The organism is Bradyrhizobium sp. Crot121 (assembly GCF_059512385.1).
The window spans coordinates 1-55041 of record NZ_JCAMOR010000020.1; the positions used below are offsets into that span (position 1 = coordinate 1).

Consider the following 55041-nt stretch of genomic DNA (forward strand, 5'->3'; position numbering starts at 1 on the left):
CCATCAACCCGCCCTGCCGCCTCAAGCGGCGGGCACCTGTCCCTGATTATCGTGTCTCACGATAAGGGTGCACTTCAGCATCCGCCGATCAAGTGGCCCCGGATTGCGCTGCGCTCCATCCGGGCTACGCACGTCACCCCACGGCCACGCTTGCAGATAGTTTCAGCCATCACGATAAATTACCCCGCGAAACCACATCCAAAACCCTCCCGTAGCTGCGGCGAACGACGGCGCAATCGAATAGCCGCACCGTCGTTGCCTTCATCCCCGGCGGCAGCTCCGCCGGTCATTGTTAGCCAAACGGGAGATTGTCCGTGTTGAAACGTACAGCACTTCTCGCCGCCGCAGCGTTCAGTGCGCTGGCGTTCACCGCAAGCGTGATGGCGCCGGTTCGCGCCGAGGAAAAGACCGTGATGGTCGGCGGCGCCGCGATGTTCCCGTCCAGGAACATCATCCAGAACGCGGTTAATTCCAAGGACCACACCACCCTCGTCGCCGCGGTGAAGGCCGCCGGCCTCGTTGGCACGTTGGAAGGCAAGGGCCCGTTCACCGTGTTCGCGCCGACCAACATGGCGTTCGGCAAACTGCCGGCCGGCACCGTCGAAACCCTGGTCAAGCCGGAGAACAAGGCGACGCTGACCAAGATCCTGACCTATCACGTCGTGCCCGGGAAGTATGAAGCCTCCAGCCTTGCCGACGGCAAGAAGCTCACGACAGTGGAGGGCGAGGAACTGACGGTGAAGAAGCAGGACGGCAAGGTCTGGATCGGCGACGCCAAGGGCAACTGGTCGACGGTGACGATCTCCAACGTCAACCAGTCGAACGGCGTGATCCATGTGGTCGACACCGTGTTGATGCCTGCCTCCTAAGCGAGAGACCAGCGAGCCGGGGAAACCCGGCTCGCTTTTTTGTGACCGCGAAGCGCCGTTCGTATCGCATTGATACCGGGTGTCGCGGTAACAAGGCCCCGATCCGGGCGTATAGATCGGTAACGAACCCCGAGCAGGGAAACAGCCATGTCGAGCCTTGCAGTCAGCAACGAGCATGCCGCCGCCAGCACGGGCAAGGTGATCCAGCCGGCCTGGGTGCGGATCGTGCACTGGATCAATGCGGTGGCGATGATCCTGATGATCATGTCGGGCTGGCAGATCTACAACGCCTCGCCGCTGTTCAACTTCACCTTCTCCCGCAGCATCACGCTCGGTGGCTGGCTCGGCGGCGCGCTGCTCTGGCACTTTGCCGCGATGTGGCTGTTGATGGTCAACGGCCTGGTCTATCTCGTCCTTGGCTTCGTCACCGGCCGCTTCCGCAGGAAGCTGCTGCCGATTACCCCAAGCGGCGTGATCTCGGACACCAAGGCGGCGCTGACCTTCAAGCTCTCGCATGACGATCTCGCCAAGTACAATTACGTGCAGAAGCTGCTCTATGCCGGCATCATCATCGTCGGTGTGATCATCGTGCTGTCGGGGCTGTCGATCTGGAAGCCGGTGCAGTTGCAGTGGCTGACCGCGCTGTTCGGCGGCTATGACATCGCGCGCTATGTCCATTTCATCTGCATGGCGCTGATCGTGGCCTTCCTCGTCATTCACGTCGCGCTGGCCATCCTGGTGCCGAGGAGTCTGCGCGCCATGATCATCGGCCGCTGAGTTAAGGGAGAAAGACGATGGGTCGTATCCGCAAGCTCTTGATCCCCGGCGTCGACAAGAAGCTCCTGGTCAAGGACGCCGTGAAGCTGATGCCTGATCTGACACGCCGGCGTTTCATCACCGGCGGCGCCAGCTTGGGGGCGCTGACGCTGCTCACCGGCTGCGATGTCATCGACAGCTCCTCGGCCGAGACGATGCTGGCGCAGGTTTCGAAGTTCAACGATGCGGTGCAGGCCTGGATGTTCAATCCGAATGCGCTGGCGCCGACCTTTCCTGAAAGCGCCATCACCAAGCCGTTTCCGTTCAACGGCTATTACGATGTCGACGAAGCGCCCGACATCGACGGCAAGGACTGGAAGCTGGAGGTACGCGGCCTGGTCGCAAACAACAAGCCGTGGACGCTGGAGGAGCTCTACAAGCTGCCGCAGGTCAAGCAGGTCACGCGCCATATCTGCGTCGAGGGCTGGAGCGCGATCGGCAGTTGGACCGGCACGCCGCTGCGCGATTTCTTGAAGCTCGTCGGCGCCGACACCCGCGCGAAATATGTCTGGTTCCAGTGCGCCGACAAGGACGGCTACAACTCGCCGCTGGACATGCCGACCGCGCTGCATCCGCAGACCCAGATGACCTTCAAATTCGCCGACGAGATCCTGCCGCGCGCCTACGGCTATCCGATGAAGATCCGGGTCCCGACCAAGCTCGGCTTCAAGAACCCGAAATATGTGATCTCGATGGAAGTCACCAACGACTACAAAGGCGGCTACTGGGAAGACCAGGGCTACAATTCGTTTAGCGGAAGCTGAGTTTCTCGCTGTCATTCCGGGCTCATCGCTTCGCGCTGCCCGGAATGACAGCACCCGTCATTGCGAGCGAAGCGAAGCAATCCATGTCTCCACTTGCCGCACTATGGATTGCTTCGCTCCGCTCGCAATGACGACGCCGGGAAAGCGCGCCTACCTACGCCGTCACGTCCAGCTTCCTTTGGAACGCCGAGAGGATCGCGCCCAGCGCCAGCATCGCCGCCGATATGTTCAGCGCGACCGACAGGCTGCCGACAGCATCGGTGATCGCGCCGACGACGATCGGCCCGATGGTCTGGCCGATCCCGAACGAGATCGTCAGCGCCGCGATTGCAGTCGGCCAGGACGATGGCGGATAGTTGAAGCGCACGAAGGCCGTGGTCGATCCCACCACTGCGAAGAAGGCGACGCCGAACACCAGGGCGGAGACTGCGAGCAGCAGCGGCGAGTGTCCGAAAATCGGTAGGCCAGCGCCGATCGCGTTGACGCCGAGGATGATCGTGGTGGCAAGCCCGCCGCGGTTGAGCCCCAGCACGCCGCGCCACACCCACGGTGTTACGAAAGCGCTCAGCCCGATCAGGCTCCAGAAGGCGCTTTGCGCCAGTGCGCCGCCGCCGGCGTCGCGCACATAGGCGATCATGAACGTCATGTAGGCGATATAGCCGGCACCGAACAGGAAATAGCCGCCGAGATAGATCGCAACCGGCGCTATCGCGAACTTCGCCGCGGACTCCTGCCTGGTCATGGCATCGGACGGGAAGGATGCGAGCCACAGCGGAATGGTCATGATGGCCGCGAGCAGTGTCATCGCCCACCACACGATCCACCACGAGCCCGGGCCGAACCATTGCAGCACGAACGGCGCCACCAGCCCCGACAGCAGGATGCCGCTGCCGGGTCCGGCATAGAACAGGCTGAGCAGGAAATTGGCGCGTTCGGGCCGCGTCTGCGCGATCATCGCCGCAAGCGCGCCGCCGCCGACGAAGCCGGCAGCAGCGCCAAGGCCGGCGAGCAGCCGCGCAAAGCTCAGCACCACGTAGTTCGCGGTGATGGCGCAAAGCGCGAGCGACACCACGCAGGCCAGCGTTCCCCAGCGTACCGACGCCACCAGCCCGAAGCGCCGGATCAGCCGTGCGGCGAGCAGCGCGCCGATCAGATAGCCGGCGGCGTTGATGGTGTTCATGAAGCCCGCCGCCGAATAGGACCACGCAAGCTGCTCGCGCATATCAGGCAGCACCAGCGAATAGGCGAAACGGCCGATGCCGAGCCCCGCGGTCGGCGCCAGCGACAGGATCAGAATCAGCCGCGCGGGGTGCGCGGAAGATGGGGGAAGGTCGGGGGCTTTCACTGAGAACTCCGGCAGGCCCGCATTGTGGCAGGCCTGGCCATGCTTGCACAGGCCAGCTCCGGGAATGGTGTCTTGCCAACCGCGCAACAGCGCTTTAGCACTCCGCGCGGATTTCCTTAGATCTCAAGGCGAACACCCCATGGCGACCCACAAGCTCCTGCTCCTGCCCGGCGACGGCATCGGCCCCGAAGTGATGGCGGAGGTGAAGCGCCTGATCGGCTGGCTCAAGGCGGAAGGAATCGCCACCTTCGAGACCGAAGAGGGGCTGGTCGGCGGCGCCGCCTATGATGCGCACAAGGTCTCGATCTCGGAAGGCGACATGGCCAAGGCGAAAGCCGCCGATGCCGTGATCTTCGGCGCGGTCGGCGGGCCGAAATGGGACAGCGTTCCCTATGAGGTGCGGCCCGAGGCCGGCCTGCTGCGGCTGCGCAAGGATCTCGGCCTGTTCGCCAATCTGCGGCCCGCCGTATGCTATCCGGCGCTCGCGGATGCCTCCAGCCTGAAGCGCGAGGCGGTCGAAGGGCTCGATATCGTGATCGTGCGCGAGCTCACCGGCGGCGTCTATTTCGGCGAACCGAAGACCATCACCGATCTCGGCAACGGCCAGAAGCGCGCCATCGACACCCAGGTCTACGACACCTACGAGATCGAGCGTATCGCCCGCGTCGCCTTCGACCTTGCCAAGAAGCGCCGCAACAAGGTGACCTCGATGGAAAAGCGCAACGTCATGAAATCGGGCGTGCTCTGGAACGAGGTCGTCACCCAGGTGCACAAGCGCGAATACCCCGATGTGACGCTGGAGCATCAGCTCGCCGATTCCGGCGGCATGATGCTGGTGAAATGGCCGAAGCAGTTCGATGTCATCGTCACCGATAATCTGTTCGGCGACATGCTGTCCGACATCGCGGCGATGCTCACCGGCTCGCTCGGCATGCTGCCGTCGGCTTCGCTCGGCGAGACCGATGCCAAGAGCGGCAAGCGCAAGGCGCTGTACGAGCCGGTGCACGGCTCGGCGCCGGATATCGCAGGCCAAGGCCTTGCCAACCCGATCGCGATGCTCGCTTCGTTCGGGATGGCGCTGCGCTACTCCTTCGACATGGGTGCGCTCGCCGACAAGCTCGATGCCGCAATCGCCGCCGTGCTCGCAAGCGGCCTGCGCACCGCAGACATCAAGTCCGAAGGCGCGACATCAGCCTCGACCACGCAGATGGGCGAAGCAATTCTGAAGGAATTGCAGAAGCTGCACGCTTAGGCCGTAACACCGGTGTCGTCCCGGCCTTGTGCCGGGACCCATAACCACCGGTGGACGTGATCAAGCAAGACTGGGGCCGCAGTTAGGGCCGCAACGCGCAGTTGTGGCTATGGATCCCCGCCGTCGCGGGGACGACCAAGGTGGGGTCAGCTCAATACAGCGGGAACCGGGTCGGCTCGCCACCCAAATCCGACGGCGGGTTGAGCGGCTGGCGGTCGATCGGCCGATTGAGGTTTTCCCGCGCGAAGTCCGGGTACCCGAACGGCGACGGGAAGGCGTAGTCCTGGAACTTGCGGTCACCCGGCAGCACCTCGGTGCCGGCATCGAGCCAGGAGCGGGTGGTCACGAAGACGCGGGTGCGCGGTCCCTGCTGGTAGGAACGGTTGGGCCCCTGGCCTCCGTAAGTGACCCGGCCGTCGCGGTCATACCGGAGCTGGTCCTGACGCCTGCTCTGGGCATCGGCAGGGCTGGCGAGGAGACCGGCCACGGCCGCGGCGGTGGCAAAAAATGCCGCGAGCTTGGTCGCAGCAGGGAATTTGGCAGTCATTTCATCCTCGTCACTGTGCCCGCACGCGGGGCTGGCAGATCGCCCATCTGATTTGGCCATATTGTAGCCTTGGCGCAACGGTCGCAACTAGGTCAAATGCGCCACACCCGCGCGCAATAATGCCGCGGGAAGCGCAAAAGTTTCATGAAAACCAGTGCCTTGCCGCGATAACGCCATCATCGACGGCGCCGCAACCGATGGCGGCCGGCCTCTAAGTGATTACATAGCGTCACGGCGCGAGGCGGCCGGACCAGCAAAGCGCTACGACTAACGTTGTCTTAACGGCGTTTCTCGCATAGAAGCGCTGCGCTTCCTGATCCGCCAGACTGCGCGGGCGAGCATTTTTCCTCGGAGAATGAACGATGGGTTACAAAGTCGCGGTGGTGGGTGCGACCGGTAATGTCGGGCGGGAAATGCTCGGCATTCTGGACGAGCGCAAATTCCCGGCTGACGAGGTGGTCGCGCTGGCCTCGCGCCGCAGCGTCGGCGTCGACGTCTCCTATGGCGATCGGACCCTGAAGGTCAAAGCGCTCGAGCATTACGACTTCTCCGATGTCGACATCTGCCTGATGTCGGCGGGTGGCGCGGTGTCGAAGGAATGGTCGCCGAAGATCGGCGTTGCCGGCGCGGTCGTGATCGACAATTCCTCGGCCTGGCGCATGGATCCGGATGTGCCGCTGATCGTGCCGGAAGTGAATGCGGACGCGGCGGCGGGCTTCACCAAGAAGAACATCATCGCCAATCCGAACTGCTCGACCGCGCAGCTCGTGGTGGCGCTGAAGCCCCTGCACGACAAGGCGACGATCAAGCGCGTCGTGGTCTCGACCTATCAATCGGTCTCGGGCGCCGGCAAGGACGCGATGGACGAATTGTTCTCACAGACCAAGGCCGTCTACACCAATGACGAGCTGATCAACAAGAAATTCCCCAAGCGCATCGCCTTCAACGTCATCCCGCACATCGACGTGTTCATGGAGGACGGCTACACCAAGGAAGAGTGGAAGATGATGGCGGAGACCAAGAAGATTCTTGATCCCAAGATCAAGCTCTCCGCGACCTGCGTGCGCGTGCCGGTCTTCGTCGGCCATTCGGAAGCCGTCAACATCGAGTTCGAGAACCCGATCTCGGCGGATGAGGCGCGCAACATCCTGCGCAATGCGCCGGGCTGTCTCGTCATCGACAAGCAGGAGCCCGGCGGCTACGTCACGCCCTATGAGGCTGCGGGCGAGGACGCCACCTATATCAGCCGCATCCGCGAGGACGCGACGGTGGAGAACGGGCTCGTGCTGTGGTGCGTGTCGGACAATCTGCGCAAGGGCGCCGCGCTGAATGCGATCCAGATCGCCGAATGCCTGATCAACCGAAAGCTGCTCACCGCCAAGAAGAAGGCGGCCTGAGAGTCGCGATTGGTGAATGACCGGGGAGCCGGAATCGATGACCGACGAGCCGGTTCCCTATCGGCCTGATCCCAGGCTGAAACGCGTTGAGATCGGCTTCGAAAGCCTGATCTTCAACAGCCGCTGGCTGATGGCGCCGTTCTATTTCGGTCTCGTCGTCAGCCTCGCCGTGCTGCTCTACAAATTCGTCGCGCTGCTGTGGGAATTCATCCTGCACGTGCCGTACGCCAAGGAATCCGACATCATCCTCGGCGTGCTCTCACTGATCGACGTGTCGCTGACCGGCAATCTGATCCTGATCGTGGTGTTCTCGGGCTATGAGAACTTCGTGTCCCGGATCGATCCCGCCGGCCATCCGGACTGGCCGGAATGGATGACCAAGGTCGATTTCGGCGGCCTGAAGCAGAAGCTGCTGTCCTCGATCGTGGCGATCTCGGCGATCCAGGTGCTGAAGGCCTTCCTGAACATCGATGCGATCTTCGACGCGCAGAAGCTCGGATGGCTGGTTGGCATCCACCTGGTGTTCGTGATCTCGACCCTGATCCTGGCGTTGTCGGACCGCTGGGGCGCCGGCCACGGGGCGGATTAGGTTGATTGGCGAATAGGGAGTAGCGAATAGCGAGTGGAATTACGCTACTCGCTACCCGCCATACGCGCACTCACGAATTCCTTCGTCGTCCGGTCGAGCACGAACAGCGAGCCTTCGGCGACGCCGAAATAGGCGCCGTGCAGGCTCGTCTCGCCCTTCTGCACCCGCTCGCGCACGAACGGGAACGTCATCAGGTTCTCCAGCGAGCGGAACACCGCGGCTTTCTCGATCCGGATGGTGAAATCCTGCATCGTCTCATGCTCGCGCTGCTCGACTATCTCGCCGGGCTTGATGAACATCTGCATCCATTTGCCGATGAAGTCGCCGGGCGACAGCGGCTGGATTTTATCGATAAAGGCGCGGATGCCACCGCATTGGGCATGGCCAAGCACGACGATGTGCTTCACCTTGAGCACGCTGACGGCATATTCCAGCGCCGCCGAGACGCCGTGGGCGCCGCTGTCGGGCTGGTAGACCGGAACCAGGTTGGCGACGTTGCGCACCACGAACAATTCACCCGGCCCGGCGTCGAAGATCACTTCCGGCGAGACGCGGGAATCGCAGCAGCCGATCACCATCACTTCGGGTGACTGGCCGCGCACGGACAATTCGCGGTAGCGGGATTGTTCCGTGGGCAGCCGCTGCGTGGCGAAAGCCCGGTAGCCGTCGAGCAGATTTTTCGGGAAGAGCTCCATGCCCTTGCCTAACCACAAGCCGATGACCGGAACAAGGCTTTCGGAGCGATGGCCGAAATGATAGGCGGGATGGAAACGACCGAAAGGAAACGACCATGACCCGTCCGCGCCGCAGCCTGTTGTTTATGCCCGGATCCAACGCGCGGGCGCTGGAGAAAGCGCGCAACCTGCCGGCCGACGGTCTCATCCTCGACCTCGAGGATTCGGTGGCGCCGGACGCCAAGGGCCTGGCGCGGGACCAGATTGCTGCGGCTGTGGCGGCCAAGGGCTTCGGCAAGCGCGAGGTGCTGGTCCGGATCAACGGCCTCGACACGCCGTGGTGGGTCGACGACATCGGCATGGCCGGCAAGGCGCAGCCCGACGGCATCCTGGTTCCCAAGGTCTCCAGCGTCGACGACCTCAATGCGATTGCCGACCGCCTGAGCGACATCAACGCGCCTGCCTCGATCCGGGTCTGGGCCATGATCGAGACCGCGCGTGCGGTGCTGCATGCCGAGGAACTCGCCGCGGCCTCAAAGGATTCCGAAACCCGGCTTGCGGGTTTCGTGTTCGGCCCGAACGACATTTCGCGGGAGACGCGGATCAAGATGCAGCCGGGCCGTGCGATCATGATTCCGATGATCACCCATTGCATCCTGGCGGCGCGCGCGCACGGATTGGAGATCCTCGACGGTCCCTATAGCGATTTCGCCAATGTCGATGGCTTTGCCGCCGAATGCGCACAAGCGCGCGATCTCGGTTTCGACGGCAAGACACTGATCCATCCGGGCCAGATCGAAGCCTGCAACGCGATCTTCACCCCGCCGGCGGAAGAAGTGGCGGAAGCCCGCAAGATCCTCGCCGCGTTCGACAAGCCGGAGAATGCCTCGCGCGGCGCGATCCAGATCGACGGCCGCATGGTGGAGCGACTCCACGCCGAGATGGCGCGCCGCACGATCGCAATCGCGGATGCGATCGCAGCAATGAAGGGTTGAGACGACGGTTAGCGAAATTTTTCCGCCGCCCACGCGTAGAGACTGCCCGGGATCGGCGCTTCGTGGCCGCGGCCTTTCGGCGAGATGTGCAGGCCGATGACGTCGGGGTTGCCGAGCAGTTTCGAGAAGTCGCGCGGTTCGAAGAACAATTTCGGTTCGGCGTGCACGGCGTAAAATGACTGCTTCGGCAGGGCGTATTGCAACTCCCCTGCGCGGCGGGCGAGCGCGGTGATCGCCGGCGGGCCGTAGAGCGAGATCCGGATATCGGAGAGACGGTCGGAAACGCCGCGCAGGCGTCGCAGCGCGAAGACGACGCGATGACGAAGCGCGAGCCACTCCGGCGTCAGCTCCTCCTGCTTCATCAATCCTTCGAAGGCGCGCACGATCGGATCGTCCGGTGGCAGATAAAGCACGGAGTTGCCGAGCTGGCGCGGCCGCTCCCACGCAAAATAAGGCTTGGCCGGATCGATCTCGATCGGCTTCAGCAGCAGCACATCGGCATCGAGCCAAACGCCAGCGCGCTCAGTCATCAGCCGCATGCGGAAGAAATCGCTGAACTGCAGGATGGTCCAGCCGTGCCAGCTCCCGTCCGGCCCCGGCGGGCGCAGTTTCTCGGAGAACGCATGCGGCAGGATTGCCTCGGCCTCCGCATTGCCGACGCCGTCGGGCAGGCCGGGCAGCGGATCGAAACTGTAGACGGTGACCTTGTGACCGGCCGCGACCTGCGAACGCAGGCAGGTCAGCCGCAGCCGGTCGAGCGGACCGTGCCAGAAGCTAACGACGTCCGGACGCATGCGCCGTCCCTCTAGAGCATGATCCGGAGCGGAAAGATCAGGCCCAGGCGCGCTCGCGGCTGGCCTTGGCCTCGTAGTCGTCGATCGACGACTTCTTCTCCATCGTCAGCCCGATATCGTCGAGACCGTTGATGAGGCAGTGCTTGCGGAACGGGTCGATCTCGAACTTCACGGCGCCGCCGTCGGGACCGCGGATTTCCTGGTTCGCCAAGTCGATCGTCAGCGTCGCATTGGCGCCGCGCTCAGCGTCGTCGAACAGCTTGTCGAGGTCTTCCTGGGCAACGCGGATCGGCAGGATGCCGTTCTTGAAGCAGTTATTGTAGAAGATGTCGCCGAACGAGGTCGAGATCACGCAGCGGATGCCGAAATCGAGCAGCGCCCAAGGTGCGTGCTCGCGGCTCGAGCCGCAGCCGAAATTGTCGCCGGCGACCAGGACCTTGGCATTGCGATAGGCCGGCTTGTTCAGCACGAAGTCGGGATTCTCGCTGCCATCGTCCTTGTAGCGTTGCTCCGAGAAGAGCCCCTTGCCAAGGCCGGTGCGCTTGATGGTCTTCAGGTACTGCTTGGGGATGATCATGTCAGTGTCGACATTGATGATCTTCAATGGCGCCGCGACGCCCTCCAGCTTGGTAAATTTTTCCATCGATCGCACTTCCCGGTTCAAGGTGGGATAGGGGTTATCTATCCCGAAAAACCCCCTGAAAAAAGGCCAATTTACGCAATCCTAGCCTGCGGCAGCCTCGATCGCCTCCATATCGGCGTCCGAAAGGCCGAAATGGTGGCCGATCTCATGGACCAGGACGTGGCGGACGATGTGGCCCAGCGTCTCCTCGTGCTCGGCCCAATAGTCGAGGATCGGCCGGCGGTAGAGCCAGATCATGTTGGGCAAATGCGGGATGTCGCCATGGCTCTGGTGCGGCAGACCTATGCCCTGGAACAGGCCGAGCAGGTCGAATTCGCTTTCGCAGCCCATCTCGTCCATGACTTCGTCGGTCGGGAAATCGTCGACGCGGATAATCACGCCTTCGCAAAGACTGCGAAAACGCTGGGGCAGGCGCTCGAAAACGTCATGCGCCATGACCTCCATTTCGGCGAGCGACGGCGCTTTGGCTGTGGTCCACATGGCGTCTGTTTAGCGCGAGTTTCGCACAGGGCGCCAGCGCTGTTGACCTTGTCGCGGCAATCGGAGACCGTACGGCCCGCGAACAGGACTTTGGGTGGGCGTGATGCGGCGGATCGTGATGGGAATGCTACTGGCGGCTTTGGCGGGAGCCTCGCTGCCGGTAGCGAGCGCGCAGGCGCAAACGGCGCCATCGGCCAGGGCTGCTGTGCAGGCGACTACGCCCACCATTTCCGAGACCTCCGCGCAACGTCGGCGGCCGCTGCGACGGATTCCGATCTACCGCCAGGATCACTGGGAACCGGATGTCATTCCGCGCTACAATCCGGGCCCGAACGCCGTGCGCGATTGCACTGCCCACTATGTGCAGGAATACCGGCCGAGCGGGACCGTGATCACACCGCGCATGCACTGCTACTGGCGTCCCGGTTAGCTTCCCGCTGGAGCGTGATGACTTTCTTCGAATCGTCATCCCGCTCTAGCTCTTTGTTTGAGCATGATCTTTTTCGGAAAACCGGTCTCCACTTTTCCGGATCAGCTCTAGCCGCATCGCCAATCGCCAATACCGCGGGCGGCCAGAATTCCTGACTTTGTCAGGGAACTGAAACGCGCAGTCCTGCGTTCACGTCCGCGGCGCAGATTCATTCCCTCCACATTCACGTCGTCCGCTTCTGCTTGCGACCTGCGTCGCGGCAGCCTCACTCGATTCGAATCGATGGTTGCAGACGTGACATCCGAGGACGTTCGGGAGAACAAAAAAATGAAAGTGACAAAACTTCTGGGGCTGGTTGCCGCCGGTTCACTGCTTGCTCTTGCCGTGCCGGGCGAGCATGCTCACGCGCTCTCGCTGAACAGCCCCGGCGCTGCTGCGGCGGTTCAGGATGCTCCGAAGCAGATGTCGGGGACGACCGAAGTGCGCTGGCAGCCCCGCCGCCATCACCGTTGGCACCGCCCGCATCCTCGCCGCCACTGGCGCCGCTAACAGGCACGCGGCATTCAACGCAGAGCGCACAGGCCCGTTAGCAACGGGCCTGTTTTGATTTTGGCCGCGAAATCGGCATGATGGCTTCCTTATCGCCCGCCCGATTGCTTCAAGGAGTCCTGTCATGAAAAGTTGGATCGGTATCGCGCTCGTCGTCGGTGTATTGGCATTGGCATCAACGCCGTCGCTGACGACGAGGGCAGCAGCGCAGCAGCGGATCGTCACGGAAACGGCCGACACAGGCAAAGCCACGGATCTCAGCGCCCGCCGCTACAGGCCATACTACCGAAACGTTGATCGGTCCTATGCGGGCTTCTATTACAGGCCCTATCAGCCTTACGTTCGCACTTACACGGAGCCTTACTACTTCCGACCATATCCATATGACAGGCTGGTCCCGTACGCATTCGGCTTCCGGCATGACCCGTGGTGGTGGTGAAGACGGAAAGCCTCCCAGCAGAGGGCGACCGCGTCGCACGCTTCGTATTATAGGGCGTTCACTTCGTTATCTCTGACGTCGTGACAGGAGCGACCGAACATGCGCGACGACGCGCCGCTGACGCGGCGCAATCATCGTTGGGCACGTAGCAGCGAACCGCAGGAGATGTGGACGCCCGGGGTCAAGCCCGGGCGTGACAAGTCAGTCGCGAAATCGACCTCTCAAATCGGTGCGGTGCATCAGTCCCAGTCCCTGAACTTCCAGGACTTCAGCTTCCACGGCGTCAGATTCTCCACCCGCCATTGCGCCCAGCGGTCCGGCGGCCAGTGGCTGAGGCGCGAGGTCTCTTTCGCCTGCGGCATTGGATCGATCACGCGCGGCATGGTTCGGCGCCGGCTCTGGCGCGTCGCCTCGCTGATCATATCGACATATTCGCGCTTGTCGGCCATGGCTGGCTCCTTGCGAAACGATGCATTCGCAAGGAGCAAGTTTGCGCCTCGTCGCTTAACGAGGCGTTTCCGGGATCGATCGAGCTTGAACGAAGGCGGTTAGCGCCAGTCCCTCACGTCGACGAAGTGGCCGGCGATTGCCGCGGCGGCCGCCATTGCCGGCGACACCAAATGGGTGCGGCCCTTGAAGCCCTGGCGTCCCTCGAAGTTGCGGTTCGAGGTGGAGGCGCAGCGCTCCTCCGGCTTCAGCTTGTCCGGGTTCATGGCAAGGCACATCGAGCAGCCCGGCTCGCGCCACTCAAAGCCGGCCTTGATGAAGATCTTGTCGAGACCTTCCGCCTCCGCCTGCTCCTTCACGATGCCGGAGCCCGGCACGATCATGGCGTTGACGTTGGCATTCACCGTCTTGCCTTCAGCGATCTTGGCCGCGGCGCGCAGATCCTCGATGCGGCCGTTGGTGCAGGAGCCGATGAAGACGCGGTCGAGCTTGATGTCGGTGATCTTCGTGCCCGCTGTCAGGCCCATATATTTCAGCGCGCGATGCTTGGAGAGACGCTTGGCCTCGTCCGCGATCTTGTCGGGATCTGGCACGAAACCGGTAACCGAGATGACATCCTCCGGCGAGGTGCCCCAGGTCACGATCGGCGGCAGCTTCGCTGCGTCCAGCCGGAGTTCGTGATCGAAATGCGCGCCCTCGTCGGAACGCAGCGTCTCCCAATAGCGCAGCGCCGCATCCCAGGCCTCGGCCTTCGGTGCCTTCGGACGACCGCGCAGGAAGTCGAACGCCTTCTCGTCGGGCGCGACCAGGCCGGCGCGCGCGCCGCCTTCGATCGACATGTTGCAGACGGTCATGCGGCCTTCCATCGACAGTGCGCGGATCGCCTCGCCGGCATATTCCAGCACGTAGCCGGTGCCGCCGGCGGTGCCGATCTCGCCGATGATGGCGAGGATGATGTCCTTGCCGGTCACGCCTTCGGGCAATTTGCCGTCGACGGTGACGCGCATGTTCTTGGCTTTCTTCTGGATCAGCGTCTGCGTCGCGAGCACATGCTCGACTTCGGACGTGCCGATGCCGTGCGCGAGTGCGCCGAACGCGCCATGCGTCGAGGTGTGGCTGTCACCGCAGACGATGGTGGTGCCGGGCAGGGTGAAGCCCTGCTCGGGGCCGATGACGTGGACGATGCCCTGGCGCTTGTCGAACTCGTTGTAATATTCGATGCCGAATTCCTTGGCGTTCTCGGCCAGCGCCTTGATCTGCTCGATGCTTTCAGGGTCGGGGTTTGGCTTGGTGCGGTCGGTGGTCGGCACGTTATGGTCGACGACGGCCAGCGTCTTTTGCGGCGCGTGGACCTTGCGGCCAGCGGTGCGCAGGCCTTCGAACGCCTGCGGCGAGGTGACTTCGTGCACCAGATGGCGGTCGATATAGATCAGGCAGGTGCCGTCTTCGGCTTCGTGCACCAGATGGTCGTTCCAGATCTTGTCATACAGGGTGATCGGTTTGGACATGAGCATCAGCTCCAGCGATGTTGTGATAGCGGATCGGCGCGGTTAGGCGCCGGGGCAAACGAAGGGACGGCGCAGCATCAAGCTGCGCGCGTAAGCTCCGACGTCGCCGAGGTCGCAAAGCGCCCGAAGAACCGGCCAGGCAGCCGCGAGCGATCGTCGATCACGACGCGCTTGATGGGCTCGATGCTGGTCTGATCTGGAACCATTCTACAAATATATAGCAGGCCAATCCGGAATCGCGAGTGCTTTCAACGCGCGTCAGGATGCGCCATATGCGCGATTAAGTGACCTTCACCCTGAGGAGCCCGCCACCGGCGGGGCCTCATCCTTCGGGACGCGCGTTCCGCGCTCCTCAGGATGAGGGGTGACGCCAGCATCCGCTGTGACGGCGGTAACAAAAAAGGCGCGGGGACCGGCCCCGCGCTCTTGGTCGCATCCGAGTTGGTCGGATGGGATTACTCGTTGACCGCGGCGGCGCGATCCTGCTTGTCCTGCTTCTCGACGATGCGGGCAGATTTGCCGCGCAGGCCGCGCAGATAATAAAGCTTGGCGCGACGCACCTTGCCGCGGCGCACCACCTTGATCGAGTCGATCATCGGCGACATCACTGGGAAGACGCGCTCCACGCCCTCGCCATAGGAGATCTTGCGCACCGTGAAGCTCTCGTTGAGGCCGGAGCCCGAACGGCCGATGCAGACGCCTTCATAGGCCTGCACGCGGGTGCGATCGCCTTCGACCACCTTGACGTTGACGATTACGGTGTCGCCGGGCGCGAATTCCGGGATCTGTTTGGTCGCAGCGAGCTTGTCGTACTGCTCTTTTTCGAGCTGCTGGATGAGGTTCATTGAAATCTCCATCGGAGGCGCGCCCAGCACCGACGCGGGCTGCGCAAGAATTCGGTCTATCCTGATTGCGGATTTGGGCGCTCCTATAAGGCAAAGCGGAGGCTTTGTCACCCGTCTGTCGTGTTTTTTGTGCCGTGCCGCGCGGCCCATAAGTCCGGCCGCCTGGCCCGGGTCAGAGCCTCGGATTGGGCCTGACGCCAAGCTGCAACCTTGGCATGATCGCCTGACGTGAGGATTTCCGGGATCGGCCGGCCCTCGAACTCCTGCGGGCGGGTAAATTGAGGGTATTCCAGTAGTCCTTCTGAGAAGCTTTCGTCCTCCCCGGAGGCCTGCTTGCCCATCACCCCCGGCAACAGCCGCACGCAGGCGTCAATCAGGGCCATGGCGGCGATTTCTCCGCCCGAGAGCACATAATCCCCGATCGAGACCTCCTGAAGGCCGCGCGCCTCGATTACCCGCTCATCGACCCCCTCGAAACGGCCGCAGACGATGAGGGGACCTGGGCCGGACGCGAGTTCCGCAACCAGGGACTGGGTCAGTGGCCGACCGCGCGGGCTCATTAAGAGCCGTGGCCGGTTCGGCGCGATCTCGGTGGCATCGATGGCGGCGGCCAGGATGTCGGCACGGAGCACCATGCCCGGCCCGCCGCCGGCGGGGGTGTCGTCCACGCTGCGGTGCCTGTCGGTCGCAGAATCCCTGATGTCCCGCGTTTCCAGAGCCCATAGCCCGGAGGCGAGTGCTCTGCCGGCAAGGCTGACGCCGAGCGGCCCGGGAAACATCTCCGGGAACAGGGTCAGGACGGTGGCGCGCCATATGGTCAGATCGGTCATCGGGTTCCGTTACGGTACCACAACCATGAGGTCGAGACGTTGCGTAGATCGTCGTCCCGGCGAAGGCCGGGACCGATAGCCCCAGGCGCCTATGGTGCGAGTAGCTGTCGCACCAGCCAATGCAACGACGGATAGCTGTGGTTATAGGTCCCCGCCTTCGCGGGGACGACTCGAGGAGGGTTCCTCGCCGTCAATCTCTTCAGGCAATTCGACGACGACCCGTCCGGCGGCGAGATCGACGGTCGGCACCACTGCGTTGGTGAACGGCAGCATCATGGTCGCGCCCTGCGGCGGTGCGATTTCGATGATGTCGCCGGCGCCGAAATTATGGATCGCAACGACCTTGCCAAGCGGCTGGTCGGCGGTCGTGACAGCGGCAAGGCCGATCAGATCGGCGTGGTAGTATTCGTCGTCGTCCGTTTCGGGCAATCGCTCGCGCGGAACGTAGAGCTCGAGCCCGTTCAGCCGCTCGGCCTCTTCGCGCGTAGATACGTCCTTGAACGTCGCGACCAGATGATCCTTCGCCTCGCGGACATGCGCGACCTCGAACTGGCGCGTGCCGTCCTTGGTCGTCAGCGGGCCGTAATGCTTCACGGCCAGCGGGTCTTCGGTGAAGGTCCAAAGCTTAACGGCGCCGCGCACGCCATGCGCAGCGCCGATCCGAGCGACGCAAACCGGTGTGGACACCGTCGTGCGCCGAAAAGCTTACGCCTTCGCGGCGGCTTCGGCCTGGGCCTTCCGCTCCTTGCGCGGCACGGCCTTTTCCGGGTTGTTGCGCGGCGCGCGCTTCACGACGCCGGCCGCATCGAGGAAGCGGGTGACGCGGTCCGACGGCTGCGCGCCCTTGGCGAGCCAGGCCTTCACCTTGTCCATGTCGAGCTTCAGCCGCGCCTCGCTGTCCTTCGGCAGCAGCGGATTGAAGTGGCCGAGCCGCTCGATGAAGCGGCCGTCGCGCGGAAAGCGCGAGTCGGCGACGACGACGTGATAGACCGGACGCTTCTTGGTGCCGGCGCGCGCAAGACGGATAACGACAGACATTTAGTTCTCCTGATGAATGGTTTGATTTGGATATTGGTCAGTTACGCCGTCATTGCGAGCGCAAGCGAAGCAATCCATAGCGCCGCATGTGGAGGCGTGGATTGCTTCGTCGCTTCGCTCCTCGCAATGACGAGAGACGTCATTTCTTCTTCCCCGGAAAGCCGCCGAGGCCCGGCAGTGTCGGCTTGCCGCTGAGGCCGGTGAGCCCTGGCACGTTCGGCAGGCCCTGGCGCAGCCCGACGGGGAGTTCCTTCGGCAGGTTTGGCAGGCCGCCACCGGGCGCGCCCTGCATCTTCTCGGCCAACGCCTTCATCTCTTCCGGCGAAGGTGGCTTCATGCCGCCGCCAAAACCCATCGCCTGCGCGATGCCGGCGAGCGGGCCGCGTTTGCCCGAACCCATGGCCTTCATCATGTCGGACATGTTCCGGTGCATCTTGAGCAGCTTGTTGACCTGCTCGACGTTCTGCCCTGCGCCTGCGGCGATGCGCTTCTTGCGGCTGGCCTTGAGGATGTCCGGGTTCTTGCGCTCCTGCCGCGTCATCGAATCGATGATCGCGACCTGGCGCTTCAGGATCTTGTCGTCGATCCCGGCGGCGGCGATCTGGTTCTTCATCCTCGCAATGCCGGGCATCATGCCCATCAGGCCGCTGATGCCGCCCATATTCGCCATCTGCATGAGCTGCTCGCGCATGTCGTTGAGGTCGAACTGGCCCTTGCGCATCCGCTCGGCGGTGCGCGCGGCCTTCTCCGCATCGATGTTGGCGGCGGCACGCTCGACCAGCGACACCACGTCGCCCATGCCGAGGATGCGGCCGGCGATGCGGCTCGGATGGAAGTCCTCCAGCGCGTCGGTCTTTTCGCCGGTACCGATCAGCTTGATCGGCTTGCCGGTCACCGCGCGCATCGACAGCGCGGCGCCGCCGCGGCCATCGCCGTCGACGCGCGTCAGCACGATGCCGGTCAGCCCGACGCGCTGGTCGAACGAGCGCGCGAGATTGACCGCGTCCTGGCCGGTCAGGGAGTCCGCGACCAGGAGCACTTCATGCGGATTGGTGGCGGCTTTGATCTCGGCCGCCTCTTGCATCATCTCTTCGTCGAGTGTGGTGCGGCCCGCGGTGTCGAGCAGCACGACGTCATAGCCGCCGAGCTTGCCGGCCTCGATCGCGCGCCGTGCGATCTGTGGCGGCTTCTGGCCGGCGACGATCGGCAGCGTCGGGATGTCGAGGTCGCGGCCGAGCACGGCCAATTGCTCCATCGCCGCCGGACGATAGACGTCGAGCGACGCCATCAGCACCTTGCGCTTGTCGCGCTGGACCATGCGGCGGGCGAGCTTTGCGGTGGTGGTCGTTTTACCGGAACCCTGCAGGCCGACCATCATGATCGGAACCGGCGGCACCGTGTTGAGGTCGATGGTCTGGCCGTCGGAACCGAGCGTGGCGACCAGCTCGTCATGGACGATCTTGACCACCATCTGGCCTGGCGTGACCGACTTGACGACGGTGGCGCCGACCGCTTGCTCGCGCACGCGCTCGATGAAACTCCTGACAACCTCGAGCGCGACGTCGGCCTCGAGCAGCGCGCGGCGCACTTCGCGCATCGCGGCGTCGACATCCTTTTCGGTGAGTGCACCGCGCCCTGTCAGCCGATCAAGGATGCCACCAAGCTTTTCCGACAGATTGTCGAACAATGCCGTTGTCCTTTGCCTGTTATAGGCGCTGCCTTAACTCTTTGTCCGTCATACCCCGCGAAGGCGGGGTATCCAGTACGCCGGGACCTCGCATCAAAACGAACGCGGCCGGTTACTGGATCACCCGCCTTCGCGGGTGATGACCACCTAGGTGTCCCGACGCAGAACGCCAAGACGATCTGCCAAAAGACGGTCTTCCAAACACTTTCGCGCCCGAGGGCGCACAGCGCTGTCGGGCGTTGACCTCCGGTCTCGATGGGCCGGTCGGCGGGTCGAAAAGAACGATCTTTCCGAGAAAGTGGCGGCGTTAAACCCCCACTGGGGCCGAAAGTCAAGGAAAAGTCGGGTGAGGTGATCCGAATTGAACCCGTAAAGACATGAAAGTACTTATGTTTCGGTCATCGGTTCCGATTTATGTACTCACCGCCATATAAATTCCCACGTCACTACCCGTGATACAGGCCCGTGCCCATCACCCGTCGCCGCATTTTTGGACTGCTCGCCGGTACTGCCGCCGTAGTGGGCGTGCCGTCTGCTTGGATCGACCGCATGAAGACCTATGACGGCCCCGTCTCCGATCATTTCGATGGCTTGCGCTTCTTCGATCCGCACGGCGCGCCGCCCAAGAAACTGGCTGAGGTGCTGCGCTGGCAGTTCGACGGCGAGCGGAAGCGCGTGGCCTGGCCGGACTGGGTGCCAAGTCCTCACGCCGATACGCCGCCGCCGCGGGTCGAGGGCGACAAGGTGCGGCTGTCCTTTGTCGGCCATGTGAGCTGGCTGATCCAGGCCGCCGGTCTCAATATACTGGTCGACCCGGTGTGGTCGATGCGCGCCTCGCCGTTCTCCTGGGCGGGACCGAAGCGACGCAATGATCCCGGCATCGCCTTCGAGGCGCTGCCCGAGATCGATGTCGTGCTGGTATCGCACGGCCATTACGATCATCTCGATATCGCGACGCTGTCGAAGCTGGCGGCGAAGTTCTCGCCGCGCGTGGTCACGCCGCTCGGCAACGACGTCACCATGCGCGAGGCGGATCGCGCGATCAAAGCCGAAGCGTTCGACTGGCAGGATCGTGTCGAGCTTGGCAACGGCCTCGCGGTGACGCTGGTGCCGACCCGGCACTGGTCGGCGCGTGGGCTGCTCGACCGCAACAAGGCGCTGTGGGCGAGCTTCGTGCTGGAGACGCCGGTTGGCAAGCTCTACATCGTCTGCGATTCCGGCTATGGCGATGGCGGGCATTTTCGCCGTGTCGCCGAGGCGCACGGCCCGCTGCGCCTCGCGATCCTGCCGATCGGCGCCTATGAGCCGCGCTGGTTCATGCGTGACCAGCACATGAATCCGGAAGATGCGGTGAAGGCGCTGGCCGATTGCGGCGCCGCGCAGGCGCTGGCGCATCACCACGGCACGTTCCAGCTGACCGATGAGGCCATCGATGCGCCGGTGATCGCGCTCGGCGAGGCCCTGGACCAGGCGGAAGTGCCGCGGGACAAATTCGCGGTCCTGAAGCCGGGACAGGTGTTCGAGATCTAACGTCGTCCCGGCCGAGCGCGGGACGACAGCCCAATTGGTTCGGCTTGCTTACTGCTTCGGCTTGATCGCCCAGGACACGTTCACCGAGACCGACAGCGTCTCCTCGCCCGGCGCAACCGGCGCTGCGGCTGCCATTGGCGCGGCCATCTTGCCGCGGAAGAGGGGCGTCGGCGGTCCGCCTTCCGTGACGCTGAGTGCATCGCCAAGCGTGACGCCGGCCGCCCTGGCGTAGATTTCCGCCTTGCGACGCGCGTCGGCGACGGCCTTTTCGCGTGCGTCATCGAGCAGTTTTGACGCCTGCGAGACCAAGAAGCCGATACCGCCGATCTCATTGGCGCCGGCGCCAACCAGGACATCGATCAGGCCCGCGATCTTGGTGATGTCGCGCACCTTGATGATCACGCGATTGGTGGCGCGATAGCCGGAAATCGTTGCCGGTCCGGGCCGGCTTTGCGCCGACGGATATTGCGGCTGCAGCGACAATCGCGAGGTCTGGTAGTCCTTCTCATCGATGCCGGCGCCTTTCAGCGCCAGCAGCACCTTGCCCATTGCGGCGTTGTTGATGTCGGACGCCTCGCGCGCGGTCTTGGCTTCCGAGGTTACGCCGGCGTCGATCTCGGCCTGGTCGGGCGCTGCCGAGATGGTGGCTTCGCCGTTGACGGAAATCGCAGGAGGCGGGACCGTCTGCGCCAGGGCAGGCGATGCCGCCAGCGCCAGCGCCGCGAGGGCAACGAGCTGTTTCATTCGCTTCACTTCACTTCACTTCAGGGGGACGTAGACGTTGATCACCAGCTTGTCTTCCGCCGTCTTCAGCGGATCGGTGGTGTATTCCTCGATAAAGGTGTCTTTTGCTTCGAGTTTCTTGTCGTCGAGGTGATTGGTGATCGCCTCGTAGGTGTTGTCCATATTGTCGTAGGATCCGCGGTGGACGAACTTCAAGGCTTTGCCGTCAGGCGAGTTGCCCATGCTCATGTTCTTGCCGAGGTTCTTCACCTCCTGGTCGACAGGGATTTCCGCGATGAAGGTGAAGCCGGTGTCGTCGGTCGAGGTGTAGACGATCATCGCATTGCCTGTCGGCTTGATGTTCTGCTTCTCAAGCAGCGCCGTCAGCGCCTTCAGCGAATCGGTCAGGGAGTCGAACGCCGAGTCCCAGTTGGCGGAGCCCTTCACCATGACAACCTTCTTCGGCTCCAGCGTGAACTCCTCGCCGAAGGGGTCGGCCGTCTGCACCGGCGCGGAGGCCGGGGGCGTCGGACTCTGGGCGGTTGAAGGGGCGTCGGCCGGCGATTTGGTCTCGGCCGGCGGCGGCGCGGGAGTGGGGGCGGGCGCAGGCGGCACCGGCGAGGCCGAAGGTGCCGGCGAAGGCGAGGCGGCTGGAGCCGGCGCTTGCGCCAGCGCCACGCTGCCCCAGGCAATAGCGATTATCGGGACCAATGCGACCAATGCGCCGCGGAAACCATTGAATCGAATCATCTTGATATTCTCCATCCCCATCCCGAGCGGCCGCCTTTTTGTCCCGGCTGACGTCCGCAAGGCGCGATAGTCCTAACACGCAAGTTCCGCTTTCGTCCCATGACACTTGTGCCATGGGCGGCCGCGGGTGCGGAATGAATAGCGTCGTTTCGCGACATCATTCCGCTGCATCTTTCTGTCTGAGCGGGATCTTTTTCGGAAATGGACGCCGCTTTGCAGGGGGCGCCACCCTCCGGGTCCGGACCATGCTCTGGCCAATTCGGCGTCATTCGCCATATAAGGCAGGCATAAATTGGGAAATTCCATGAGCGCGCTCGCCAACCACGCATTCGCCAAGATGAACGGTATCGGCAACGAGATCGTCGTGGTCGACATGCGTGATTCGAAGGCTCAGGTAGCGCCGGAGGACGCCCGCGCGGTGGCCGCCCCGGCCGGCGTGCCCTACGACCAGCTCATGGTGCTGCAGCCGCCGCGGCTGCAGGGGACGGAAGCCTTTATCAAGATCTACAACAATGACGGCTCGGAAGCCGGCGCCTGCGGCAATGGCATGCGCTGCGTGGTGCGCCGGGTGTTCGAGAAGACCGGGCAGACCGCCGCCACCTTCGAGACCCGGGCGGGGCTGCTCAATTGCTGGCAGGGCCCGGCGCCCGATCTCTACACCGTCGACATGGGCACGCCGAAATTCGGCTGGCAGGACATTCCGCTGGCCGAGGAGTTTCGCGACACCCGTTATATCGAATTGCAGATCGGACCGATCGATGCGCCGATCCTGCATTCGCCCTCGGTCGTCAGCATGGGCAATCCGCACGCGATCTTCTGGGTGGAAGACGTCAACGCCTATGACCTTTCCGGCTTCGGGCCGCTTCTGGAAAATCATCCGATCTTTCCGGAGCGCGCCAACATCACGCTCGCCCATATCGTCGATGCCGACCACATCACGATCCGGACCTGGGAACGCGGGGCGGGCCTGACCAAGGCGTGCGGCTCGGCCGCCTGCGCGACCGCGGTGGCGGCGGCGCGGCTGAAGCGCGCCAGTCGTACCGTCGAGATCACGCTGCCCGGAGGCAAGCTCAATATCGAATGGCGCGAGCGCGACGACCACGTGCTGATGACGGGGACGGCGACCTTCGAATATGAAGGCCGCTTCGATCCTGCGCTGTTCGCCAGCGCCAGCGTCACCTGAGATGACCGTCGACGTCATCACCTTCGGCTGTCGCCTGAATGCGTTCGAATCGGAGCTGATCCGGCACGAGGCTGACAACGCCGGTCTTGCCGACACCATCGTCATCAATAGCTGCGCGGTTACCAATGAGGCGGTGGCGCAGGCGCGCCAATCGATCCGCCGGTTGAAGCGCGAGCGCCCCGAAGCGCGCATCGTCGTCACCGGCTGCGCGGCGCAGACCCAAGCGCAGATGTTCGCTGACATGGCGGAAGTCGATCGCGTCATCGGCAATGATGAGAAGACGCGAAGCGCAGCCTGGCAGGATGCACGCGCGGTGTTCGATGCGGGCCTTGGTGTCGCACCGAGCGAGAAGATCGCGGTCGCCGATATCATGGCGGTCAGGGAAATGGCGCCGCATCTGCTGGAAGGTTTTCAGAAGGGCCTGCCGCGGGTGTTCGTGCAGGTGCAGAACGGCTGCGACCATCGCTGCACCTTCTGCATCATCCCGTTCGGCCGCGGCAATTCGCGCTCGGTGCCGATGGGCGCGGTGGTCGATCAGGTCCGCGCGCTGGTCGAACGCGGCCATGTCGAGATCGTGCTGACCGGCGTTGACCTCACCAGCTATGGCGCCGATCTGCCGGGCACGCCCAAGTTGGGCACATTGACGCGGCAGATCCTGAAGCACGTGCCGGAGTTGCAGCGCCTGCGCATTTCCTCGATCGACTCCATCGAGGCCGATCGCGATCTGCTCGACGTGATCGGCAACGATGACAGGCTGATGCCGCATCTGCATCTGTCGCTGCAGTCCGGTGACGATCTAATCCTGAAGCGGATGAAGCGGCGGCACTCGCGTCAGGACGCGATTGCGTTCTGCGCGCAGGTGCGGCGGCTGCGGCCGGATATGGCGTTCGGCGCCGACATCATCGCGGGCTTTCCGACCGAGACGGAAGACATGTTTGCGCGCTCGCAGGATCTGGTCGCGGAATGCGACCTGACTTTCCTGCACGTGTTTCCGTATTCCAAGCGCCCGGGCACACCGGCCGCCCGAATGCCGCAGGTGGCAGGCGGAGAGATCAAGGAACGTGCGCGACGACTGCGCGCCGTGGGGGACGCGGCGTTGCGCAAGCGGCTTGCCGCCGAAGTCGGTGCGACGCGTCAGGTCCTGATCGAGAGCGACAGGCAAGGCCGCACGGAGCACTTTTTGCCAGTCGCGATCAGTGGCGAAACGCCGGGCGCGGTGCGGGCGCTTGCGATCAGTGGCCACGATGGTGCGAGGCTGACTATCTAGTTCTCCGTCATGCCCGGGCTTGTCCCGGGCATCCACGTCTTGCTTTTTTCTCAAACGGCACGACGTGGATGGCCGGGACAAGCCCGGCCATGACGAGCCCTGTATCTACTCCCCACTCCACCCGCACGCCCGCAGTCGCTCATGCATGTGCTCGGGCGCCGGCGCGATCACGCGCACCGGGTCCTTGTTCTTCGAGATCGGGATCACCAATTCGCGCGAGTGCAGATGCAGGCGCGGCTCGCCGAAGCGCGGGCCGTTGCCGTAGATGTTGTCGCCAAAGATCGGCCAGCCCATGGCGGAAGCGTGCACGCGCAATTGATGGGTGCGGCCGGTGACCGGTTCCATCGCGAGCCAGGCGAGACCGTCGCCGCGGCCGAGGACTTTCCAGTTCGTCACGGCCTTTTGACCTTCCGGGTCCGGCTTCTGCCACCAGCCGCGTTCGGCGTTCTTGCGGCCGAGCGGCAGATCGATCGTGCCTTGCTCTTCGGCAGGTCCGCCTTCGACCACGGCCCAATATGTCTTTGATATCTTGCCGTGCTTGAACAACAGGCCAAGCGAGGCGGTCGCCTTGCGATGCCGCCCAAGGACGAGGCAGCCCGAGGTGTCCCGGTCCAGCCGATGGGCGAGCACCGGCGGCCGCGGCAGGCCGAAACGCAGCGCGTCGAACGAGGCTTCCAGGTTGGCGCCGCCTTTTGGGCCACGATGCACCGGAATTCCGGCCGGTTTGTCGATCACCAGCATCAGGCCGTCGCGATGGAGCACGCGGGCCTCGATTTCCGCCGGCGTCAATTGTGGAACATCGTTCACGCGTCGAGACTTTCGTTTGCGGGGCGAAACGGCTAACACACCCGTGCCATGAACGATACCACTGCACCCAAACTGAGCTGGTGGAAGCGGCTCTCCAACGGGCTGAAGCGGACCTCGAGTTCGATCGGCACTGCCGTTGCCGGCCTCGTCACCAAGCGCAAGCTCGACCGCGCCATGCTCGATGATATCGAGGATGTGCTGCTGCGCGCCGATCTCGGGACCGATGTCGCCGTGCGCATCGCGGACGCCGTCGGCGCCGGACGCTACGACAAGGAGATCTCCGCCGACGAGGTCAAGGCCGTGGTCGCAACCGAGGTCGAGAAGGTGCTGGCGCCGGTGGCCCAGCCGCTCGAGATCGATGCGGCGAAAAAACCATTCGTCGTCCTCGTGGTCGGCGTCAACGGCTCCGGCAAGACCACGACCATCGGCAAGCTCGCGGCGAAGTTTTCCGCCGAAGGCCGCAAGGTAATGCTGGCCGCCGGTGACACCTTCCGCGCCGCCGCGATCGAGCAGCTCAAGATCTGGGGCGAACGGACCAAATCGCCCGTCATCGCCGGTGCCCAGGGTTCGGATTCCGCGAGCCTCGCCTTCAATGCGCTCAGCGCGGCCAAGGAGCAGAAGCTCGACCTGCTGCTGATCGATACCGCCGGCCGGCTGCAGAACAAAGCCGAATTGATGAACGAGCTCGAAAAGGTCGTGCGCGTGATCCGGAAGGTCGATGCCACGGCGCCGCATGCGGTGCTGCTGGTCCTCGACGCCACGGTGGGACAAAATGCGCTGTCGCAGGTCGAGGCCTTTCACCGTACTGCTGGCGTCACCGGCCTCGTGATGACGAAGCTGGACGGCACCGCGCGGGGCGGCATTCTGGTGGCGCTGTCGGAGAAACACAAATTGCCGGTGCATTTCATCGGCGTCGGCGAAGGCGTCGATGATCTTGCCCCCTTCACCGCGCGCGATTTCGCCAGGGCGATCGCAGGGATCGAGTAGTAATGGACAAGAAAGCACCGCATCCTCTGTTCAAGCTCGCAACCGAGCTTGGTCCGTTGCTCATCTTCTTCTTCGTCAATGCCAAGTCGAACCTGTTCATCGCCACCGGCGTATTCATGGTGGCCGTGGTGATTGCGATCATCGCGGCTTACCTCGTGACGCGGCATGTGCCCTTGATGGCGATCGTCACGGCGGTGGTTGTCGTCGTGTTCGGCACGCTGACGCTGATCCTGCACGATGAGACCTTCATCAAGATGAAGCCGACCATCGTCTACACGCTGTTCGCCGCGATTTTGGGCGGCGGCTTGCTGTTCGGCCGTTCCTTCATCGCGATCATGTTCGATCAGATGTTCAACCTCACCCCGCATGGCTGGCGCATCCTCACCTTCCGCTGGGCATTGTGGTTCCTGGCGATGGCCGTGGTGAACGAGATCGTCTGGCGCACCCAGACCACCGATTTCTGGGTCACCTTCAAGGTGTTCGGCATGGTGCCGCTGACGATGCTGTTTGCCGTCACCCAGATGCCGCTGATCAAGCGCTACCAGCTCGAGCCGGTCTCGCTGGAACGGAGCGAGGCGGAGGCCGGGGACGTCAGCAAGGGGTAGTCTTTCCGCCCGTCATTCCGGGGCACGCGTAGCGTGAGCCCGGAATCCATTTTGCCATTTGCGCTCGCGGGCCAATGGATTCCGGGCTCGTGCTACGCACGCCCCGGAATGACGGAGAAAACTACGTCCCGGCCTTCAGCGCCTTCTCGATCTCGACTTTGAGCACGCTGTCGAAATTCTGCGGCGTCACCGGTCCGACCATCTTGTAGACGATGGTGCCCTCGCGTCCGACGATGAAGGTCTCGGGCACGCCATAGACGCCCCATTCGATCGAAGCGCGGCCGTTGGCGTCGACGCCGACGATGCTGAACGGATTGCCGTAGCGGCCGAGGAAGCGGCGGGCGTTGTCGGGCGCATCCTTGTAGTTGATGCCGACGAGCTGCAGCCGGTTGTCCTTGGCGAGCTCGGTCAAGAGCGGCGCTTCGTCATGGCACGGCACGCACCAGGACGCCCAGACATTGACGAGGCTGACCTTGCCCTTGAAGGCGGCGGGATCGAGTCCGGGCACCTGCGCGCCATCTCTGGTCAACCCTTCGAGCGCGGGCAGCGCGGTTTGCGGCGCCGGCCGGCCGATCAGTGCCGATGGAATCCTCGAGGGATCGCCGCCATAGAGCCGCAGCAGGAATAGCGCGGCGAGGGCGGCAAAGACCACCAGCGGCAGCGCCACCAGCCAGCGCCGGCTCCGCGGCGCGGTTTCGGCAATGGGTTCGCTCATGAGATCTTTTCGGAAAACCGATTTCCCCTTTTCCGGATCATGCTCTAGATCTCCGCCGCGCTGCGCCCGGAGCGCCTGACAATGCCGCTGGCCTCGAGTTCGCGCAGCCGCGCCGTCTGCTGGCGGTAGTCGAGAAAGATCCAGACGATCAGCAGCACCACCACGGCTGCTACCAGCCCGTAGGATGTCGCAATGAAGGAGGCGTAGGGGCCGAGCGCTGCCATCATGCCGCCTTTTGATTGGCCTGCATCATCTGCAGGCTGCGCACCCTGCGGCGCAGGATTTCGTTCCGCATCGCCGCCAGGTGCAGCGTGATGAACAGCAGCGAGAATGCGACCGCCATCACCAGGAGCGGAATCAGGAAGGCATTATCCAGCGTCGGCCCGCCCATCCGGATCACGGATGCCGGCTGGTGCAGCGTGTTCCACCAGTCGACCGAGAACTTGATGATTGGGATGTTGATCGCGCCGACCAGCGTCAGCACCGCAGCGGCGCGCGCCGCGCGCGAGGGATCCTCCACCGCGCGCCACAGCGCGATCAGGCCGAGATACATCAAAAACAGGATCAGGACCGAGGTGAGCCGGGCGTCCCATTCCCAATAGGTCCCCCACATCGGCCGGCCCCATAGCGAGCCGGTGACGAGGGCGAGGAAGGTGAAGGCGGCGCCGATCGGGGCTGCAGCCTTTGCCGCGACGTCAGCGAGCGGATGTCGCCAGACCAGCGTGCCGAGCGAGGCGATGCTCATGATGCCCCAGACGAACATCGACAGCCACGCGTTCGGCACGTGGATGAACATGATCTTGACTGTCGCGCCCTGCTGGTAATCGTCCGGCGCCATCGCGGACTGGTAGAGCCCTATCAGCAGCAGGATCGCGGTCGCGCCCGCCAGCCACGGCAGCACGCGCGCGGTCAGCGCGAGGAATTTCGTGGGGTTGGCAAGGTCGATCAGGCTCATGGCTTTCTCTGATAGTCGCGGCCGGCGTCGCAAGCAATTGGCCCAAAACCTCTCGTGAAGAGTTGATTGACCTCAATCCAGCCCATGCCGCAGGCTGGCGGCTGCGGCAAAAGGCCCGACCACGAAACTCACCAGCGACAGCGCGCACAGGATCGAGAATGGGGTTCCGAACGACAGCGGGCCCGTGATCGCGGCTTGCGAGGCCGCGACGCCGAAAATCAGCACCGGAATCGATAGCGGCAGCACGAGCACGGCCAGCAGCAGCCCGCCGCGGTGCAACGTGACGGCGAGCGCCGCCCCGATCATGCCGGTGAAGGTGAGCGCGGGGGTTCCCGCCAGCAGCGTCAGCGCCACCGCCAAGGTCGCGGTGCCATCGAGATTGAGCAGCAGCCCGAGCACGGGCGTCGCCACGATCAGCGGCAGGCCGGCAGCAAGCCAATGCGCCAGCGCCTTCGCCGCGCAGGCGAGTTCCAGCGGCGTCCGGCTCATCACGATGAGATCCAGCGAGCCGTCCTCGTGGTCGGCCATGAACAGCCGGTCCAGCGTCAGAAGGCTCGCCAGCAGCGCGCCGAGCCAGAGGATCGCGGGTCCCAGCCGCGTCAGCAGCGCGAGGTCCGGCCCGACCGCGAACGGCATCAGCACGGTGACGGTGAGGAAGAACAACACGCCGATCAGCGCGCCGCCGCCGACGCGCAGCGCAATCCGGATGTCGCGCCGAATCAGTGCCGAGAGCGCGGTCATGACGCGGCCCCCATCCGCATTTCCCCGACATCGATGCCGAGCGGGGTGTGGGTGGCGGCGATCAGGATGCCGCCGCCTGCGAGATGATCGCGCATCAAAGTGACGAAGAGGTCCTGGCCTTTGGTGTCGAGCGCGGAGGTCGGTTCGTCCAGCAGCCAGACCGGCCGTCGCGCGACCAGCAGCCGCGCGATCGACAGCCGTCGGCGCTGGCCAGCGGAGAGGTAGGCGGCGGGCAGATGGGTCGCATGGTCAAGACCGACGGAGGCGAGGCATCGGCCGGCGTCATCCGATTCGCCGCCGAGAAAATCCCGCCAGAAGGAAAGATTTTCGAGCACGCTTAAGCCCGGCTTCAGCGCGTCGCGATGGCCGAGATAGTGCGCCTGCTCGGCCACCGTCAGTTCGGCCTCGCCGCCATCGAGCGTGATCGAGCCGTCCGACGGCACTAAGAGGCCGGCGATCACGCGCAACAGCGAGGTCTTGCCCGAGCCGTTGGGGCCGGTGATGGCAAGCGCTTCGCCGGATGATGCTGCAAAGCCTAATCCGGAAAACACTTCGCGGCCGCCCCGCACGCATCGCAAGTTTTGTCCTGAGAGCCGCATCATGTCCTTCACGGCCCTCTAGATCTGTCCAAGCACGATCGCCGCGCAGACGCTTCGCGTTTGTCGCGGGGAAAACCGGTCCCCACTTTTTTGGATCATGCTCAAAGAAATCTTTCGCTAGCCGTTGAGAATTTTTGGGTGGCGCAAGGCTGTGGCGCGCTCGTCGGTGTGGCGGCGCTTCTAGAAAGATTCTATAAGCCCCGGAACTTGATGCAGCACACCATCGGCCTCCGCAAGCGGGAAGCCGACCTCGCCGCTGCCGGTATAAAAATACCCTTGCCGGGTATAACGGAATAAGTGGGATTTCCTCGCATGACATCGCTCGACAGCTTCAAATGCCGCAAGACCCTGAAGGTCGGTGGCAAGACCTACGTCTATTACAGCCTGCCTACGGCAGAGAAGAACGGTCTGAAGGGCATTTCGAAGCTGCCATACTCGATGAAGGTGCTGCTTGAAAACCTTCTGCGCAACGAGGATGGCCGCACCGTCAAGAAGGAAGATATCGTCGCAGTCAGCAAATGGCTGAGGAAGCGCAAGCTCGAGCATGAAATCGCCTTCCGCCCCGCGCGCGTGCTGATGCAGGATTTCACGGGTGTTCCGGCTGTGGTCGATCTCGCGGCGATGCGCAACGCGATGCAGAATCTCGGCGGCGATGCGGAGAAGATCAACCCCCTGGTGCCGGTCGACCTCGTCATCGACCACTCCGTGATCGTCAACTTCTTCGGCGACAACAAGGCCTTCGCCAAGAATGTGGTCGAGGAATACAAGCAGAATCAGGAGCGTTACGAGTTCCTGAAATGGGGCCAGAAGGCATTCTCGAACTTCTCGGTGGTGCCGCCTGGTACCGGCATCTGCCACCAGGTCAATCTCGAATATCTGGCCCAGACGGTGTGGACCAAGAAGGAGAAGATGACGGTCGGCAAGAAGACCGGCACCTTCGAGGTCGCCTATCCCGATTCGCTTGTTGGTACTGATTCGCACACCACGATGGTTAACGGCCTTGCCGTGCTCGGCTGGGGCGTCGGCGGCATCGAGGCGGAAGCCTGCATGCTCGGCCAGCCCTTGTCGATGCTGCTGCCCGAAGTGGTCGGCTTCAAGCTCAAGGGACAGCTCAAGGAAGGTGTCACCGCGACCGACCTGGTGCTGACAGTGACGCAGATGCTGCGCAAGCAGGGCGTCGTCGGCAAGTTCGTCGAGTTCTTCGGCCCTGGCCTCGATTATCTTTCGGTCGCGGACAAGGCGACGATCGGCAACATGGCGCCGGAATATGGCGCGACCTGCGGCTTCTTCCCGGTGGACGCCGCGACCATCGATTATCTCAAGACCTCCGGCCGCAAGGCGGACCGTGTCGCGCTGGTCGCCGCCTATGCCAAGGCGCAGGGCCTGTTCCGCACGGCGAAATCGACCGATCCGGTGTTCACGGAAAAGCTGATTCTCGATCTCAAGGATGTCGTGCCGTCGATGGCCGGGCCGAAGCGCCCAGAGGGCCGCGTCGCCCTTCCTGCGGTCGCGACCGGCTTCGCAACGGCGCTCGCCAGCGAATACAAGAAGGCCGATGATGCGGAGAAGCGCTATCAGGTCGAGGGCCGCAACTTCGATCTCGGCCACGGCGACGTCGTGATCGCGGCGATCACCTCCTGCACCAACACCTCCAATCCGAGCGTTCTGATCGGCGCAGGCCTTTTGGCACGCAACGCGGTCGCCAAGGGCCTGAAGGCGAAGCCTTGGGTGAAGACCTCGCTTGCCCCGGGCAGCCAGGTGGTGGCGGAATATCTCGCCAATTCCGGCCTGCAGGCCGATCTCGACAAGGTCGGCTTCAACCTGGTCGGCTTCGGCTGCACCACCTGCATCGGCAATTCCGGCCCGCTGCCGGAAGAGATTTCGAAATCGATCAACGACAACGGCATCGTCGCCGCCGCCGTGCTGTCGGGCAACCGCAACTTCGAGGGCCGTGTCAGTCCTGACGTGCAGGCGAACTATCTCGCCTCGCCGCCGCTGGTCGTAGCGCACGCGCTGGCAGGCACCGTGACCAAGGATCTCGCGGTCGAGCCGATCGGCGAGGGCAAGGACGGCAAGCCGGTCTACCTGAAGGACATCTGGCCGACCGCGAAGGAAATCAACGCCTTCATGAAGAAGTTCGTCACCGCGTCGATCTTCAAGAAGAAATACGCCGACGTGTTCAAGGGCGACACCAACTGGCGCAAGATCAAGACGGTCGAGAGCGAGACCTATCGCTGGAACATGAGCTCGACCTATGTGCAGAACCCGCCCTATTTCGAGGGCATGAAGAAGGAGCCCGAGCCGATCACCGACATCGTCGAGGCGCGGATCCTCGCCATGTTCGGCGACAAGATCACGACCGACCACATCTCGCCGGCCGGCTCGATCAAGCTGACGTCGCCCGCCGGCAAATTCCTGAGCGAGCATCAGGTGCGGCCGGCCGACTTCAACCAGTATGGTACGCGGCGCGGCAATCATGAGGTCATGATGCGCGGAACCTTTGCCAACATCCGCATCAAGAACTTCATGCTCAAGGGTGCCGACGGCAATATTCCGGAAGGCGGAAACACCAAGCACTGGCCCGACGGCGAGCAGATGTCGATCTACGATGCCGCGATGAAGTACCAAGCGGAAGGCGTGCCGCTGGTGGTGTTCGCCGGCGCCGAGTACGGCAACGGCTCATCGCGCGACTGGGCGGCCAAGGGCACCCGCCTGCTCGGTGTTCGCGCGGTGATCTGCCAGAGCTTCGAGCGCATCCATCGCTCCAATCTGGTCGGCATGGGTGTGCTGCCACTCACCTTCGAGCCGGGCGCGTCATGGCAGTCGCTCGGCATCAAGGGCGACGAGAAGGTCACGATTCGTGGCTTGCAGGGCGATTTGAAGCCCCGCCAGATGCTGACGGCGGACGTCACCTCCAGCGATGGCAAAGTGCAGCATGTCCCGCTGCTTTGCCGCATCGATACGCTCGATGAGCTCGATTATTATCGCAACGGCGGCATCCTGCACTACGTGTTGCGCAAGCTCGCGGCCTAACGCGGATTTGTGATCGGTGCCTCACTGCTACGTGAATGGCTAGGAAAATGCGGGCGGCCTATGAAAAAGGCCGCTTTCGCACGTCAGGGGCATGCTCTTCAGGGTCGTCTCTCATGCCCCGTACAAGTACGGATGGAAATCATCACGATCGGTTCTCAGAATGACAGCGATGATGGCCTATAATCGTCTTTCGCTTTGGTCCGGCGCGCTCAGTGTTTGCGCCATTATCGCGATCATCCGACCCGCCCACGCCGATCCGCGTGCGGTCGTCGAGCTCTTCACCTCACAGGGTTGTTCGTCCTGCCCGCCCGCCGACAAGATCATCGGCGAACTCGCCAAGGACCCGAATGTCATCGCGCTCAGCATGCCGATCGACTACTGGGATTATCTCGGCTGGAAGGACACGCTGGCTGATTCGCGCTTCAGCGCGCGCCAGAAAGCCTATTCGCATGTGCGCGGCGACCGCGACGTCTATACGCCGCAAGTCATCGTTAACGGCTCGGCGAAGGTGATCGGCAGCGATCGCGTCGGCATCGAGACTGCGATCAAGGATACCGCGACCGAGGGCGTGATGTCGGTGCCGGTGACGATGTCGCTGTCCGGCAAGCAGATCAATGTCTCGGTGGCGGCGAGCAATGGGCCGCGCGTCAAGCATGGCGAAGTCTGGATCTGCTCGATCTCCAAGGCGGTGCCGATCTCGATCGGGCGCGGCGAGAATCGCGGGCAAGAGATCACCTATCACAACGTGGTGCGTAACCTGTTGAAGGTCGGCGACTGGAATGGCAGCGCGGGAAGCTGGACTGTGCCGATCGAGAACATCTCGCGTGAAGGCGTCGATGCCGCCGTCGTCTATGTCCAGGACGGCAATCGCGACAAGCCGGGCCCCATGCTCGGCGCGGCCATGACGCCGCTGCGGTAAGGTCTAAATCAAACCCGCCACATCCTGTCATTCCGCGCGCGCATCGCGTGAGCCCGGAATCTCTCGCCATCAACCTCCAGATTCCGGGCTCACGCTGTCGCGTGCCCGGAATGACGTGTCGTGAGGGACCCCCAAAAAAGAAAAGGACCAACTCTCGTTGGCCCAGTCAAAAGGGAGTTAACTCCCCTGCGAACAGGCCCGGTCCCGACGGCCCCGGGGGGCTGGGGGCTGAGGAATCCGGAACCGAAAGAACCGGGCCAACGCAGGATTTCCTTTTCGCAGGGCAGCGGGGCGGGCGGTGGGCGGAAGTGGGGCAGCAATAAGATTCTTTCTAACGATACTGTGACTCCTGGAAAATCTTCCCATTCGTCGCACGGCGGCTCTGAACCCTTGCGGCGCTGCCCGGTTAGCGCAATCATGTCAGCCGCATGACAGGAGGCGCTTGATGATATTGATATCGGAGGACAGCGATCCAAGCGGGCTTCGCGCGGCGGCGCGGCCCGTCGCTGCCAGCCCGCTACAGAACCGCGTCACGTTCAATCGTCTCGAACTCAATCGCATCCTCAATCTCTATGGCCGCATGGTCGCCGATGGCGAGTGGCGGGATTACGCCATCGACTTCCTGAAGGATCGCGCCGTGTTCTCGGTGTTCCGCCGCTCCTCCGAGGTCCCGATCTACCGAATCGAGAAGGACCCGCGGCTCGCCCGCAAGCAGGGCATGTACAGCGTGATCTCGGCGACCGGCCTGATCCTGCGCCGTGGCCATGAGCTGGAGCGCGTGCTGCTCGTGATCGACCGCAAGCTGGCGGTTGTTTAAGGCCGCGGCGTCCGTCATTCCGGGGCGCGAAGCGAACCCGGAATCTCGTGCGGCAAATTGCGCTCTCATCAACCTCTGGATTCCGGGTTCGCGCTTACGCGGGCCCCGGAATGACGGAGAATTAACGCCGGCCCGGATCCTCGGTCGGTATCGTGGTCGCGCCGTCGCCGAGCGCGCGCTGCATCATCACCGTGTCGAGCCAGCGGCCGAATTTGAGGCCGACGCTCGGATGGATTCCGATCAGCGTGAAGCCGGTCTTGAGGTGAACGCCGATTGAGCCGGCGTTGGCGGAGTCCCCGATCACCGCGATCATCTGCCGGTAGCCGCGCGCCTCGCATTCGCTGATCAGCCGCTGCAGCAGTTGCAGGCCGACGCCGCGGCGGTGGATCGAGGGATCCAGATAAATCGAATTCTCCACCGTGAAGCGATAGGCCGGACGCGGGCGGTAGGCGCCGGCATAGGCATAACCGACCACGCCTCCGTCAAGGGCAGCGATGAAATAGGGAAAGCCGCCATCCGTCAGCGCCCTGAAGCGGCGCGTCATCTCCGCCAGGTCCGGCGGGACCAGCTCGAACGTCGCGGTGCCGAAGCGCACCGCGTGCTCGTAAATTGCAGTGACGGAGGGAAGGTCGGCCTCGGTGGCGGGCCTGATCTCGACGGCGGACATGGCGGCAAGATAGCAGCAGGTTTCCCGGGAGCAACGCTCTCCTTATCTGTCATGGCCGGGCTTGACCCGGCCATCCACGCCTTTCTCGTCAATGGTGGATGCTCGGGAACGAGCCCGGGTAGGGGACTGAGTGCGCAAACGAAAAGCCCCGGCGGTGAGGCCGGGGCTTCGATCGTTGGTACTGCCGGAGGCGCTTAGTCGCGCTGTCCGAGGAGCTGCAGGAGCAGCGTGAACAGGTTGATGAAGTTCAGGTAGAGCGAGAGTGCGCCGGTAATCGCCGCACGCTCGGCAATCGCGCCACCCTGCGAGGCGTAGCCGTAGATGTAGTCGTTCTTCAGCCGTTGGGTATCCCAAGCGGTGAGGCCCGCGAACACCAGCACGCCGACCACCGAAACGATGAACTGCAGCGCCGAGCTCGCCAGGAACAGGTTGACCAGGCTGGCGATGATGATGCCGATCAGGCCCATGAACAGGAACGAGCCCATGCCGCTCATGTCACGCTTGGTGGTGTAGCCGTAGAGGCTAAGCGCACCAAAGGTCGCCGCGGTGATGAAGAACACCCGCACGATCGAGGTGTGCGTATACACCAGGAAGATCGACGACAGCGAGAGGCCCATCAGCGCCGAGAACACCCAGAACAGGAGCTGAGCAGTCGCGGGCTGAAGCCGGTTAATGCCGGCCGAGATCACGAACACCATCACCAGCGGTGCGAGGATGAACAGCCACTTCAGCGGGCTGACGAACATCGCATAGCCGAACTGCGTCAGATAGGCGTTGCCGAACTTTGCGACGGCTGCGGACGGATCCGCCGTCACCGCCGCCATATAGACGCCGAGCGCGGCCAGGCCCGTGATCGCGAGGCCGATCGACATGTAGTTGTAGATGCGCAGCATGTAGGCGCGCAGACCGGCGTCGACCGTCGCAGTGTCAATGCGACCGGCGGCCCGGCCGAAGGGAGAGGCATAGTTACGGTCTAGGTCCGACATGGTCGAATTCCCGTGGTTGTTCCGGTCGCAAGGGATTTGCGGGACCGAGTATAATCTATCTCAGATAGCGCGGCCTGCGGACATTAAAATCCGTGTCATCAAACCGCCCATCCGACCCAAGGCGTATGTGGGAAACTAACACAACCGCCGCAAGCTTCCACGCGCGGCTGAATGTCGCTCTGGCCCTTATTTCAAGGCAAAGCCGGTGTTAACCGGCCTCGTTCCCCGCTTCAAATTGTCACAAATTCCGCAACACGGCCGCGGGCTTCTGGTTCAAGGCCAGCAGCGTGCCGGCCAGCCCGAGCCCGACGGTGACGATCAGCGCCGCGACCACCACCGCTGCGGCGCTGCCAGCCTCCCAGACGAAACTCAGCGTCATCAGCCGGGTGACGATCAGCCAGGCGGCGATCGAGCCGGCGAACACGCCGAACAGCGCGGTGGCGAAGCCGATCATCAGATATTCCAGCGCATAGGCGCCCAGCAGGCGGGCGCGGGTGGCGCCGAGCGTCTTCAGGATCACTGCGTCATAGACGCGGTGGCGGTGGCCGGCGGCGAGCGCGCCGCCCAGCACCAGGATGGCCGAGATCAGCGTCACCGCGCTGGCGCCGCGGATCGCCAGCACGAGATTGGTGACGACGCTGCCGATGGTCTCCAGCGCCTCGCGGACCCGGACGCTCGTCACCATCGGGAAAGCGTCGGCGACCTGCTTGATGATGCGGGCGTCGTCGGAAGGGGACGGATGCGCCTCCGTCAGGGTCGCCACATGGCTGTGCGGGGCGCCCTTGAAGGCGTTGGGCGAAAACACCAGCACGAAATTGATGCCGAGCCCCTGCCAGTCGATGTTGCGGAGATTGGCGATCTTCGCCGAAATGTCGCGGCCGAGCACGTTGACGACGATCTCGTCGCCGATCTTGAGCCTCAGCCCGTCGGCGATCTTCTTCTCCATCGAGACCAGCGGCGGGCCGTGATAGTCGGCGCCCCACCATTCGCCCTCGACGACCTTCGAGCCTTTGGGAACCTCCCCGGTGTAGGTGAGGCCGCGGTCGCTCTGCAGCACCCATTCGGCGTCGACCGATGGTTTCAACTCGTCCGCCTTGACGCCGCGGGCGGCAACGATGCGCCCGCGCAGCATCGGCACGTCCTCGACCGTTCCGTCCGGCGTGGTCTGCTTCAGAAAAGCGCTGAACCGGTCGGCCTCGGTGGAGGGAATATCAATGAAAAAGAACGAGGGGGCGCGGTCGGGCAGGGCGGCGAGGAATTGCCGGCGCAGATTGCCGTCGATCTGGGTGATGGTCACGAGCACGGCGAGCCCGAGGCCGAGCGAAAGCACCACCGATGGCGTCAACGCGCCTGGCCGGTGGATGTTGGCGACCGCCAGCCGTACCATGGTGACGCGGCTACGCGGCAGCCGGCGCGCCAGCGCCATCAACCCGGCGGCGATCAAACGGAGCAGCACGAAGACTGCGATAGAGGAGGCGACGAACACGGCGGCGATGCGCTTGTCGTAGGAAAGTCCGACCGCAACCGCGATCAATAGCGCGATCACCGCGCCCATCAGCGCCAGATAGCTCCAGCGCGGCCGGTGCCATTCGCTGGCGACCGTATCGCGGAACAGCGCCGCGACCGGCACGTCGTGCACCCGGCCGAGCGGCCACAGCCCGAACGCGAGCGCGGTCAGGAGACCGTAGACGAACGACAATGCGAGTTCATCGGGATGCAGCGCCGGGATCACCGGCAGCGGCAGCAGCTTCCCGAACACGCCGACGATGACGAAGGGCAGGGCCGCGCCGAGCGCCAGCCCGATCACCGAGCCGATGGTGGCGAGCACGATCACCTGGGTCAGATAGATCGTGAAGACGTCGCGGCCGGTGGCGCCGAGCGCCTTGAAGGAGGCGATGACGTCGCGCCGACGGTCAATGTGGCTCTTGACGGCGTTGGCGACGCCGACGCCGCCGACCAGCAGCGCGGCGAGCCCGACCAGGGTCAGGAACTGGGTGAAGCGGTTGATATTGCGTTCGAGTTGCGGCGAGGCGTTGTCGCGGCTGCGGATCTCCCAGCCGGCTTCGGGCAGCGCATTGCGCGCGCCATCGATGAACGTCGTGGTCGCGCGGTCGTCATTGGCGTTGCCCGGCAGCTTCACGCGGTAGATCCAGCGCACCAGACTGCCGGGCTGCAGCAACCCGGTTGCGCGCAGGCCCGCCTCGCTGACGAGGAAGCGGGGGCCCAGGCCAACGCCGCCGACGAGCTTGTCCGGCTCGGCCTCGACCACGCTGCGGATCTGGAACGTCGCGCCGCCGATGCTGACGTCGTCACCGAGCTTCAGATCAAGCCGCGCCAGCAAGGTCGAATCGACGCCGGCGCCGAACACGCCATTGCGTTCGGCGAAGAGGTCGGAGACCGGCATCTTCGGATTGAGCGTCAGTTCGCCGAGCAGCGGATAAGACCCGTCGACGGCCTTGAGTTCGACCAGCGCCAGCGTGCCCGCCGGATTGCGCGCCATCGCGCGCAGCGTTGCCCCGACTGAGACGTCGCCATGTGTGCGCAGGAACGCGATTTCAGCCGGCTTGGCCTCGCGCTGCATCAGGGAAAAGCTGACGTCGCCGCCAAGCAGCGTCCGGCCCTCGCGTGTAAGCCCTTCGCTCAAGCTTGCCGCCACCGAGCCGACGCCGGCGATGGCCATCACGCCGAGCGCGATGCAGGCGATGAAGACGTAGAAGCCGCGCAGGCCGCCGCGCAACTCGCGCAGCGCATAGCGGAGCGCAAGCGACGGTGCGCGGCTCGTCGTGGCAGCCTCGACAGCAATGCTCATGTTGCGGACTGTCCGTCGATCCGTCCCGAACGAAGCCGCACCACGCGGTCGCAGCGCTGCGCCAGCGAAGAGTCATGGGTGACGAGCACCAGCGTCATCCCGCGCTCGGCATGTTTGGTGAACAGGAGGTCGACGATCTGCTTGCCCGTTGCCTCATCGAGATTGCCGGTCGGCTCGTCCGCGACCAGGATCGCGGGATCGGGCGCCAGCGCACGCGCGAGCGCCACGCGCTGCTGCTCGCCGCCGGAGAGTTGCGTCGGATAGTGGTGCAGCCGGTGGCCGAGGCCGACCGATGTCAGTTCCGCGGCGGCGCGCTCGGCGGCGTCGGGATTGCCGGCAAGTTCGAGCGGCACCGCGACATTTTCTAGCGCCGTCATGGTGGGGATCAGGTGGAACGACTGAAAGACGATACCGACCTGGCGGCCTCGGAAACGCGCCAGCGCGTCCTCGTCCAGCGTATTGAACGGCGTGCCATTGACTACCACCTCACCGCTGTCAGGACGTTCCAATCCCGCCATCACCATCAACAGCGTCGACTTGCCCGAGCCTGACGGCCCGATCAGTCCGATCGCTTCCCCCGATGCCACACGAAGGCTGATATCCTTCAGGATATGAACCCGGGCCGCACCGGTGCCGAGCGAGAGGTTGACGTTGGAAATGGAAACGGAGTCCGGCGCGACGCCGGAGAGCGAAGAGGATTCTATGAGACTGTCCATGGCTCGGTCATATGGCACTTCCGCCGCGCGGGTCGAGGGTCGGATTGCGACCCTCGCGCACATACTTGTGTTGATTGTGGCCTTGATGACGGTGGCTACGGCAACTGCACAGGGACAATCGGCCGGGGCGGCCAAACCGATCAAGATGGTGGTATTGGGCGATTCCTTGAGCGCCGGGCTTGGTCTTCCGGCCAATGCCGCGTTCCCCGCGAAACTACAAAAGGCTTTGGAGACCAAGGGGATAAGGGTCGATATGATCAATGCCGGGGTGTCCGGCGATACCGCCTCCAGCGGCCGCGAGCGGCTCGATTGGTCGGTGCCCGAGGGAACCGACGCCGTCATCCTCGAACTCGGAGCCAACGACGGGCTGCGCGGCACCGATCCTGCGGTGACCCGTGCCGCTCTCTCCGACATTCTGTCGCGGCTGAAGGCGCGCGGAGTGGCGGTGCTCATCTGCGGCATGCTTGCGCCGCCCAACTACGGAAGCGACTATGCGGCGCGCTTCAATGCGATCTATCCGGAGCTTTCGAAATCTTTCGGCGTGCCGCTTTACCCGTTCTTTCTTAAGGGTGTCGCGGCCGATGCGAAGCTCAACCAGGCCGACGGCATGCATCCGACCGCTGATGGCATCGACATCATCGTAAAAAATATGCTGCCCACCGTAGAGGCATTTGTTGGCACGATCTCCGGGCAGCGGAGTTGAAAAACAGGCAGTGGACAAGCCTGGCCTGCGGTTTCTCCGTAGGTTTACGAGCTGTTAATGTCGCCTGCTTCGCAGAGTCATATAAGTCGGGTACAAATAATCACCGGTGATTCGCTGCCGGGCTATTCTCAGCGAGGGCTCTTCGAGCTCACGCTCTGCATCGAGGATCTTGCGATGCCGCGTCTGTTCACTGGACTGGAAATCCCGGCCGAAATCGGCCAGACCCTTTCCAGCTTGCGTGGCGGCCTTCCCGGCGCACGCTGGATCGATCCCGAAAATTATCACGTCACCTTGCGCTTCATCGGCGATATCGACGGCGTCTCCGCCAACGAGATCGCGTCGATGTTGCTGCGGATCAACCGCAAGCCGTTCGAGGTCAAGCTGCAGGGGCTGTCGAGCTTTGGCGGACGCAAGCCGCGCGCCGTGGTTGCCTCCGTCGAGCCGAGCAAGCCGTTGATCGACCTGCAGGCCGAGCTTGAGCGGTTGATGCAGCGGATCGGGCTCGATCCGGAAGGGCGCAAATTCACGCCGCATGTCACGCTGGCGCGGTTGCATGACGCTTCGAGCCAGGACGTCGCCGACTATCTCTCGGTGCGCGGCTACTTCCCGAGCCGCACCTTCCTGGCTTCGCGCTTCGTGCTGTTCTCCTCGCGCGCCTCCACCGGCGGCGGACCCTATGTGGTCGAGGATTCATACGCGCTGAGCGCGTGAGCGCCGGTCAGGGCGTAGATGGCGACGTGGGGATTCCTCCGGGCCAACCACCGGGGCATGACCGCCGTTAGAATTTGTCATAGCCCCGGCGTCATTCACGGCTTGCAATTTTTCGTCCCATAGGGCGGAAAGGGGCATGCTCTCCACCTCGCCGAGTTCCTTCCGCGCGCATTATCAGGCTCTCGTTGACTCCGGGGCGATCGAAGCCGATCCGGCGCAGGCCCGCGTCGCCGACGCTTTCGGCTCGCTCGAGGACCGCCTTGCAAGCTATAAGCCCTCGCGCAAGCAGGGCCTGTTCGGCCGGCTGTTCGGCGGCGACAAGAACGAGCCGCCGCACGGGCTGTACGTCCATGGCGAGGTTGGTCGCGGCAAGACCATGCTGATGGACCTGTTCTTCCAGCAGTGTCCGATCGAGCACAAGCGCCGCGCCCATTTTCACGAATTCATGGCCGAGGCGCACGAGCGGATCTACGGCTACCGGCAGCAGATCGCGCGCGGCGAGATCGCCGATGCCGACGTGATCGCGCTCACCGCGCAAGCGATCTTCGATGAAGCCTGGCTGCTCTGCTTCGACGAATTCCACGTCACCGACATCGCGGATGCGATGATCCTGGGGCGGCTGTTCGCCAAACTGTTCGAGCTCGGCACCGTCGTGGTCGCGACCTCCAACGTCGCGCCGGAAGATCTCTACAAAGGCGGCCTCAACCGCGCGCTATTCCTGCCCTTCATCGCGCAGATCTCCGAGCATATGGACGTGCTGCGGCTCGATGCGCGCACCGATTTCCGTCTGGAAAAACTTGCCGGCGGGAAGATGTGGCTGGTGCCGGCCGATGAGGAGGCGGAGGCCGCGCTGAATACGGCCTGGGCCAGGATGACCGGCAATGCGCCCTGCAAGCCGCGCGACATTCCGATCAAGGGTCGCATCCTGCAGGTGCCCTGCTCGTCGCATGGCGTGGCGCGTTTTAGCTTTGCCGAGATTTGCGAGAGGCCATTGGCTGCCTCCGACTATCTGAGACTCGCGCACGATTATCACACCATTCTGATCGATCGGATCCCGGTGATGGATCTGGCCGATCGGAACGCTGCCAAGCGCTTCATCTCGCTGATTGATACGCTCTATGACAATGCCGTGAAACTGATGGCCTCTGCCCAAGCCAACCCGGTGTCGCTTTACCTCGCGACCGAAGGTGTCGAGGCCAACGAATTCAAGCGCACATCCTCGCGCCTGATCGAAATGAGCTCGGCCTCCTATCTGGCGCTTCCGCACGGGAAGCGAAAGGATTCCACGGCCAGCGGCGCGAGCACGGGGCTGGTGGAGACGTAGCGCCTCACTCGTCATTCCGGGGGCGCGCGTCAGCGCGAACCCGGAATCTTGAGATGGCCGCGCGAGATTCCGGGTTCATCGCTGCGCGATGCCCCGGAATGACGGGGGGCACGCTGGTATGCCTCTGATGCGAATGCGCGGCCGGCCCGACAATTGGGCATGGCCGCGACTTGAATGGATCATTCGAAAGGGATAACCAGCGATCCGATCTGCTATCCATCCTCCTCTTTGTGCTCAAAGGACAGATTTCCCATGGCGCGCGACAAGATTGCTTTGATTGGCTCCGGCCAGATCGGCGGAACGCTGGCTCACATGATCGGCCTGAAAGAGCTTGGCGACGTCGTGCTGTTCGACATCGCCGAGGGCGTGCCGCAGGGCAAGGCGCTTGATATCGCGCAGTCCTCGCCGGTCGACGGCTTCGATTCCAAGTTGGTCGGCGCCAATTCCTACGAGGCGCTCGATGGCGCCAAAGTCTGCATCGTCACCGCCGGCGTGCCGCGCAAGCCTGGCATGAGCCGCGATGACCTCTTGAGCATCAATTTGAAGGTGATGGAGCAGGTCGGCGCCGGCATCAAGAAGTATGCCCCCGATGCCTTCGTCATCTGCATCACCAACCCGCTCGACGCCATGGTCTGGGCGCTGCAGAAGGCCTCCGGCATGCCGAGCAAGAAAGTTGTCGGCATGGCCGGCGTGCTCGATTCGGCGCGCTTCCGCTATTTCCTCGCCGACGAGTTCAACGTCAGTGTTGAGGACGTCACCGCCTTCGTGCTTGGCGGTCACGGCGACACCATGGTGCCGCTGACGCGCTACTCCACGGTCGCGGGCATCCCGCTGCCCGATCTGGTCAAGATGGGCTGGACCTCGCAGGCGCGCATCGACGAGATCGTCGACCGCACCCGCAATGGCGGCGCCGAGATCGTCAACCTCCTGAAGACCGGCTCGGCCTTCTATGCGCCGGCGGCATCCGCGATCGCGATGGCCGAGAGCTATCTGAAGGACAAGAAGCGCGTGCTGCCTTGCGCCGCCTACCTCAACGGGGAATACGGCGTGAAGGATATGTATGTCGGCGTGCCCGTGGTGATCGGCTCCAAGGGCGTCGAGCGCGTGGTCGAGATCGAGTTGGCCGGCAAGGACCGGGAGGCGTTCGACAAGTCGGTTGGCGCGGTGCAGGGTCTGGTCGACGCCTGCAAGAAGATCGCGCCCGATCTGCTCGGTCATTGATTTCGTTCAGTTTTCGGCCCCGATCGGGGCCGAAAGCGTTTCTGGGTTGCAGTTCTTTTGGTATGTGGTATGCCAACTACCAAGGTGAACTGTAGAACTTCGCCGTAGAGGGTTTTGGGGAGCGTCCCGATGAATATCCACGAATATCAGGCCAAGGCATTGCTGCACGACTTCGGCGTGCCGATCTCGCGCGGCGTACCCGTGCTGAAGCCTGAGGATGCCGAGGTGGCGGCCAAGACGCTTCCCGGCCCGATCTGGGTGGTGAAGAGCCAGATCCACGCCGGCGGCCGCGGCAAAGGCAAGTTCAAGGAGGCCTCCGCCGGCGACAAGGGTGGCGTCCGCATCGCCAAGTCGGTGGCCGAGGTTGCTGCGTTCGCCAAGCAGATGCTCGGCGCGACGCTCGTGACGGTGCAGACCGGGGCGCATGGCAAGCAGGTCAACCGCCTCTACATCGAGGAAGGCTCCGAGATCGACAAGGAGTTCTATCTCTCGATCCTGGTCAACCGCGAGACCTCCGAGGTCTCGTTCGTGGTTTCGACCGAAGGCGGCGTCAACATCGAGGACGTCGCGCACTCGACCCCGGACAAGATCATTACCTTCTCGGTCGATCCGGCCACCGGCATCATGCCGCATCACGGCCGCACCGTCGCGAAGGCGCTGAACCTTTCCGGCGATCTCGCCAAGCAGGCGGAAAAGCTCGTGAGCCAGCTTTATGCCGCGTTCACCGCCAAGGACATGGCGATGCTGGAGATCAATCCGCTCGTCGTCACCAAGCAGGGGCAGCTCCGCGTGCTCGACGCCAAGGTGTCCTTCGACGATAACGCCATGTTCCGCCATCCCGACGTCGCGGCGCTGCGCGACGAGACCGAGGAGGATGCCAAGGAGATCGAGGCGTCGAAATATGACCTCAACTATGTTGCGCTCGACGGCACCATCGGCTGCATGGTCAACGGCGCCGGGCTTGCCATGGCGACCATGGACATCATCAAGCTCTATGGCATGGAGCCCGCGAACTTCCTCGACGTCGGCGGCGGTGCTAGTGTCGACAAGGTGGCCGCGGCGTTCAAGATCATCACCGCGGACCCCAATGTGAAGGGCATCCTGGTCAACATCTTCGGCGGCATCATGAAGTGCGATGTGATCGCCGAGGGTGTCGTCGCTGCGGTTAAGCAGGTCGGCCTGAAGGTGCCGCTGGTGGTGCGGCTCGAAGGCACCAACGTCGAGCAGGGCAAGAAGATCATCAACAATAGCGGTCTCAATGTCCTGCCCGCTGACAATCTCGATGACGCCGCGCAGAAAATCGTGAATGCCGTTAAGGGAGGCTAGCAATGGCTCAGGACCATCTCGCCGCACCGTCACCGCTTCCGGAGCACAAGAAGCTCGGAGTCTTCGCGGGTGAATGGGCCGGCGAGGAGGTGGTCTACCCGTCGCGCTGGAACCCGGGCGGTCCCGCCACCTCGCATGTGGTGGCGCGCATCGATCTCAACGGCTTCTACCTGATCCAGGACTCGCGCCAGACGCGAGACGGCCAGGAGATATTCGCTACCCATGCCCTGTTCACCTATGACCGCGACGACCGGCTCTACAAATTGTTCTGGCACGATTCGCTCGGCTACTATCCGCCGTCGCCGGCGTCCGGAAGCTGGGTCGGCAAGACGCTGACGCTCGTTCGGGGCTCGCTGCGCGGCAACGCGCGTCACCTCTACGAGGTCGTCGACGACAACAGCTACACCATGAAGATCCAGTTCTCGCCCGACGCGGAAGGATGGGCAGACGTGCTCACCGGCGTGTATCGGCGTGTCCACTAAGCCTGATCCGGCTCAAACAACTAAACCTGTCACCGGCGTTTCGCGAAAGCATCTGAAGACATGTCCATCCTGATCGACAACAACACCAAGGTCATCTGCCAGGGTTTCACCGGCAAGAACGGCACTTTCCATTCGGAAGCGGCGATCGCCTACGGAACCAAGATGGTCGGCGGCACGTCGCCCGGCAAAGGCGGCTCGACCCATCTCGGCCTGCCGGTGTTCGACACCGTGCGCGAGGCGCGCGAGAAGACCGGCGCCGATGCGTCGGTGATCTATGTGCCGCCGCCGGGCGCGGCGGACGCGATCTGCGAGGCGATCGATGCGGAGATCCCGCTGATCGTCTGCATCACCGAGGGCATCCCGGTGCTCGACATGGTGCGCGTCAAGCGCTCGCTGTCAGGCTCGAAGTCGCGGCTGATCGGGCCGAACTGCCCGGGCGTCATGACCGCCGGCGAGTGCAAGATCGGGATCATGCCGGCCAACATCTTCCGGCCCGGCAGCGTCGGGATCGTTTCGCGCTCGGGCACGTTGACGTACGAGGCCGTGTTCCAGACCTCGCAGGAGGGGCTCGGCCAGACCACGGCTGTCGGCATCGGCGGCGACCCGGTCAAGGGCACCGAGTTCATCGATGTACTGGAAATGTTCCTGAAGGACGACGCTACCAAGTCGATCATCATGATCGGCGAGATTGGCGGCTCGGCCGAGGAGGACGCCGCCCAGTTCATCAAGGACGAGGCCAAGCGGGGCCGCAAGAAGCCGATGGTCGGCTTCATCGCCGGCGTTACCGCCCCTCCCGGCCGCCGCATGGGTCATGCCGGTGCGATCATCTCCGGCGGCAAGGGCGACGCCGGTTCCAAGACCGCAGCCATGGAAGCGGCCGGAATCACTGTTTCTCCGTCGCCCGCACGCCTTGGGCATACACTTGCCGAGAAATTGAAGTCTTGATTCAGTCCTTGGTTCTTTTCGGCGCGAAGTTTAGGATTAAATAGGGTAAACCATCCTAATCTCAGCCAGCCGTCCTTCCGGGCCGGCTGCTTGCGCCGTCACTTGCGCGCGAACCGAAAATCACCAGGACGCTATCATGTCTCGCCAGGACGCGAACGCCGCTTTTGCCCTTTCCTCCTTTTTGCAGGGCACCAACGCCACCTACATCGACGATCTCTACGCCCGCTACGAGCAGGACCCGGCGTCGGTCGACACTGACTGGCAGGATTTCTTCAAGAGCCTGAAGGACACCCCGGCGGACGTCCAGAAGAACGCCGAAGGGCCGTCCTGGAGCCGTCCCAACTGGCCGGTAACGCCGCGTGACGACCTGACCTCGGCGCTGGACGGCAATTGGGCGCAGGTCGAGAAGGCCGTCGGCAACAAGATCGCCGCCAAGGCGCAGGCCAAGGGCGCCGAACTCTCGCCAGCCGACGTCAACCAGGCGACGCGCGATTCGGTCCGTGCGCTGATGCTGATCCGCGCCTACCGCATGCGCGGCCACTTCCACGCCAAGCTCGACCCGCTCGGCATCGAGGCGCCGCGCGACCGCGAAGAGCTCGATCCGCGCACCTACGGGTTCACGGAAGCCGATTTCGACCGCAAGATCTTCCTCGACCACGTGCTCGGGCTCGAATACGGCACCTTGCGCGAAATCGTCGCGATCTGCGAGCGCACCTACTGCCAGACGCTCGGCGTCGAGTTCATGCATATCTCCAATGCCGCGCAGAAGGCGTGGATTCAGGAGCGCATCGAGGGGCCGGACAAGGAGATCAGCTTCACCCCTGAGGGGCGCCGCGCGATCCTGAACAAGCTGATCGAGACCGAGGGCTTCGAGAAATTCTGTGACGTCAAGTTCACCGGCACCAAGCGTTTCGGCCTCGATGGCGGCGAATCGCTGATTCCGGCGCTGGAGCAGATCATCAAGCGCGGCGGCAATCTCGGTGTGAAGGAGATCGTGGTCGGCATGCCGCATCGCGGCCGCCTCAACGTGCTGACCCAGGTGATGGGCAAGCCGCATCGCGCGCTGTTCCACGAATTCAAGGGCGGTTCGGCCAATCCCGACGCCGTCGAAGGCTCCGGCGACGTGAAGTACCACCTCGGTGCTTCCTCGGATCGCGAGTTCGATGGCAACAGCATCCATCTGTCATTGACCGCGAACCCCTCGCATCTCGAGATCGTCGACCCCGTGGTGCTCGGCAAAGTGCGCGCCAAGCAGGACCAGCATGGCGATCCGCCGGACATGCGTATTTCCGTGCTGCCGCTCTTGATGCATGGCGACGCGGCGTTCGCCGGCCAGGGCGTGGTGGCGGAATGCTTCAGCCTGTCCGACCTCAAGGGGTATCGCACCGGCGGCTCGCTGCACTTCATCGTCAACAACCAGATCGGCTTCACCACCTATCCGCGCTACTCGCGCTCCTCGCCCTATCCGTCCGACGTGGCGAAGATGATCGACGCGCCGATCTTCCATGTGAACGGCGACGATCCGGAAGCGGTGGTGTTCGCGGCCAAGGTCGCGATCGAGTTCCGCCAGAAGTTCCACAAGCCCGTGGTCATCGACATGTTCTGCTACCGCAGGCATGGCCACAACGAGGGCGACGAGCCGGCTTTCACCCAGCCGGTGATGTACAAGAAGATCGCCTCGCATCCGTCCACGCTGGATATCTATGCCAAGCGGCTGATCGCCGAGGGTGTCGTCACCGAGGGCGAGGTCGAGAAGGCCAAGTCCGACTGGCGCGCCCGGCTCGATGCTGAATTCGAGGCCGGCGCCAGCTACAAGCCGAACAAGGCCGACTGGCTCGACGGCAAATGGGCCGGCTTCAAGATCGCGGACCAGGAAGAGGACGCGCGCCGGGGTGTCACCGGCGTCGATGCCGCCGTGCTCAAGGACATCGGCCGCAAGATCACCAAGGTGCCGGATGGCTTCCGCGTCCACCGCACCATCCAGCGCTTCCTCGATAACCGTGCGAAGGCAATCGACAGCGGTGTCGGCATCGACTGGGCGACCGCTGAGGCGCTGGCATTCTGCTCGCTGCTGGAGGAAGGCCATCACGTCCGCCTGTCCGGCCAGGATTCCGAGCGCGGCACCTTCTCGCAGCGCCACTCGGTCTTGATCGACCAGGAGGACGAGAGCCGCTACACGCCGTTCAACCATCTCGGCGGTGACCAGGGACACTACGAGGTCATCAACTCGCTGTTGTCGGAAGAAGCGGTGCTCGGCTTCGAATACGGCTATTCGCTCGCCGAGCCGAATGCGCTGGCGATCTGGGAGGCGCAGTTCGGCGACTTCGCCAACGGCGCCCAGGTGGTGTTCGACCAGTTCATCTCGTCGGGTGAGCGCAAATGGCTGCGCATGTCCGGCCTCGTCTGCATGCTGCCGCATGGCTACGAAGGGCAGGGTCCGGAACATTCTTCGGCCCGTCTCGAGCGCTACCTGCAGATGTGCGCCGAGGACAACATGCAGGTGGTCTATCCGACCACGCCGGCCAACCATTTCCACGTGCTGCGGCGGCAGTTGCATCGCGAGATCCGCAAGCCGCTCATCATGATGACGCCGAAGTCGCTGCTGCGGCACAAGCGCGCCGTCTCGCGGCTCGAGGAGCTGGCCAAGGGTACGACCTTCCACCGCATCCTCTACGATGACGCCCAGATGCTGCCGGATGAAAAGATCAAGCTGCAGCCGGACGCCAAGATCCGCCGCGTCATCCTGTGCTCGGGCAAGGTCTATTACGACCTCTACGAAGAGCGCGAGAAGCGCGGCATCGACGACATCTATCTGCTGCGCATCGAGCAGCTCTATCCGGTGCCGTTGAAGGCGCTGGTGCAGGAGCTTGGCCGCTTCAAGGGCGCCGAGATCGTGTGGTGCCAGGAAGAGCCGCGCAACATGGGTGCCTGGCACTTCATCGAGCCCTATCTCGAGTGGGTGCTGAACCAGATCCATGCGCCGAACAGGCGTCCGCGCTACGCCGGCCGCGCGGCCGCTGCGGCGACCGCCACGGGCTTGATGTCGAAGCATCTCGCGCAGCTCAAGGCGTTCCTGGACGAGGCGTTGAACTGACATTCGATCCGTCATGCCCCGCGAAAGCGAGGCATTCAGTAACCCGCGCTGCCGCTGCTTGATTGCAGCCGCCGCGGGCTATTGGATCCTCCGCTTTCGCGGAGGATGACAGCTAGAGTTTATGACCGCACAGGTTGTTTTAAGGAAACGAGACCATGACTGAAATTCGCGTCCCGACGCTAGGCGAATCCGTGACCGAGGCCACCATCGGCCGCTGGTTCAAGAAGGCCGGCGATGCCGTTGCCGTCGATGAACCCTTGGTTGAGCTCGAGACCGACAAGGTTACGATCGAGGTGCCGGCGCCTTCCGCCGGCACACTGGGCGAAATCATCGCCAAGGACGGCGAAACCGTCGCGGTCGGCGCGCTGCTCGGCCAGATCACTGATGGCGCCGCTGGCGCTGCCGCCAAGCCGGCCGCTGCGCCGGCGCCGGCCAAGCCCGCGGCTGCACCTCCGCCGCCTCCCCCGGCTGCTGCCGCGCCAGCGCCGTCAGCACCGAAGGCACTGCCTGCGGATACGCCGCTGGCGCCGTCGGTGCGCAAGCTCTCGGTTGAAAGCGGGATCGATGCCTCCACCGTGCCGGGCTCCGGCAAGGATGGCCGTGTGACCAAGGGCGACATGCTGGCGGCGATCGAGCGGGCGGCTTCCGCGCCGACGCCGGTCTTTCAGCCGGCGGCTTCGGTGCAGGTGCGGGCGCCGTCGCCGGCGGACGATGCCGCGCGCGAAGAGCGCGTGAAGATGACGCGGCTGCGCCAGACCATCGCGCGGCGGCTGAAGGATGTGCAGAACACGGCGGCGATGCTGACGACCTTCAACGAGGTCGACATGAGCCACGTCATGGCGCTGCGCTCCCAGTACAAGGACGCGTTCGAGAAGAAGCATGGCGTCAAGCTTGGTTTCATGGGCTTCTTCACCAAGGCCTGCGTGCAGGCCTTGAAGGAGATCCCGGCAGCGAACGCCGAGATCGACGGCACCGACCTGATCTACAAGAACTACTACCACGTCGGCATAGCCGTCGGCACCGACAAGGGCCTGGTCGTGCCCGTGGTGCGGGACTGCGACACCAAGTCGATCGCGGAGATCGAGAAGGGAATCGCCGATTACGGCCGCAGGGCCCGCGATGGCCAGCTCAAGATCGAGGAGATGCAGGGCGGCACCTTCACCATCACCAATGGCGGCATCTATGGTTCGCTGATGTCGACGCCGATCCTGAACGCGCCGCAGTCCGGTATCCTCGGCATGCACAAGATCCAGGAGCGCCCCGTCGTGATCGGCGGCAAGATCGAGATCCGCCCGATGATGTATCTGGCGCTGTCCTACGATCACCGCGTGATCGACGGCAAGGAAGCCGTGACCTTCCTGGTGCGCGTCAAGGAAAGCCTGGAAGACCCGGCGCGGCTGGTGCTGGATCTCTGAGCTTGCTTTCGTGCGGCGCCCGACTTTCTCGGGCGTCGTGACCGGTGTCGCATGAACGTTCAGGGGCGAATGTGACGGACAAGGTCGTTGTCATCACCGGCGGCAGCCGCGGCATCGGTCGCGCTACCGCCATCGCCGCGGCGGCGCGAGGCTTTCGCGTCGTTGTCGGCTACGCCAGCAACCAGGCGGCGGCCAACGAAGTCGTCTCCGCAATCGAGGCCAGCAACGGCAAGGCGATCGCGGTGAAATGCGATGTCGGCAGCGAGGCCGACATTCTTGCGCTGTTCAAGGCGGCCGACGAATTCGGCGCGCTCGGCGCGCTCGTCAACAATGCCGGCATCGTCGGTCCGTCGATCCGGGTCGAGGACATGTCGGCCGAGCGCATCGAGCGCATGATGGCGGTCAACGTCACCGGCAGCATTCTGTGCGCGCGCGAGGCGGTGAAGCGAATGTCGACACGCAATGGCGGACAGGGCGGCGTCATTGTCAACCTGTCGTCGGTCGCGGCCAAGCTCGGCTCGCCCAACACTTACGTTGACTACGCCGCCTCGAAAGGCGCGATCGACTCCTTCACCATCGGCCTTGGTCATGAAGTCGCGGCCGAAGGCATCCGCGTCGCCGGGATCCGCCCGGGCCTGATCGATACCGAAATCCACGCCTCCGGCGGTGAGCCCGATCGTGCCCATCGTCTCGCTCACATGGTGCCGATGAAGCGCGTCGGCACCGCGGAGGAAATCGCCAACGCCATCGTCTGGCTAATGTCGGACGAGGCTTCATATGTGACAAGCGCCATCCTTGATGTCTCAGGCGGCCGCTAATACCTGTCACGGACTTCAGCAGCAGGATCTTCGAAATGGCTTCTTATGATCTCGTCGTCATCGGCACCGGGCCCGGTGGATATGTCTGCGCGGTGCGCGCGGCGCAACTTGGCATGAAGGTCGCGGTGGTCGAGAAGAACCCGACGCTTGGCGGCACCTGCCTCAACGTTGGCTGCATGCCGTCCAAGGCACTGTTGCACGCCTCCGAGATGTTCGAGGAAGCCGCGCATTCCTTCGCCAAGATGGGCGTCAGCGTATCGGCGCCGAAACTCGATCTGCCATCGATGATGAACTTCAAGCAGCAGGGCATCGACGGCAACGTCAAGGGCGTCGACTTCCTGATGAAGAAGAACAAGATCGACGTGCTGAAGGGCGCTGGCAAGATTCTTGGCGCGGGCAAGGTCGAGGTCTCCGCCAATGGCAGCACGCAGACGGTCGAGACCAAGAACATCGTCATTGCCACCGGCTCCGATATCGCGCGGCTGAAGGGCATCGAGATCGACGAAAAGCGCGTCGTGTCGTCAACCGGCGCGCTGTCGCTGGAGAAGGTGCCGGAAAGGCTCTTGATCATCGGTGCGGGCGTGATCGGACTCGAACTCGGCTCGGTGTGGAAGCGCCTCGGCGCGGAGGTCATGGTGGTCGAATTCCTCGACCGCATCCTGCCCGGCATGGATGGCGAGATCGCCAAGCAGTTCCAGCGCATCCTTGAAAAGCAGGGCTTTGCGTTCAAGCTCGGCACCAAGGTGACCGCCGTGGATACCTCGGGCAAGACTCTATTGGCCAAGGTCGAGCCCGCCGCGGGCGGGGCTTCGGAAACGATCGAAGCCGACGTGGTACTGGTTGCGATCGGCCGCGTGCCCTTTACCGATGGCCTCGGCCTGAAGGAAGCCGGCGTCGCGCTCGACAATCGCGGCCGGGTGCAGATCGACCCGCATTTCGCGACCACCGTGAAAGGCATCTATGCGATCGGCGACGTCGTTGCCGGGCCGATGCTGGCGCACAAGGCCGAAGATGAAGGCGTGGCGGTTGCCGAGATCATCGCAGGCCAGGCCGGCCATGTGAACTACGATGTTATCCCAGGAGTCGTGTATACCACGCCGGAAGTTTCTTCCGTCGGCAAGACCGAGGAAGAGCTCAAGCAGGCCGGCATTGCCTATACCGTCGGGAAATTTCCGTTCACCGCCAACGGCCGCTCCAAGGTCAACCAGACCACGGAAGGATTCGTCAAGATTCTCGCAGATGCGAAGACCGATCGGGTGCTTGGCGTGCACATCATCGGCCGCGAAGCCGGCGAAATGATCCATGAAGCCGCGGTTCTCATGGAATTCGGCGGCTCCGCCGAGGATCTGGCGCGCACCTGCCACGCCCATCCGACCCGCTCCGAGGCGATCAAGGAAGCTGCGCTTGCGGTCGGCAAGCGGGCCATCCATATGTGATCGACGCCCGGCCTGAGCAGGGTCCGTAAAGGATTATGCTCGAAGGTAAAATCTGGCCGGGGTCGAGACAACAGATGCTGCGCCGCCTGCTTCAGCCTTTCTGGGTCCTGCTTGCGATCATCTTCCTGATCGAGGCGTGGCTTTGGGATCACCTCGAGCCGATCGTGGCGCGCGTGGTGGCGCTGATCCCGCTGCGCGCGTTCAAGCAGTGGCTTGCCGATCGGGTCGATTCGTTGTCGCCGGCAATGACGCTGATCGTGTTCATCGTGCCGGTGATCCCGTTGTTTCCGCTCAAGCTGGTCGGCCTTTGGCTGCTCGCCCACGAACATTGGCTGAGCGCGATCGGCACCCTCCTGTTCGCGAAGTTTCTCGGCGTCGGCGTCACCGCTTTTATCTTCGACGTGACCCGCCCGAAGCTTCTGGAGATGCGCTGGTTCGAGGCGCTCTATGATTTCGTGCTGAGGATGCGCGCGAAAGCCGTCGCGCTGATCGATCCGATCAAGCTGCGCATCGTGGAGACCCTGCGCGGCGACGGTAACGGCTGGTCGGCGCGAACGATCCGGCTGATCGCCCGCTTCCGCAGGAGCGTACAGCAAGCGCGGTGACGACTCGTCGCAAACCCTAGCCGCGGGCTCGGTTCACCTCTCCCTTCGGGAGAGGTGAAGTCGGCGCGGCAGTTAGTGACTCAATGCAGATGCAGCAGATGCGGCGAGTACAGGCCCAGCGCGGCGATGACGATGCCGGCGAGCGTCAGCAGGCCTGAAATCCAGGCCAGCGCGATGATGCCTGTGATGATGGTCGCCGATGCCAGCACGATCGCGATCTGGAAGGCGGCGGAGGCGATCTCGAAGTGGTGGTATTTTGCCGTCGCTTCGTCGCGCTGGTGCTCGGCATGTTTGGCGCGTTCGGCGAGCTGCTCGGTGCCTTCGCCGGTCTCGGGTTCGGAGCGATAGCGCGCTGCCGTTTTCTGCCAGTCATCGAGCTGCTTTTGAATCGTCGCCCTGATGGCATCGTCTGTGGTGGTGGCAAGGGTCAGCTTGCCCTGCTCGGCGGCCGTCTGCACCGCGGTGCGGCGGATGCTCTTGGCCTGGAAAAACGCCCACAGGTTCGACGCCTCGACGTTCTTGCTGATCGATTCGGTCTGCGCCCCCTTGCCCAGCGTCTCCGAGAGCGCCAGGAACAGCGCGATCACGGCAATCAACAGCGCGATCTTCTTGTTCTCGCCGGATGCATGCTCGGCGTGCTCCGCATGCTCCATACTCTCATGTGCGCTCATGATTCCCCTCTCCGATATGACCCGCCGTCACGATTGCCGAAACGACATCGCTTACGCAAGTGCCAAGCGGATGTGACGTGAGCGTGTCAGGATGAACCCGGCATCGCCCCTCACACGAGGAAAAACGCGTCAATACGTGAGCGAAGTCAGCCCCGCGGATGCGCGGAGCGATAGACCTCGAGCAGTCGTTCCGAATCGATGCCGGTATAGATTTGCGTGGTCGAGAGCGAAGCGTGGCCGAGCAATTCCTGGATCGCGCGCAAATCGCCGCCGCGGCTGAGCAGGTGGGTCGCGAACGAATGCCGCAGCGCGTGCGGGGTGGCGCTGTCGGGCAGGCCGAGCGCGCCGCGCAGCCGCTCCATGGCGAGCTGGATGATGCGCGGGCTCAACGGGCCGCCGCGGGCGCCGACGAACATCGGGCCGGTGGGCGGCAGCGGATGCGGGCAGGTCGCCGCGTAGTCGGCAATGAGCTGCAACACGTTTTGCAGCACCGGCACCATGCGGGTCTTGTTGCCTTTGCCGGTCACGACCAGTACGTCGCCT

General features: G+C 63.7%; 57 protein-coding genes (1 of these 57 only partly in view). 30 read left to right on the forward strand and 27 right to left on the reverse strand.

Features of this window, described 5'->3' with window-relative positions; translation table 11 throughout:
- Window positions 1-314 precede the first annotated feature (314 nt).
- From AC5ZGW_RS18910 to AC5ZGW_RS18920, 3 genes are all read left to right on the forward strand, one after another.
- The gene (locus AC5ZGW_RS18910) at window positions 315-869 is read left to right on the forward strand and encodes a fasciclin domain-containing protein (protein ID WP_130229074.1); all 555 of its coding nucleotides are present in this window, start codon (window positions 315-317) and stop codon (window positions 867-869) included.
- Between the two features lie 147 nt (window positions 870-1016).
- A complete protein-coding gene (locus AC5ZGW_RS18915; RefSeq protein WP_130229075.1) occupies window positions 1017-1646 on the forward strand; it encodes a cytochrome b/b6 domain-containing protein in 630 nt (209 codons plus the stop codon).
- 17 nt (window positions 1647-1663) lie between these two features.
- On the forward strand, window positions 1664-2449 hold the full coding sequence (locus AC5ZGW_RS18920; RefSeq protein ID WP_130229076.1) for a molybdopterin-dependent oxidoreductase: 786 nt from the start codon (window positions 1664-1666) through the stop codon (window positions 2447-2449).
- Between the two features lie 154 nt (window positions 2450-2603).
- Here the strand turns inward: AC5ZGW_RS18920 and AC5ZGW_RS18925 are convergent, their stop codons facing one another.
- Window positions 2604-3794, reverse strand: a complete 1191-nt coding sequence (locus AC5ZGW_RS18925; RefSeq protein WP_130229077.1) for a YbfB/YjiJ family MFS transporter — start codon at window positions 3792-3794, stop codon at window positions 2604-2606.
- 139 nt (window positions 3795-3933) lie between these two features.
- Between AC5ZGW_RS18925 and leuB the strand changes: the two genes are divergently transcribed.
- The gene (gene leuB / locus AC5ZGW_RS18930; protein WP_130229078.1) at window positions 3934-5046 is read left to right on the forward strand and encodes a 3-isopropylmalate dehydrogenase; all 1113 of its coding nucleotides are present in this window, start codon (window positions 3934-3936) and stop codon (window positions 5044-5046) included.
- Between the two features lie 151 nt (window positions 5047-5197).
- Here leuB and AC5ZGW_RS18935 read toward each other — a convergent pair whose 3' ends face one another.
- Complete coding sequence (locus AC5ZGW_RS18935; protein WP_130229079.1) at window positions 5198-5593, reverse strand: hypothetical protein; 396 nt, start codon at window positions 5591-5593, stop codon at window positions 5198-5200.
- Between the two features lie 362 nt (window positions 5594-5955).
- Here AC5ZGW_RS18935 and AC5ZGW_RS18940 point away from each other — a divergent pair, with 362 nt between their 5' ends.
- Window positions 5956-6990 carry an aspartate-semialdehyde dehydrogenase gene (locus AC5ZGW_RS18940; protein WP_130229080.1) on the forward strand — a complete coding sequence of 345 codons (1035 nt, stop codon included), beginning with the start codon at window positions 5956-5958 and terminating at the stop codon, window positions 6988-6990.
- A 37-nt stretch (window positions 6991-7027) separates the two neighbouring features.
- Window positions 7028-7579, forward strand: coding sequence for a TIGR00645 family protein (locus tag AC5ZGW_RS18945; protein ID WP_130229081.1), 552 nt, complete (start codon window positions 7028-7030; stop codon window positions 7577-7579).
- A gap of 44 nt (window positions 7580-7623) precedes the next feature.
- Here AC5ZGW_RS18945 and AC5ZGW_RS18950 read toward each other — a convergent pair whose 3' ends face one another.
- Window positions 7624-8274, reverse strand: coding sequence for a carbonic anhydrase (locus tag AC5ZGW_RS18950; protein ID WP_130229082.1), 651 nt, complete (start codon window positions 8272-8274; stop codon window positions 7624-7626).
- 95 nt (window positions 8275-8369) lie between these two features.
- Here AC5ZGW_RS18950 and AC5ZGW_RS18955 point away from each other — a divergent pair, with 95 nt between their 5' ends.
- On the forward strand, window positions 8370-9248 hold the full coding sequence (locus AC5ZGW_RS18955) for an HpcH/HpaI aldolase/citrate lyase family protein (RefSeq protein WP_130229083.1): 879 nt from the start codon (window positions 8370-8372) through the stop codon (window positions 9246-9248).
- Window positions 9249-9256: 8 nt separating this feature from the next.
- Here AC5ZGW_RS18955 and AC5ZGW_RS18960 read toward each other — a convergent pair whose 3' ends face one another.
- The 3 genes from AC5ZGW_RS18960 to AC5ZGW_RS18970 all read right to left on the reverse strand — a co-directional run bounded on the left by AC5ZGW_RS18960 (window position 9257) and on the right by AC5ZGW_RS18970 (window position 11165).
- Window positions 9257-10042, reverse strand: coding sequence for a glycosyltransferase family 32 protein (locus AC5ZGW_RS18960; protein ID WP_130229084.1), 786 nt, complete (start codon window positions 10040-10042; stop codon window positions 9257-9259).
- 37 nt (window positions 10043-10079) lie between these two features.
- Window positions 10080-10685: a 3-isopropylmalate dehydratase small subunit gene (leuD, locus tag AC5ZGW_RS18965; protein ID WP_208829809.1), complete on the reverse strand. Its 606-nt coding sequence runs from the start codon at window positions 10683-10685 to the stop codon at window positions 10080-10082.
- 81 nt (window positions 10686-10766) lie between these two features.
- Window positions 10767-11165 carry a metallopeptidase family protein gene (locus AC5ZGW_RS18970; protein WP_028165133.1) on the reverse strand — a complete coding sequence of 133 codons (399 nt, stop codon included), beginning with the start codon at window positions 11163-11165 and terminating at the stop codon, window positions 10767-10769.
- Between the two features lie 118 nt (window positions 11166-11283).
- Here AC5ZGW_RS18970 and AC5ZGW_RS18975 point away from each other — a divergent pair, with 118 nt between their 5' ends.
- From AC5ZGW_RS18975 to AC5ZGW_RS18985, 3 genes are all read left to right on the forward strand, one after another.
- Window positions 11284-11595, forward strand: a complete 312-nt coding sequence (locus AC5ZGW_RS18975) for a hypothetical protein (RefSeq protein ID WP_496113945.1) — start codon at window positions 11284-11286, stop codon at window positions 11593-11595.
- A 327-nt stretch (window positions 11596-11922) separates the two neighbouring features.
- Window positions 11923-12144, forward strand: a complete 222-nt coding sequence (locus AC5ZGW_RS18980; protein ID WP_130229085.1) for a hypothetical protein — start codon at window positions 11923-11925, stop codon at window positions 12142-12144.
- Window positions 12145-12268: 124 nt separating this feature from the next.
- Window positions 12269-12583 carry a hypothetical protein gene (locus tag AC5ZGW_RS18985; protein WP_130229086.1) on the forward strand — a complete coding sequence of 105 codons (315 nt, stop codon included), beginning with the start codon at window positions 12269-12271 and terminating at the stop codon, window positions 12581-12583.
- A 239-nt stretch (window positions 12584-12822) separates the two neighbouring features.
- Here the strand turns inward: AC5ZGW_RS18985 and AC5ZGW_RS18990 are convergent, their stop codons facing one another.
- From AC5ZGW_RS18990 to ffh, 7 genes are all read right to left on the reverse strand, one after another.
- Window positions 12823-13032: a hypothetical protein gene (locus AC5ZGW_RS18990; protein WP_028166208.1), complete on the reverse strand. Its 210-nt coding sequence runs from the start codon at window positions 13030-13032 to the stop codon at window positions 12823-12825.
- 99 nt (window positions 13033-13131) lie between these two features.
- Entirely contained in the window at window positions 13132-14538 is a 1407-nt protein-coding gene (gene leuC / locus AC5ZGW_RS18995) for a 3-isopropylmalate dehydratase large subunit (protein ID WP_130229087.1), read from the reverse strand.
- 455 nt (window positions 14539-14993) lie between these two features.
- Window positions 14994-15383, reverse strand: coding sequence for a 50S ribosomal protein L19 (rplS, locus tag AC5ZGW_RS19000; protein WP_028166210.1), 390 nt, complete (start codon window positions 15381-15383; stop codon window positions 14994-14996).
- Between the two features lie 107 nt (window positions 15384-15490).
- Window positions 15491-16213 (reverse strand): tRNA (guanosine(37)-N1)-methyltransferase TrmD, encoded by a 723-nt coding sequence (trmD, locus tag AC5ZGW_RS19005; RefSeq protein WP_130229088.1) that lies wholly within the window; start codon window positions 16211-16213, stop codon window positions 15491-15493.
- Window positions 16214-16354: 141 nt separating this feature from the next.
- Window positions 16355-16900: a ribosome maturation factor RimM gene (gene rimM / locus AC5ZGW_RS19010; RefSeq protein ID WP_130229089.1), complete on the reverse strand. Its 546-nt coding sequence runs from the start codon at window positions 16898-16900 to the stop codon at window positions 16355-16357.
- A gap of 18 nt (window positions 16901-16918) precedes the next feature.
- Window positions 16919-17251, reverse strand: a complete 333-nt coding sequence (rpsP, locus tag AC5ZGW_RS19015; RefSeq protein ID WP_130229090.1) for a 30S ribosomal protein S16 — start codon at window positions 17249-17251, stop codon at window positions 16919-16921.
- 139 nt (window positions 17252-17390) lie between these two features.
- Window positions 17391-18938, reverse strand: coding sequence for a signal recognition particle protein (gene ffh, locus AC5ZGW_RS19020; protein WP_130229091.1), 1548 nt, complete (start codon window positions 18936-18938; stop codon window positions 17391-17393).
- 465 nt (window positions 18939-19403) lie between these two features.
- Here ffh and AC5ZGW_RS19025 point away from each other — a divergent pair, with 465 nt between their 5' ends.
- A complete protein-coding gene (locus AC5ZGW_RS19025; RefSeq protein ID WP_165435491.1) occupies window positions 19404-20468 on the forward strand; it encodes an MBL fold metallo-hydrolase in 1065 nt (354 codons plus the stop codon).
- Between the two features lie 48 nt (window positions 20469-20516).
- On the opposite strand, the gene AC5ZGW_RS19030 is transcribed toward AC5ZGW_RS19025, so the two are convergent.
- Complete coding sequence (locus tag AC5ZGW_RS19030) at window positions 20517-21212, reverse strand: SIMPL domain-containing protein (protein WP_130229092.1); 696 nt, start codon at window positions 21210-21212, stop codon at window positions 20517-20519.
- A 15-nt stretch (window positions 21213-21227) separates the two neighbouring features.
- Window positions 21228-21941 (reverse strand): GyrI-like domain-containing protein, encoded by a 714-nt coding sequence (locus AC5ZGW_RS19035; RefSeq protein ID WP_463328377.1) that lies wholly within the window; start codon window positions 21939-21941, stop codon window positions 21228-21230.
- Window positions 21942-22245: 304 nt separating this feature from the next.
- On the opposite strand from AC5ZGW_RS19035, the gene dapF reads away from it, so the two are divergent.
- On the forward strand, window positions 22246-23124 hold the full coding sequence (gene dapF / locus AC5ZGW_RS19040) for a diaminopimelate epimerase (protein ID WP_130228359.1): 879 nt from the start codon (window positions 22246-22248) through the stop codon (window positions 23122-23124).
- A 1-nt stretch (window position 23125) separates the two neighbouring features.
- Entirely contained in the window at window positions 23126-24391 is a 1266-nt protein-coding gene (gene mtaB, locus AC5ZGW_RS19045; protein ID WP_130228360.1) for a tRNA (N(6)-L-threonylcarbamoyladenosine(37)-C(2))-methylthiotransferase MtaB, read from the forward strand.
- A gap of 105 nt (window positions 24392-24496) precedes the next feature.
- On the opposite strand, the gene AC5ZGW_RS19050 is transcribed toward mtaB, so the two are convergent.
- On the reverse strand, window positions 24497-25198 hold the full coding sequence (locus tag AC5ZGW_RS19050; protein WP_165435416.1) for an RluA family pseudouridine synthase: 702 nt from the start codon (window positions 25196-25198) through the stop codon (window positions 24497-24499).
- Between the two features lie 48 nt (window positions 25199-25246).
- On the opposite strand from AC5ZGW_RS19050, the gene ftsY reads away from it, so the two are divergent.
- Both ftsY and AC5ZGW_RS19060 read left to right on the forward strand, forming a co-directional pair.
- Window positions 25247-26185: a signal recognition particle-docking protein FtsY gene (gene ftsY, locus AC5ZGW_RS19055; protein WP_130228361.1), complete on the forward strand. Its 939-nt coding sequence runs from the start codon at window positions 25247-25249 to the stop codon at window positions 26183-26185.
- Between the two features lie 2 nt (window positions 26186-26187).
- Window positions 26188-26790, forward strand: a complete 603-nt coding sequence (locus tag AC5ZGW_RS19060) for a septation protein A (RefSeq protein WP_028166221.1) — start codon at window positions 26188-26190, stop codon at window positions 26788-26790.
- 121 nt (window positions 26791-26911) lie between these two features.
- Here the strand turns inward: AC5ZGW_RS19060 and AC5ZGW_RS19065 are convergent, their stop codons facing one another.
- The 5 genes from AC5ZGW_RS19065 to ccmA form a co-directional block, all read right to left on the reverse strand.
- Window positions 26912-27505 (reverse strand): DsbE family thiol:disulfide interchange protein, encoded by a 594-nt coding sequence (locus tag AC5ZGW_RS19065; protein WP_130228362.1) that lies wholly within the window; start codon window positions 27503-27505, stop codon window positions 26912-26914.
- Between the two features lie 44 nt (window positions 27506-27549).
- Window positions 27550-27732, reverse strand: coding sequence for a heme exporter protein CcmD (ccmD, locus tag AC5ZGW_RS19070; protein WP_028166223.1), 183 nt, complete (start codon window positions 27730-27732; stop codon window positions 27550-27552).
- The gene (locus AC5ZGW_RS19075) at window positions 27729-28460 is read right to left on the reverse strand and encodes a heme ABC transporter permease (protein WP_130228363.1); all 732 of its coding nucleotides are present in this window, start codon (window positions 28458-28460) and stop codon (window positions 27729-27731) included. Before AC5ZGW_RS19075 ends, ccmD begins: the two co-directional genes overlap by 4 nt.
- 72 nt (window positions 28461-28532) lie before the next feature.
- Window positions 28533-29201 carry a heme exporter protein CcmB gene (gene ccmB / locus AC5ZGW_RS19080; RefSeq protein ID WP_130228364.1) on the reverse strand — a complete coding sequence of 223 codons (669 nt, stop codon included), beginning with the start codon at window positions 29199-29201 and terminating at the stop codon, window positions 28533-28535.
- Window positions 29198-29800, reverse strand: a complete 603-nt coding sequence (ccmA, locus tag AC5ZGW_RS19085; RefSeq protein WP_130228377.1) for a heme ABC exporter ATP-binding protein CcmA — start codon at window positions 29798-29800, stop codon at window positions 29198-29200. Before ccmA ends, ccmB begins: the two co-directional genes overlap by 4 nt.
- A gap of 312 nt (window positions 29801-30112) precedes the next feature.
- On the opposite strand from ccmA, the gene acnA reads away from it, so the two are divergent.
- From acnA to AC5ZGW_RS19100, 3 genes are all read left to right on the forward strand, one after another.
- The gene (gene acnA / locus AC5ZGW_RS19090) at window positions 30113-32833 is read left to right on the forward strand and encodes an aconitate hydratase AcnA (RefSeq protein WP_130228365.1); all 2721 of its coding nucleotides are present in this window, start codon (window positions 30113-30115) and stop codon (window positions 32831-32833) included.
- A gap of 160 nt (window positions 32834-32993) precedes the next feature.
- Complete coding sequence (locus AC5ZGW_RS19095) at window positions 32994-33752, forward strand: DUF1223 domain-containing protein (protein ID WP_028166228.1); 759 nt, start codon at window positions 32994-32996, stop codon at window positions 33750-33752.
- Window positions 33753-34197: 445 nt separating this feature from the next.
- Window positions 34198-34569 carry a DUF2794 domain-containing protein gene (locus tag AC5ZGW_RS19100; protein ID WP_130228366.1) on the forward strand — a complete coding sequence of 124 codons (372 nt, stop codon included), beginning with the start codon at window positions 34198-34200 and terminating at the stop codon, window positions 34567-34569.
- 121 nt (window positions 34570-34690) lie between these two features.
- Here AC5ZGW_RS19100 and AC5ZGW_RS19105 read toward each other — a convergent pair whose 3' ends face one another.
- The 4 genes from AC5ZGW_RS19105 to AC5ZGW_RS19120 form a co-directional block, all read right to left on the reverse strand.
- Complete coding sequence (locus tag AC5ZGW_RS19105) at window positions 34691-35236, reverse strand: GNAT family N-acetyltransferase (RefSeq protein WP_130228367.1); 546 nt, start codon at window positions 35234-35236, stop codon at window positions 34691-34693.
- A 194-nt stretch (window positions 35237-35430) separates the two neighbouring features.
- Window positions 35431-36222 (reverse strand): Bax inhibitor-1/YccA family protein, encoded by a 792-nt coding sequence (locus AC5ZGW_RS19110; protein WP_028166231.1) that lies wholly within the window; start codon window positions 36220-36222, stop codon window positions 35431-35433.
- Between the two features lie 238 nt (window positions 36223-36460).
- Complete coding sequence (locus tag AC5ZGW_RS19115) at window positions 36461-39031, reverse strand: ABC transporter permease (protein WP_130228368.1); 2571 nt, start codon at window positions 39029-39031, stop codon at window positions 36461-36463.
- Entirely contained in the window at window positions 39028-39747 is a 720-nt protein-coding gene (locus AC5ZGW_RS19120; protein ID WP_130228369.1) for an ABC transporter ATP-binding protein, read from the reverse strand. Before AC5ZGW_RS19120 ends, AC5ZGW_RS19115 begins: the two co-directional genes overlap by 4 nt.
- Between AC5ZGW_RS19120 and AC5ZGW_RS19125 the strand changes: the two genes are divergently transcribed.
- The 12 genes from AC5ZGW_RS19125 (at window position 39746) to AC5ZGW_RS19180 (ending at window position 53827) form a co-directional block, all read left to right on the forward strand.
- Window positions 39746-40450 (forward strand): arylesterase, encoded by a 705-nt coding sequence (locus AC5ZGW_RS19125; protein WP_130228378.1) that lies wholly within the window; start codon window positions 39746-39748, stop codon window positions 40448-40450. The two genes, AC5ZGW_RS19120 and AC5ZGW_RS19125, sit on opposite strands and share 2 nt — an antisense overlap.
- A 174-nt stretch (window positions 40451-40624) precedes the next feature.
- Window positions 40625-41161 carry an RNA 2',3'-cyclic phosphodiesterase gene (gene thpR, locus AC5ZGW_RS19130; RefSeq protein WP_130228370.1) on the forward strand — a complete coding sequence of 179 codons (537 nt, stop codon included), beginning with the start codon at window positions 40625-40627 and terminating at the stop codon, window positions 41159-41161.
- A 136-nt stretch (window positions 41162-41297) separates the two neighbouring features.
- On the forward strand, window positions 41298-42485 hold the full coding sequence (gene zapE, locus AC5ZGW_RS19135) for a cell division protein ZapE (protein WP_130228371.1): 1188 nt from the start codon (window positions 41298-41300) through the stop codon (window positions 42483-42485).
- A 252-nt stretch (window positions 42486-42737) separates the two neighbouring features.
- Window positions 42738-43706: a malate dehydrogenase gene (gene mdh, locus AC5ZGW_RS19140; protein ID WP_130228372.1), complete on the forward strand. Its 969-nt coding sequence runs from the start codon at window positions 42738-42740 to the stop codon at window positions 43704-43706.
- Window positions 43707-43835: 129 nt separating this feature from the next.
- Entirely contained in the window at window positions 43836-45032 is a 1197-nt protein-coding gene (gene sucC / locus AC5ZGW_RS19145; protein WP_130228373.1) for an ADP-forming succinate--CoA ligase subunit beta, read from the forward strand.
- Between the two features lie 2 nt (window positions 45033-45034).
- The gene (locus AC5ZGW_RS19150) at window positions 45035-45514 is read left to right on the forward strand and encodes a DUF1579 family protein (protein WP_130228374.1); all 480 of its coding nucleotides are present in this window, start codon (window positions 45035-45037) and stop codon (window positions 45512-45514) included.
- A gap of 60 nt (window positions 45515-45574) precedes the next feature.
- Window positions 45575-46459 (forward strand): succinate--CoA ligase subunit alpha, encoded by an 885-nt coding sequence (gene sucD / locus AC5ZGW_RS19155; protein ID WP_028166240.1) that lies wholly within the window; start codon window positions 45575-45577, stop codon window positions 46457-46459.
- Window positions 46460-46595: 136 nt separating this feature from the next.
- Complete coding sequence (locus AC5ZGW_RS19160; protein ID WP_130228375.1) at window positions 46596-49553, forward strand: 2-oxoglutarate dehydrogenase E1 component; 2958 nt, start codon at window positions 46596-46598, stop codon at window positions 49551-49553.
- A 155-nt stretch (window positions 49554-49708) separates the two neighbouring features.
- The gene (odhB, locus tag AC5ZGW_RS19165; RefSeq protein WP_463328373.1) at window positions 49709-50968 is read left to right on the forward strand and encodes a 2-oxoglutarate dehydrogenase complex dihydrolipoyllysine-residue succinyltransferase; all 1260 of its coding nucleotides are present in this window, start codon (window positions 49709-49711) and stop codon (window positions 50966-50968) included.
- 71 nt (window positions 50969-51039) lie between these two features.
- Window positions 51040-51786: an SDR family oxidoreductase gene (locus tag AC5ZGW_RS19170; protein WP_130231550.1), complete on the forward strand. Its 747-nt coding sequence runs from the start codon at window positions 51040-51042 to the stop codon at window positions 51784-51786.
- 35 nt (window positions 51787-51821) lie between these two features.
- Window positions 51822-53222 (forward strand): dihydrolipoyl dehydrogenase, encoded by a 1401-nt coding sequence (gene lpdA / locus AC5ZGW_RS19175; protein WP_463328372.1) that lies wholly within the window; start codon window positions 51822-51824, stop codon window positions 53220-53222.
- Between the two features lie 74 nt (window positions 53223-53296).
- A complete protein-coding gene (locus AC5ZGW_RS19180) occupies window positions 53297-53827 on the forward strand; it encodes a hypothetical protein (RefSeq protein ID WP_130231552.1) in 531 nt (176 codons plus the stop codon).
- 80 nt (window positions 53828-53907) lie between these two features.
- On the opposite strand, the gene AC5ZGW_RS19185 is transcribed toward AC5ZGW_RS19180, so the two are convergent.
- Window positions 53908-54498 carry a DUF4337 domain-containing protein gene (locus tag AC5ZGW_RS19185; RefSeq protein ID WP_130231554.1) on the reverse strand — a complete coding sequence of 197 codons (591 nt, stop codon included), beginning with the start codon at window positions 54496-54498 and terminating at the stop codon, window positions 53908-53910.
- Between the two features lie 146 nt (window positions 54499-54644).
- Window positions 54645-55041: the 3' portion of a tyrosine recombinase XerC gene (locus AC5ZGW_RS19190; RefSeq protein ID WP_208829777.1), read on the reverse strand. 575 nt of this gene lie beyond the right edge of the window; only the last 397 of its 972 coding nucleotides appear in the window; the start codon falls outside the window, past its right edge; it ends in the stop codon at window positions 54645-54647.

Excerpts from the sequence above, each read along its gene's own strand:
- AC5ZGW_RS18970 (WP_028165133.1), bottom strand. The coding sequence starts at position 11,165 with ATGTGGACCACAGCCAAAGCGCCGTCGCTCGCCGAAATGGAGGTCATG.
- AC5ZGW_RS19035 (WP_463328377.1), bottom strand. The coding sequence starts at position 21,941 with ATGATTCGATTCAATGGTTTCCGCGGCGCATTGGTCGCATTGGTCCCG.
- sucC (WP_130228373.1), top strand. The coding sequence starts at position 43,836 with ATGAATATCCACGAATATCAGGCCAAGGCATTGCTGCACGACTTCGGC.
- ccmA (WP_130228377.1), bottom strand. The coding sequence starts at position 29,800 with ATGCGGCTCTCAGGACAAAACTTGCGATGCGTGCGGGGCGGCCGCGAA.
- AC5ZGW_RS19115 (WP_130228368.1), bottom strand. The coding sequence starts at position 39,031 with ATGAGCATTGCTGTCGAGGCTGCCACGACGAGCCGCGCACCGTCGCTT.
- AC5ZGW_RS19105 (WP_130228367.1), bottom strand. The coding sequence starts at position 35,236 with ATGTCCGCCGTCGAGATCAGGCCCGCCACCGAGGCCGACCTTCCCTCC.
- AC5ZGW_RS18960 (WP_130229084.1), bottom strand. The coding sequence starts at position 10,042 with ATGCGTCCGGACGTCGTTAGCTTCTGGCACGGTCCGCTCGACCGGCTG.
- mtaB (WP_130228360.1), top strand. The coding sequence starts at position 23,126 with ATGACCGTCGACGTCATCACCTTCGGCTGTCGCCTGAATGCGTTCGAA.
- leuB (WP_130229078.1), top strand. The coding sequence starts at position 3,934 with ATGGCGACCCACAAGCTCCTGCTCCTGCCCGGCGACGGCATCGGCCCC.
- AC5ZGW_RS19110 (WP_028166231.1), bottom strand. The coding sequence starts at position 36,222 with ATGTCGGACCTAGACCGTAACTATGCCTCTCCCTTCGGCCGGGCCGCC.
- ccmB (WP_130228364.1), bottom strand. The coding sequence starts at position 29,201 with ATGACCGCGCTCTCGGCACTGATTCGGCGCGACATCCGGATTGCGCTG.
- dapF (WP_130228359.1), top strand. The coding sequence starts at position 22,246 with ATGAGCGCGCTCGCCAACCACGCATTCGCCAAGATGAACGGTATCGGC.
- AC5ZGW_RS19120 (WP_130228369.1), bottom strand. The coding sequence starts at position 39,747 with ATGGACAGTCTCATAGAATCCTCTTCGCTCTCCGGCGTCGCGCCGGAC.
- AC5ZGW_RS18940 (WP_130229080.1), top strand. The coding sequence starts at position 5,956 with ATGGGTTACAAAGTCGCGGTGGTGGGTGCGACCGGTAATGTCGGGCGG.
- rpsP (WP_130229090.1), bottom strand. The coding sequence starts at position 17,251 with ATGTCTGTCGTTATCCGTCTTGCGCGCGCCGGCACCAAGAAGCGTCCG.
- rplS (WP_028166210.1), bottom strand. The coding sequence starts at position 15,383 with ATGAACCTCATCCAGCAGCTCGAAAAAGAGCAGTACGACAAGCTCGCT.
- AC5ZGW_RS19125 (WP_130228378.1), top strand. The coding sequence starts at position 39,746 with ATGGCTCGGTCATATGGCACTTCCGCCGCGCGGGTCGAGGGTCGGATT.
- ftsY (WP_130228361.1), top strand. The coding sequence starts at position 25,247 with ATGAACGATACCACTGCACCCAAACTGAGCTGGTGGAAGCGGCTCTCC.
- leuC (WP_130229087.1), bottom strand. The coding sequence starts at position 14,538 with ATGTCCAAACCGATCACCCTGTATGACAAGATCTGGAACGACCATCTG.
- AC5ZGW_RS19060 (WP_028166221.1), top strand. The coding sequence starts at position 26,188 with ATGGACAAGAAAGCACCGCATCCTCTGTTCAAGCTCGCAACCGAGCTT.
- sucD (WP_028166240.1), top strand. The coding sequence starts at position 45,575 with ATGTCCATCCTGATCGACAACAACACCAAGGTCATCTGCCAGGGTTTC.
- odhB (WP_463328373.1), top strand. The coding sequence starts at position 49,709 with ATGACTGAAATTCGCGTCCCGACGCTAGGCGAATCCGTGACCGAGGCC.
- AC5ZGW_RS18920 (WP_130229076.1), top strand. The coding sequence starts at position 1,664 with ATGGGTCGTATCCGCAAGCTCTTGATCCCCGGCGTCGACAAGAAGCTC.
- mdh (WP_130228372.1), top strand. The coding sequence starts at position 42,738 with ATGGCGCGCGACAAGATTGCTTTGATTGGCTCCGGCCAGATCGGCGGA.
- zapE (WP_130228371.1), top strand. The coding sequence starts at position 41,298 with ATGCTCTCCACCTCGCCGAGTTCCTTCCGCGCGCATTATCAGGCTCTC.
- AC5ZGW_RS18950 (WP_130229082.1), bottom strand. The coding sequence starts at position 8,274 with ATGGAGCTCTTCCCGAAAAATCTGCTCGACGGCTACCGGGCTTTCGCC.
- AC5ZGW_RS19095 (WP_028166228.1), top strand. The coding sequence starts at position 32,994 with ATGACAGCGATGATGGCCTATAATCGTCTTTCGCTTTGGTCCGGCGCG.
- AC5ZGW_RS19100 (WP_130228366.1), top strand. The coding sequence starts at position 34,198 with ATGATATTGATATCGGAGGACAGCGATCCAAGCGGGCTTCGCGCGGCG.
- trmD (WP_130229088.1), bottom strand. The coding sequence starts at position 16,213 with ATGACCGATCTGACCATATGGCGCGCCACCGTCCTGACCCTGTTCCCG.
- AC5ZGW_RS18975 (WP_496113945.1), top strand. The coding sequence starts at position 11,284 with ATGGGAATGCTACTGGCGGCTTTGGCGGGAGCCTCGCTGCCGGTAGCG.
- AC5ZGW_RS18990 (WP_028166208.1), bottom strand. The coding sequence starts at position 13,032 with ATGGCCGACAAGCGCGAATATGTCGATATGATCAGCGAGGCGACGCGC.
- lpdA (WP_463328372.1), top strand. The coding sequence starts at position 51,822 with ATGGCTTCTTATGATCTCGTCGTCATCGGCACCGGGCCCGGTGGATAT.
- ccmD (WP_028166223.1), bottom strand. The coding sequence starts at position 27,732 with ATGATGGCAGCGCTCGGCCCCTACGCCTCCTTCATTGCGACATCCTAC.
- acnA (WP_130228365.1), top strand. The coding sequence starts at position 30,113 with ATGACATCGCTCGACAGCTTCAAATGCCGCAAGACCCTGAAGGTCGGT.
- AC5ZGW_RS18915 (WP_130229075.1), top strand. The coding sequence starts at position 1,017 with ATGTCGAGCCTTGCAGTCAGCAACGAGCATGCCGCCGCCAGCACGGGC.
- AC5ZGW_RS19065 (WP_130228362.1), bottom strand. The coding sequence starts at position 27,505 with ATGAGCGAACCCATTGCCGAAACCGCGCCGCGGAGCCGGCGCTGGCTG.
- AC5ZGW_RS19150 (WP_130228374.1), top strand. The coding sequence starts at position 45,035 with ATGGCTCAGGACCATCTCGCCGCACCGTCACCGCTTCCGGAGCACAAG.
- AC5ZGW_RS18985 (WP_130229086.1), top strand. The coding sequence starts at position 12,269 with ATGAAAAGTTGGATCGGTATCGCGCTCGTCGTCGGTGTATTGGCATTG.
- leuD (WP_208829809.1), bottom strand. The coding sequence starts at position 10,685 with ATGGAAAAATTTACCAAGCTGGAGGGCGTCGCGGCGCCATTGAAGATC.
- AC5ZGW_RS19030 (WP_130229092.1), bottom strand. The coding sequence starts at position 21,212 with ATGAAACAGCTCGTTGCCCTCGCGGCGCTGGCGCTGGCGGCATCGCCT.
- AC5ZGW_RS19075 (WP_130228363.1), bottom strand. The coding sequence starts at position 28,460 with ATGAGCCTGATCGACCTTGCCAACCCCACGAAATTCCTCGCGCTGACC.
- AC5ZGW_RS18945 (WP_130229081.1), top strand. The coding sequence starts at position 7,028 with ATGACCGACGAGCCGGTTCCCTATCGGCCTGATCCCAGGCTGAAACGC.
- AC5ZGW_RS18955 (WP_130229083.1), top strand. The coding sequence starts at position 8,370 with ATGACCCGTCCGCGCCGCAGCCTGTTGTTTATGCCCGGATCCAACGCG.
- AC5ZGW_RS18935 (WP_130229079.1), bottom strand. The coding sequence starts at position 5,593 with ATGACTGCCAAATTCCCTGCTGCGACCAAGCTCGCGGCATTTTTTGCC.
- AC5ZGW_RS18980 (WP_130229085.1), top strand. The coding sequence starts at position 11,923 with ATGAAAGTGACAAAACTTCTGGGGCTGGTTGCCGCCGGTTCACTGCTT.
- AC5ZGW_RS19160 (WP_130228375.1), top strand. The coding sequence starts at position 46,596 with ATGTCTCGCCAGGACGCGAACGCCGCTTTTGCCCTTTCCTCCTTTTTG.
- AC5ZGW_RS19185 (WP_130231554.1), bottom strand. The coding sequence starts at position 54,498 with ATGAGCGCACATGAGAGTATGGAGCATGCGGAGCACGCCGAGCATGCA.
- thpR (WP_130228370.1), top strand. The coding sequence starts at position 40,625 with ATGCCGCGTCTGTTCACTGGACTGGAAATCCCGGCCGAAATCGGCCAG.
- AC5ZGW_RS19180 (WP_130231552.1), top strand. The coding sequence starts at position 53,297 with ATGCTGCGCCGCCTGCTTCAGCCTTTCTGGGTCCTGCTTGCGATCATC.